Below are 57,671 nucleotides of genomic sequence, written 5' to 3'. Positions count from 1 at the left end.
TGAAAGATTGAATTTGGCCATCAATTCTGCTTGGGCAATAGCATCCGTTTCCGAATTGCGGATGATACGAATAACCTCGTCAATATGATCCAGCGCAATCAGCAAGCCTTCTAAAATATGGGCACGTGCCTCAGCCTTCTCCTTGTCAAACTGGGTCCGACGGGTTACTACTTCTTTTTGATGCTCGATATAGGATTCTAAAATCTGACGAACAGAAAGGATTTTCGGAACACCATTTTGAATAGCCAACATGTTGAAACTAAAGTTGGTTTGGAGCTGGGTCTGCTTGAAGAGATTGTTCAAAATCACGTTGGCAGAGGCATCACGACGCACCTCAATGACGAAACGAACACCCTCACGGTTGGACTCATCACGGACCGCGGTAATACCGTCAATCCGTTTTTCCTGCACCAAGCGAACAATATGTTCTTGAACCTTGGATTTGTTGACCATGTAAGGAAATTCCGTTACGACAATCCGCTCACGGCCATTGCCATATTCTTCAATCTCCGTGCGCGAGCGCAGGGTAATCGATCCCTTACCAGTCTCGTAAGCACGGTGAATACCTGATTTACCCATAACCAGGGCTCCCGTTGGAAAGTCAGGCCCCGGTAAAACCTCCATAATTTCACGAGTGGTGACTTCTGGATTGTCCATAACCAGCTTGACCGCGTCAATGGTTTCACCCAGATTATGCGGCGGAATATTGGTCGCCATACCAACGGCGATACCTGTCGTCCCGTTGACCAAAAGGTTGGGGAATCGTGCTGGCAATACCTCTGGCTCACGCTCGCTGGAATCATAGTTGTCCGCGAAATTAACGGTATTTTTGTTAATATCACGCAGCATTTCTAACGCAATCTTGCTCATCCGAGCTTCAGTGTAACGCTGGGCAGCGGCACCGTCCCCGTCCATGGAACCAAAGTTCCCGTGACCATCAACTAACATGTGGCGATAAGACCACCACTGGGCCATACGGACCATGGCCTCATAGATGGCAAAATCCCCATGCGGATGGTATTTACCCATAACATCACCCGTGATACGGGCAGATTTCTTATGGGGCTTGTCGGGAGTGATTCCCAATTCGTTCATTCCATACAAAATACGGCGATGAACCGGCTTAAGACCGTCACGCACATCTGGCAGTGCACGAGAAACAATGACACTCATCGCATAGTCAATGAATGAGCTTTTCATTTCGTTGGTCAGATTCACCGTCACTAAGTTTTTATCTTGCATTCTATGCCTCATTTCAACTGCATTCTTACTACTATTATACCATATTCTGGGGCTCTTTTCTGACTTGGGAATTGCTATGTAAACATTTTCAAGTCCCTATTTCCAAGTGACAAACCACAGGAAAAGTGCTAGAATGGAATGTGGTCAGGGGACAACATGCCCCCTAAATAAAACTAAGGAGATGTTTAGAAGATGACTGCAACTAAACAACACAAAAAAGTGATCCTTGTCGGTGATGGTGCCGTAGGTTCAGCTTATGCTTATGCCCTTGTCAACCAAGGTATTGGTCAAGAATTGGGTATCATTGATATCAATAAGGACCGTACACAAGGTGACGCGGAAGATTTGAGCCACGCTTTGGCCTTCACTTCACCAAAGAAAATTTATTCTGCTGAGTACTCTGATGCTCACGATGCTGACCTTGTTGTATTGACAGCAGGTTTGCCACAAAAACCAGGTGAAACTCGCCTTGAATTGGTAGAGAAAAACCTCCGTATCAACCAACAAATCGTTTCTGAAATCGTTAAGTCTGGTTTCGACGGTATCTTCCTCGTCGCTGCTAACCCAGTTGATATCTTGACTTACTCAACTTGGAAATTCTCAGGCTTCCCTAAAGAGCGCGTTATCGGTTCAGGTACTTCACTTGACTCAGCTCGTTTCCGTCAAGCATTGGCTGATAAGATTGGTATCGACGCTCGTTCCGTCCACGCCTACATCATGGGTGAGCACGGTGACTCTGAGTTCGCTGTGTGGTCACACGCTAACGTTGCTGGTGTGAAATTGTACGACTGGTTGCAAGACAACCGAGATATCGATGAGCAAGGTCTTGTTGACTTGTTTGTATCCGTTCGTGATGCTGCTTACTCAATCATCAATAAAAAAGGTGCTACTTACTACGGTATCGGTGTTGCCCTTGCCCGTATCACTAAAGCAATCTTTGATGATGAAAATGCTGTACTTCCATTGTCAGTTTACCAAGCTGGTCAATACGAAGGTGTTGAAGATGTCTTCATCGGTCAACCAGCTATCATCGGCGCACATGGTATCGTTCGTCCAGTAAACATCCCATTGAACGAAGCTGAATTGCAAAAAATGCAAGCTTCTGCAAAACAATTGAAAGATATCATGGACGACGCATTTGCTAACCCTGAAATCGCAGCTGCAATCAAAAACTAAGATAAAAAAGATGAGTTGATTTAGCTCATCTTTTATTTATCTCGCACATCATAGCGGAGCATGGCGATGCCATCTGTCACAGTTGATTCGACCAAAGTCAATGTCTGCTCTTCTGATAAAAAATCAAAGAGACGAATGCCATTTCCTAAAATAGTTGGTATAATCCCGATAATAAAATGATCAATCAATCTTTCCTTAAGACAAATTTGAACGAGTTGAGCGCCACCAAACAACCAGATATCTGAACCATCTTCTCCTTTCAACTTTTTGATTACATCAACAATATTTGAAACAAAGCGGACATTGTCATAGCTGGGCTGTTGATGGCGACTAGCAATGATAAACTCCTTCTCCTCATATCCGGCAATCATTTCCAGAGGACAATCTTCTAGTGATTTTCTGCCCATAATAACCGTATCACACGATTTGAAAAAAGCTTCATTATCAAACTGCAGGCTCGTATCATAGTCAGTTGTTCCATGCCCTTGTATCCAATCGTAAGAACCATCCGTTCTGGCGATGTAGCCGTCTAAACTCATGGCAATATTTAATACTAACCGACGCATAAATCTCCTTTCAAAAGGCAGAACCCCCAACAAATGCTGAGGGTTCTTGTTGTATAGCTATTTTGATTTGATATAGTTGATACCGTCGGCTTTTGGTGCCACAGCTTTACCAAAGAAGGCAGACAGGGCAATAACGGTAATCAAGTAAGGTGCAATTTGCAGGTAAACGGTCGGAATATCTTTCAAGCCTGGCAACTGGCTACCGATAACCGCCAAACTTTGTGACAAACCAAAGAAGAGACTGGCTAACATAGCACCAAGCGGATTCCATTTACCAAAGATAACAGCGGCCAGGGCAATGAAACCTGAACCAACGATGGTTGTCGCTGAAAAGTTGATGTTTACCGATTGAGCACTTACTGCTCCTCCAACACCGCCAAGGAAACCGGCAATCAATACACCCGCGTAACGCATAGCATAAACGTTAATACCCAGTGTATCAGCCGCTTGTGGGTGCTCACCAACTGAACGGAGACGCAAACCGAATTTCGTTTTATACAGGATAAACCAAGATAGGAAGGCTGTTGCAATCGCGACATAGCCCATCAAACTGGTGTTCTTGAAGAAGAGGTCCCCTAAGACCGGAATATCTGCCAACACTGGAAAAGAGAATTTACCAAATGATTGACGAATACTATCTGTCTGACCTTTATTGTAAATAACCTTAACCAGGAAGACTCCGAGAGCTGGTGCTAAGAGGTTGAGTACCGTTCCTGACACGACATGGTCCGCGCGGAAGTTAATGGTCGCCATGGCATGGATTGCCGCAAAGACAACTCCAGCCAAACCACCAACAATCACTGCTAATAGCGGGGTAGCTTTACCAAAGGTCTCAGCAAATTCAATATTGAAGACAACTCCAGCAAAGGCACCAATAACCATGATCCCTTCCAGACCGACGTTGACAATACCACCACGCTCAGAGAACACACCACCTAGACTGGTGAAAATCAATGGCGCTGAATAAATCAGCATTTGCGAAATGAGTAGCGTTAAAATAGTCAAGTTCATCTTATTTTACCCCTTTCGCTTTCTTTTTTGAGTTGAGTAACTGCTCAAAGATAAATTTCACACCGATGAAGAAGATGATAGACGCTGTTACAACGTTGATCAATTCTGGTGGAATCTGAGCACGAACCATACCTGGAGCACCTACAGATAGGGCACCGAAGAGGAAGGCCGCAAATGGAATACCAAGCGGTGAGTTAGTTGCTAGAAGAGCAACAGACATACCGTTGAAACCAATATCCAGGTTACCACTTTGAATATAGACATTCTGGAAGGTACCCAAACCTTGGATAGCTCCACCCAGGCCAGCAAGTGCTCCTGAAATAATCATAGACAAGATGATAGTCCGTTTTGCCGACATACCTGCATAATCAGACGCTGTCGGGTTGATACCAACCGAACGGATTTCAAAACCAAGTGTCGTCTTGGTCAAGAGGAACCAGATAACAATAACAGCGATAATGGCAAAGAAGATACCGATATTCATACGCGAATTGTCTGTCAAAGCCCGCAACCACTCTGTTTGATAGGAAGCATTGGCCGAAACGTTGACAGACGAGTCCGTATTTTTCATCAAATCATCTGAGAAAATATCACGGATAATGTAGTTCCCAGAATAGAGTAAGATGTAGTTCATCATGATGGTTACGATGACCTCACTGGTTCCCAGATAGGCACGGAGAACACCAGGAATGGCTCCAGCAATTCCACCAGCTAACATAGCAATGATTACCGTTGCCAAAATCAAGACTGGACGAGGTAAATCTGGATTAGCCAAGGCAAACCAGCCTGCAAAAATCCAGCCTACATAAGCTTGACCAGACAAACCGACGTTGAAGAAACCAGCACGACTCGCCACCGCAAAACCAAGGGCAGTGAAAATCAGCGGTGCCATAGCACGGAAAATTTCACCGACAGACTTGATAGTACCGAAGGCTGAGTAGAACAATTCCTCATAGCCCCAGATTGGGTCATAGCCAAAAATCAACATGACAATTGATCCCAATACAAGACCGCTCACAACAGCAAGTAAAGGAAGGATCAGATTTTGATATTTCTTAAGCATGTTCTTCTCCTTTCTCAATGTGACCACCTGCCATCAACACACCGAGCTCTTGCTTGTTGGTCTTAGCAGGGTCAACGATACCATGGATGACACCATCATGGATAACTGCAATACGGTCTGAAACATCCAAGATTTCATCCAATTCAAAGCTGACAACCAAAACAGCTTTCCCTTTATCACGCTCGGCAATGAGACGCTTACGGATGTATTCAATGGCACCAACGTCCAAACCACGGGTCGGTTGGCTAACAATCAAGAGATCGGGATTACGGTCCACTTCACGAGCGATAATAGCTTTCTGCTGGTTACCACCAGAAAGTGCCTTGGCAGGTACCAATTCACTGGCGCCGCGAACATCGAATTCTTGCATCAATTGACGGGCTTTTTCATTGATAACGTTGTAGTTCAAAATACCATTCTTAGAAACGGGTTCTTTGTAGTAGGTCTGTAGAGAAATATTTTCGGCTACCGTCATTGGAAGGACCAAACCATCGCGGTGACGGTCTTCTGGTACGTGGCTGACCTGCATCTCTGTAATCTTACGAGGGGTCTTACCAACCACTTCTTCACCCTTAATCTTGATAGAACCAGATTTGACCTTACGGAGACCTGTAATGGCCTGAATGAGCTCACTCTGACCATTTCCATCGATACCTGCGATACCGACGACTTCGCCAGCACGGACTTCCAAATTCAAGCCCTTAACAGCTGGAATTCCACGGTTCTCATTAACAACCAGATCCTTAATAGACAAAATGACTTCTTTTGGATTGGCAGGAATTTTCTCTGTTTTAAAGGAAACAGAACGGCCTACCATCCACTCAGCCAAGTCTTGGTTGGTTGCATCTCCGACAGGAACTGTCTCGATTGATTTACCACGACGGATAACCGTTACCGTATCAGCAACCGCACGAATCTCATCCAGCTTATGGGTAATCAAGATGATGGATTTGCCTTCAGAAACCAGGGTCTTCATAATCTTCAAGAGCTCTGCAATTTCCGCGGGAGTCAAAACAGCCGTAGGTTCGTCGAAAATGAGCAAGTCAGCTCCGCGATAGAGAGTTTTCAAGATTTCAACACGCTGTTGAGCACCGACCGAAATATCCGCAACCTTGGCAGTTGGGTCAACTTCCAAACCATATTTCTGGGAAAGCTCTTTAATCTCAACAATAGCCTTCTTGAGGTCAATCACACCGCCCTTGGTTGTCTCACTACCGAGGATAATATTTTCCGCAACTGTAAAGGCATCCACCAACATAAAGTGCTGGTGAACCATCCCGATACCCAAGTGGGCTGCCCTAGAAGGTGAATCAATGTTAACTGGTTGACCATTGATAACAATTTCACCGCTAGTCGGTTCCAAGAGACCAGCCAGCATGTTCATCAATGTTGATTTACCGGCACCATTCTCACCGAGCAGGGCATGGATTTCACCACGTCTGACATTCAAATTGATGTGGTCATTCGCAACAAACTCACCAAAAATTTTGGTGATTTCACGCATCTCAATGACATAATCCTTAGTCATAATCTATTTCCTTTCTGACTACAATCGCTAAACGAAAAATCGTTTTCACATAACTATTGTACCATTTTTGTCAGTAAAACCTACCACCATTTGATAGGCTTTACTGAGAAAAATCTCAGCTCCGAAAAGGGCGACCGATAGGCCGCCACTTCGGAAAACTAATGTTATTCAGCTTATTTTTCTGGTGTTTCTGGAACTTCAACTTTACCATCCAAGATTGCTTGTTTAGCGTCTGCGACAGCTTTAGAAGCATCTTCAGAAAGGTTTGTTTCAGCCAATTCTACACCTTTGTCAGCAAGTGAGAATTGAACAACTGTACCACCAGGGAATTCACCTTTAACTGCTTTTTCAGTGATGTCTTTAACTGAAGTACCAACTTCTTTGATGGTTGATGCCAATACGAAGTTAGATTCTTTACCGTCTTTAGAAGTGTAAACACCTTCAGCAGATTGGTCACGGTCAACACCGATTACCCAAACTTTATCTGCTTCATCACGAGTTTCGTTTTCAGCTTTAGCAGCAGCAAATACACCATTACCAGTACCACCAGATGCGTGGAAGATAATGTCTGCACCTGCAGCGTATTGAGCAGCAGCGATTGTTTGACCTTTTGCAGCATCACCGAATGAACCTGCATAATCGATTGTGATTTTGATGTCTGGGTTTACAGACTTAGCACCAGCTACGAAACCAGCTTCAAAGCGGTCGATAACGACACCTTCCATACCACCGATGAAACCAACGTGGTTTGTTTTAGTAGATTTAGCAGCTGCAACACCTGCCAAGTAAGAAGCTTGGTGGTCTGCAAATCCAACGCTGACTACGTTCTCTTGATCTGGAACAACTGAGTCAACGATTACAAAGTGAGTTTCTGGGTTATTTGGAGCTGCTTCAGCAATCGCAGTTTCCAAGGCGAAACCAATACCGAATACAAGGTTGTAACCACCAGCAACAGCTGAGTCAAGGTTTGTTACGTAGTCTGATTCACTTTGTGATTGAATGTAGTCATAGCCGCTACCTTTTGACAAACCATTTTCGTCACCCCAAGCAGTCAAACCTTCCCAAGCTGACTGGTTAAATGAACGGTCATCAACACCACCGATGTCTGTTACGATCATTGGCTTAACTGATATTTCTGATGAGTCTGTTGAGGCTGCTTCTTTGTTTGCAGTACGGCTTCCACAGGCAGCCAATGTAAGAGCTGCAACAGTAGCTAGACCAAATCCGACAAGTTTCTTGTTCATTTCTGAACCCTCCTAAAAAATTCTTTTTGCAACTTTCGTTGCGGTGATGATACTACAGTCTAACGACTGTCTTACAGACTAGTTCAGGTCTGTAAAAGAATATGGAAGTAATTCCCCGACTGTCATCTCGACTGTCGATAGATCTTTGGCAACAAGTGTTACCTTTAAATCCTTATCAAAAAATTCAGCCATGACCTGGCGACAAGCACCACATGGTGAAACTGGTTTCTCTGTCTGACCATAAACAATCAGCTCAGAAAAATCCAAGACGCCCTCTGAAACAGCTTTGAAAATAGCTGTTCGTTCGCCACAGTTGGTCAAGCCAAAGCTGGCGTTTTCAATGTTAACACCTGTAAAGACTTGCCCATCCTTGGCAACCAAGACAGCTCCAATTGGAAAATGAGAATAGGGAACGTAGGCTTTCTTACTCACTTCCTCAGATAATTTTATCAACTCAGTAGTCGCCATCTGCTACAGCTCCGTTCATAATCGCTACACCTGAAGATGCACCAATACGGGTTGCACCAGCTTCGATAAAGGCAAGGGCATCCTCATAGGTACGCGCACCACCAGATGCTTTGACACCCATATCTGGTCCTACTGTTTGGCGCATCAAGGTAACATCAACCACTGTCGCACCACCTGTAGAAAATCCAGTAGAAGTCTTAACAAAATCAGCACCGGCCTCTTGAGACAATTGACAAGCCTTCACCTTTTCCTCATCGGTCAAAAGACAGGTTTCGATGATGACTTTAACCAATTTATCGCCACTGGCTTCCACAACCGCCTGTATATCTTCCAATACTAGGTCATAGTTCTGAGATTTGAGGGCACCAATATTGATGACCATATCAATCTCGTCTGCACCATTTGCAATCGCATCCTTGGTCTCAAAAGCCTTGACAGCTGGCGTGTTAGCTCCCAGAGGAAAACCAATCACTGTACAAACCTTGACCTCCGTTCCAGCTAACCTCTTTGCAGCGTAGGCAACCCAAGTTGGATTAACACAGACGCTAGCAAAGTCGTATTCTTTTGCCTCTTCAATAATCTTTGCAACCTGTTGCTCAGTTGATTCCGGTTTCAAAATGGTATGGTCGATATATTTATTTAATTTCATAAGTTTTCTCCGTACATTAAGAAATGATTTCAATGATTTCCTTCGTATTTACACTTACATCATCTATTTTAACATTTTTTTGGAAATTTGTAAGCATATTTTCCGAAATATTTTCATTTGCATAGATGGTTGCAATCGGCTGACCTTTTTCGACTGCATCCCCCACTTTTTTGTGGAAAACAATACCAGTCTCATAGTCCAGTTCATCTGTTTTTACCGCTCGACCTGCTCCTAGTTTCATGGCAAATAGACCAAATTCTAGAGCTGGCAAACCAACAATATAGCCATCTCGCTCTGCCAATACGTCCACCTTGTGGGAAACATCTGCCGGACGGTAGAGGTCTTCTAAATCGCCTCCTTGAGCCTGAACCATTTCCTCAAATTTCTTAAGGGCAGCTCCATTTTCAATATGCTGACGAACTTCCGCAACCGTCTTTTCAACATCAGCAAGTCCCAACATGATTTGAGCCAATTCACAGATAAACTCTGTCACGTCTTCCCTACCCTTGCCTTGTAAAATTTCCAAGGCCTCAAGGATTTCCAGGCGATTACCAATGCTGGTTCCCACCGGCTGAGACATATTTGTCAAAACTGCAATAGTCTTACGTCCGACAGCCTTACCAAGGTCCACCATGGTCTGAGCCAGCACACGCGCCTCTTCTACTGTCTTCATGAAGGCACCTTCGCCCACCGTGACATCAAGGAGAATGGCATCTGCACCAGCCGCAATCTTTTTAGACATAACCGAGCTTGCAATCAGGGGAATAATGTCCACCGTCGCTGTCACATCGCGCAGAGCATAAAGCAACTTATCAGCCTTGACCAAATTATCTGATTGGCCAATAACCGCAACTCCCGTCTCCTGAACCTGCTTGATAAAGTCTTCCTGAGTCACCTCAATCTGATACCCTTTAATGGACTCCAATTTGTCCAAAGTGCCACCTGTGTGACCCAAACCGCGTCCGCTCATCTTGGCAACTGGCACTTCAAAACTAGCTACCAAAGGAGCTAAAATCAAGGTTACCTTGTCACCCACACCACCAGTCGAGTGCTTGTCTACCTTGATACCAGGAATAGCAGATAAGTCAATCTGGTCACCTGATGCCACCATATTCATAGTTAAATCAGAAATCTCTCGCGTTGACATGCCTTTAAAGTAAATGGCCATCGCCAGGGCTGACATTTGGTAGTCAGGCACTGTTCCAGCCACGTAGCCCTCAATCAACCATTTAATTTCCTCAGAAGACAATTCCAAACCATCTCGTTTTTTCTGAATTAAATCAACTGCTCTCATTCTTTCACACTTTCTAAAATATAGTATCCCTTATCCTTTTTCTTTATTTGACAATTGCCAAACACTTCTTCCATCCTGGTCTTGGCACTTGGTGCGCCCTGTTTCTTTTGGATCACAATGGTCAAGCTTCCACCATCCACTAAGTATGCATGGGCACCTGAAATAACTTCGTGCACCACCGCCTTGCCAGCACGGATAGGTGGATTGGAGATAATATAATCAAAATTTCCGCTGACATTTTCATAGATATTTGACTGGAAGATAGTTGCTGGAACACCGTTTTTCTCAGCATTTTTTTCAGCCAACTCTAGCGCTCTGCTATTGATATCAATCAAGGTCACATCAACATTAAAGACCTTTGCCAAGGTTAATCCAAGTGGACCATAGCCACAGCCAACATCCAAGAGGGTCTTCCCAGTTTCTAATTCTAGGGATTGTAAAAGCACCTGACTTCCATAATCAACCATTTTCTTACTAAATACACCTGCATCTGTCAAGAATGTCATGTAGGTATCTAATAAACGGACACGGAGTTCATGAATATCATGTGCTGTACTGGGATTTTTTTCGTAATACATCTCTGACATATCTTTATTATAACATTTCCTAAAAACGTTTTCAAGAGGTTTTACTTACCTGAAAAGATATGTTAAAATAAATGACAAGAAATAATTACTAGATATGGAAAACAAAAAATGAAACATGAATTTTTAAATTTTGAAGAAATCGATCGCTCCACCTGGCAGCAACTTCACGGTAAAACCACCATCCCCTTGACTCAGAGTGAACTCAATTCCATCAAAAGTTTCAATGATAAGATCCAACTTCGTGAGGTATCAGACGTCTACCTCCCCTTGGTCAACCTCATTCACATCTATCGCAAGGCCAGAAAAGATTTAACCTTTACAAAGAGTCTCTTCCTCCAGAAATCCATTAAGTCTCAACCATTTATCATCGGTATTTCCGGAAGTGTTGCTGTTGGTAAATCCACTACCAGTCGCTTGCTCCAGATTTTGATTGCCCGCACTTTCAAGCATTCAACTGTAGAACTGGTTACTACCGACGGTTTTCTTTACCCCAATGCTACCCTAGAGGAAATGAATCTATTGGACAAAAAAGGCTTTCCTGAGTCTTATGATATGGAAAAACTGATTGGATTCTTAGACAATATCAAAAATGGTATCAATTGTGAAATTCCTGTCTATTCTCACGAAACCTACGATATTGTCCCTGATAAAAGTCAAAAAATTCAGGTCCCTGATTTTCTAATTGTCGAGGGAATCAATGTCTTCCAGAACCCTCAAAACCAGCGACTCTATGTCAGCGATTATTTTGATGTGTCTATCTATGTGGATGCCGAGGTGGAGAATATCGAAACCTGGTACTTAGAACGCTTCCAAAAATTGCTGAAGCTTGCAAAAAATGACTCTAGCAACTACTACCATCGCTACACCCGGCTCACCTATCCAGAAATCATCGCAGTCGCTCAAAATACTTGGAAAAATATCAACCTTGCCAACCTCGAAAAATACATCGAGCCGACGCGCAATCGGGCGGATATTATCTTGCACAAGGCTGAAAACCATGAAATTGATAAAATTTATCTAAAAAAATAAATAACACTTGTCAAAACCAGTCTTTTCAGATATAATGGTATGGTTAGTACAAGAAAGGGTGGAGGTGAAACCATTGGCAAACATTAAGTCAGCTATCAAACGCGCTGAATTGAACGTTAAACAAAACGCTAAAAACTCAGCACAAAAATCAGCTATGCGTACTGCAATCAAAGCATTTGAAGCTAACCCATCTGAAGAGCTTTACCGCGCTGCTAGCTCAGCAATCGATAAGGCAGAAACTAAAGGTTTGATTCACAAAAACAAAGCAAGCCGCGACAAAGCACGTCTTGCAGCAAAACTTGCGTAATAAAATCGAAGTCGTCAAGACTTCTTTTTTTATTTTAAAAATAGGACTGGCGCTGCCAATCCTATCTCGGTATCTTGATTTCAAAAATAGTTCCTGTTGGCTGGTTATCACGAATTGAAATTTCCCCCTTCAAGGAATCACTAATCTGTTTAGCCAAGGACAAGCCGAGTCCAAAACCACCTTTTTGTCGCGTTCTAGCCTTATCTACCCGATAAAAACGATCGAAGACCTTGGTCTTATCATCCTGACTAATTCCTATTCCATTGTCCGCAACTGTAAAGTACGCAAATTTATCCTTTACTCTTGCCTGAATGCTAATTTGTCCATCGTCTCCTGTATATTTCAATGCATTATCAAAAATAATAGTCAGGAGTTGTTTTAGCAGGGCCTTATCTGTCCGAATAGGCTGCTTAATATGATTCGTAACAAGTAAATCCTTGCCACTCTCTTCAGCTATAATGTTAAAATTGTCAAAGATTTCCTCGAGATATTGTGGATTCAAATCATCCATCACAATATGGAAACCATCATCTCGCCGAGCCAGACTCAGCAAATTACTGGTTAAAATCCGCATATTCCGCACTTCATCAAGACTGGAGGCAATGCTTTCACTGGATTCAATGATGGTCGCATTGGGATGACGGAAGAGCCCCTCTAGGCGATTCTGTAGGACAGTCAGTGGTGTCCTGAGCTCATGACTAGCATTCTCCACAAAATCCTTCTGCTTTTGATAGCTCAGCAAAATTGGCCGCATACTGAGTTGAGCTAAATAAAGACTGGCAAACAGCGAAATAAACCAGAAGGAGACCATGACAATCGCCACTGTTCGCTCATAGGTCTGAATAGACATTTTAATCTGACTGACATTGACACAGATAGTCGCGTATTTCAAGTCTAGCGTCGAATATTTTTCCGTTACCTCACTCGGCAACTCCAGGGTGGTATAACGGAAATCATCGTCACCAAATGGCCCTTCGACGCTGACTTCCTTTACATTTTTCAAACTTTCCTTATCAAAAGCCAATTCAGACAAACCACTGAAGACATCAGAATTGACTAGCTCACCCGCAGAATTATACAAGAGTACGTGGAAATTGGTTCCCAAACGAATGGGCTCACCGGGACCACCATCAGTATCATCTGGGAGAGTATTTGCACTCGCATTACCTTGATTGCTCTCGTGCTGAAGAATAATTTCCGAATCTGGATTCAGCATCCTAGCTGCCGCAAAATTCAAAACCAAGTCAGGATGTTGCTTGATTTTGTCAAACTTGATATCTGTACTACGATACATGGTAGACCGCATCAGTTGAAAAATAATGGCCGTCATGAATATGAAAATCAGCGTAAATACGGCAAAATAGCGGATAAAGTAGGAAAAATTGTCCGACTTGGTGAGCTTTCTCATCTTATTGATCATTTTTCAAAATATACCCTACACTTCTCAAGGTCTGTAAGCGGTCTGCGAAAACCGTTCCCTTTAATTTCTTTCGGACTTTTGAAACATAGACCTCTACTACTGAGATGGTCGTATCGCTGTCAAAGCCCCAAATACGGTCAAAAATTTGAGTTTTAGGAAGAATAACGTTCTGGTTTTGCAAGAAATACACCAGTAAATCAAATTCTTTTCCTAGTAACTCAATTTCACTGCCGTCCACATAGGTCATATTGGTAGACAAATCAACAGTCACATTGCCAAATTCTAGCTGATTATCATTGAATTTACCAGCTCGCTTCAAAAGCGCCTGAATACGCATCTTCAGCTCCTCTAGATAAAATGGCTTGGTCAGGTAATCATCCGCCCCCAATTCAAAACCGTGGCCCTTATCATCCAAGCTTTCTTTAGCCGTCGTAATCAGGACCGGAGTAGAAATTCCTTTTTCGCGGATTTCTTTTAAGACCTGAAATCCATCCTTCTCTGGCAACATCAGATCCAAGAGAATCAGATCATAGACACCTGATTCCGCCTCATAGAGGCCCTCATCGCCATCAAAAACCTGCATAACATCAGCAAAATCATCTAGAAAGTCGAACACCGAATTAGATAGGCTTACATCGTCTTCAACAAGCAATATTTTAATCAAATCGTCTCCTTTTTTACTCATTATAACATCTTCACATTCATATTTCTATTTAGAAAAAGCCAAACTAGCAACAATTCCTACTATTAAATACAGCAGGTCACGAATAGATGTTAGAACCTGTAGTTACAAGTGCGATACATTTCGATAAGGGATAGTTTCTTGCTAATCAAGGCCGCTTGAGATGGAATACTGACTGTATTTCGTGAAAAACTAGAACCTATAGTCGCAAAGGGGAAGTTTTCAGATTTGCTCTGATTTTTGTAGCAATCTAGGCAGAAATTTTTACAATACTAGAGTATTGTAAAAATTTCTAACGACGAGTGGGCTAAAATCAGAGCTAATATGAAAATTTAACCTGTGACTGTAGGTTCTACCAATGAGTGGCAGAAAAATATCCTTAGCTCAGGTTCTGAGCTGTGAAGGCAGGTTCTTATACTCCTAGCTTGACCTCTCTAGTATAAACGATGTAACTTAAAAGAAACTAAAACACAAAAAGACTTCCAAAAGGAAGCCTCCTGATAATTACTTACCAAGTTTTGCTTTTGCAGCGTCTGCAAGAGCTGTGAAACCTGCTGCATCGTTTACTGCGATATCTGCAAGCATTTTACGGTTCACTTCAATTTCAGCCAATTTCAAACCGTGCATCAATTGTGAGTATGACAAACCGTTCATACGAGCTGCCGCATTGATACGAGTGATCCACAATTTACGGAAATCACGTTTTTTCTGACGGCGGTCACGGTATGCATAGTAGTAAGAGTTCATTACTTGTTCTTTCGCAGTGCGGAACAAGAGGTGCTTAGCACCGTAGTAACCTTTAGCTAATTTTAAAATACGTTTACGGCGTTTACGAGAAACAACGCCACCTTTAACACGTGCCATTTAATTTTCCTCCAAATAATTCAAATAGTAATTGTGCAATACTGATGCGAGATTAGCGCATTTGTGTAAGCATTGACTTGATACGCTTAAAGTCACCAGCATGTACCATACCTGCTTTACGAAGGTGACGACGTTGTTTTTTAGTTTTACCGTGGAAACGGTGTGAAGTATAAGCGCGGAAGCGTTTCAATCCACCAGAACCTGTACGTTTAAAACGTTTAGCTGATGCGCGGTGAGTTTTTTGTTTTGGCATTTTAATTCTCCTTTTAGCGTAAAAAGCTTATTTTTTATCTGAAGCTGGGGCCAACTGCATAAACATTTGACGACCGTCCATCTTAGCGCGTTGTTCGATAATGGCAATATCTTGGGTTGCTTCGGCGAACTCAGCTAATACTTTCGCGCCAACTTCTTTGTGGGTAATCATACGACCCTTGAAACGGATCGAAACCTTGACCTTATTTCCTTTTTCAAGGAATTTACGGGCATTACGAAGTTTCGTCTCGAAATCCCCTTTGTCAATAACTGGACTTAGACGCACTTCTTTGACAGTGACAACACTTTGTTTCTTGCGTTGTTCTTTCTGTTTCTTCTGATACTCAAATTTGAACTTACCGTAGTCCATAATTTTAGCAACTGGCGGTTTAGCTTGCGGTTGAATCAATACTAAATCCACGTTTGCGCTATCAGCGATGGCCTGAGCCTCATTGAGCGGTTTGATTCCCAACTGTTCACCCTCAAGACCGATAAGACGAACTTCACGCACTCGAATTTCATCATTGATGAACAAATCTTGCTTTGCTATGGCTTTTCACCTCATTTTATTTTTTTCGAGAAAAACGAAACGGACTTGCTACACAAGTCCGCACTACACCATTATTCTTTCCGAAGAAATCTTAATCCGTAGGGCCAGACAACGTTAGTCGCAAGGCGAGAAGCTCTCACTTCTGCTTTTCTCAATACGACCATTCTATCATGTCCTACACTACTTGTCAAGGATTTCTTTCGCTTTTTCTGAAATAAATTGCACAACACCTTCAATAGAAACACCAGTTGTATCAAAGGTAATGGCATCTTCTGCTGCTTTGAGTGGTGAAACTGCTCGTGTACTATCTTTCAAGTCACGGGCCGCAATCTCCTCTTTCAAGGTTTCCAAATCCGTCTCAATGCCACGCGCCTTATTTTCCTTAAAACGGCGAAGGGCCCGCTCTTCAACAGAGGCAATCAGGAAAATTTTCAACTCTGCCTGAGGCAAAACAACTGTGCCAATATCACGACCATCCATGACAATGCCACCTGCCTGAGCAATTTCTTGCTGGAGTTCGACCAGTCTTTCACGAATAGGAGCCAATGCTGCCACCCAAGAAACATTGTTGGTCACGTCGTTATCACGAATGGCAAGACTGACATCCCGTTGACCGAGGAACACCAGTTGCTGGCCGTCTTCCGAACGGCCGAATGAAATCGGATGCTGAGCCAAGAGAGCTAAAATATCGTCAACCTTGTCAGCTGTCAGTTTATTTTCCAGAGCTAACAGTGTAACGGCACGATACATAGCTCCAGTGTCCAAATAGGTATAGCCAAAATTTTTCGCAATAATTTTTGCCACAGTTGACTTTCCGCTCGAAGCAGGTCCATCGATGGCGATTTGAATTGATTTCATAAATCCTCTTATCTAATTCGTACTACATCTCCTGGGTTGGCCCACCAAGTACCACCAGGTCCCACCATTTTTTCTGGATTCAAGCGTTCCAACTCAGCCATAGAAACCCCTGCTCGGTTGGCAATACTTGCAAGACCTTCGCCAGGTTGGACAGTTGTGGTTGTACCATCTCCACGATCTACCAAATCCGCAGCGGAGCTTGCCTCTGTTGATGATTCCTCAGTGGCTGCTTCTGTAGTCTCAGTCGTTTCAGTAGCATTTGAATCTTGCTCAGATGAACTCGAAGTTGCAACCTGGGCATTTTCAGCATTATAAAAACCTTCTGTCGAGTCAGTATTACTGCCACCTGTAGACAGGTAAATAGCCAAAATGATAATGGCCAAAAGGAAGAAAACAAAGATTGAAGCTAAAATAGTAAACAAGCGACTACTCGCCATCATACCTACTTTTCGATTTCTACGACTTACTGACACTTGCTCATCCTCAACTTCTTCCAATTCTTCTTCAAAAAGTTCATCATTCCATGGTTCTTGTGACATTGATAGCTTCTCCTTGTATTTTTTTCCTATTATGTTTACAATTATTCTATGAATATTAGACTGATTCCTGAAAAATGTATCGCCTGTGGTCTATGTCAGACCTACTCGCCCTTGTTTGACTATGATGATGACGGTATCGTTATTTTTAGCCATACTGAGGCTTTAGAAACAAGCATTCCAGCTGATAATCAGGCTCTCCTGGCTGCAAAATCATGCCCCACCAAGGCTATTCTTGCGGAGTGATTTCGCTTCATCTGAATAATAGACTTCAAAATAATCCTGCTTGACCAAATGGTCGACAAGCTCTATTTCGCCTTGAAATTTGGGATGAAGGGCTAAGGCATTGATGAAGTATTTCTTAGGCCACTTCCTCATGCAGAATGTTAGCTCCTCGGCTTCATTTCTCCTACAGATACTGATAGATAAATAATTGACCTTGACCTTGCTGATGGAAGCAATGTCAATTTTTTTATTCTTAAATAGATTTGCTGATGCGATATATAGATTTTCATCTTCAATGAGAAAGTACCGATGACTGCCTAAAATCGCTAAGACAATCGTCGCAAACAGCAAGAGAAAAATGATAAATACCTGGCGACTTCTCTCCAAAATGAGGGATAGCCCTAGAAAGAGAGGAACCAAGGACAGGGACCAATAGATCATCGTGGTCGCAAAATCCGGTTGCCAATGGTATCTTAATTTTCCAAATAGTCGGATCATTTTATACCTCCTTTTTCTATTTTAGCACAAAAATGAGGATTTTCCTATGGAAAATCCTTAAATTATGTGAAATTATTACAAAGAGATTGCGATTGTGTTACAGAACGGATGACGTTATTAATAGAAACACACCTGGCCAGCTCAGATTAACTGTGACTCGTCGCCAAGTTCAAAATATCGGCAACGGACAGACCTGTTCCTTGAGACATCTGGTCAACTGGGACTCCCATAGATAAAAGGTTTTGTTCAATCTCCATATTACGGATGATAACTCCCTGTTCGATTCCTTGCTCAATCCCCTCCTGCAAAGCCTTTTCACGCACGGCCTCCTCATGGCGGGTGATACCTGAATGAATTTCCCAAAAATGGTTGGATGCGTTGCGGCTCCACTGGTCTATCATGTCTACTTCCTCCTTGGTCATGGTAATCTCAAGACAGCTGTTGAGTAAGTTTTTGAACCAAACTCAAGTCCAAACCAACGAAGTCAGCTATCTGCATAGGACTACGACCTTGCTGTAACATACGACCGATCATACTCAATTGCCCTTGTTCGATTCCTTGTTCAATTCCTTGCTCAATACCAAGTTCAATCCCCTCTTTCAAGGCTTTCTCACGAACAGCCTCTTCATGGCGGGTAATACCTGAATGAATTTCCCAAAAATGGTTAGATGCATTGCGATTCCATTGGTCTATCATGTCTATTTCCTCCTTGGTCATTGCATTTCTGTCGAGCAACTGCTCGGCCTTATCAATAATAGGTGTCGGTCGTTGGCTAAAGCCTCGGTTGGAGAAAAACTCCAGCCAGAGTCGTTGTTTGTCGTCCAGCATGCTGTCACGGAACTTTTTCAGCTCGATAATCACCATTTCAAACGGTTTCTTGTACTGTCCAGTTTCACCGAAGGGCTGTTCCAGTACTTCGCCCGTCTGACTGTCCGTAATGATAAAAGAATGAATGGGACGATTGTCATCAAAATAACGGCTGGCAACAAGCGCTATCGAATAGACCGGCATGATTTTTTCATACATATCGTGGGTCTTGTAAACCTTCTTGCGAACATTGGGCAAATCCTTAACCAAATGCTGGCAAGAATAGGTCCAGAGCCGCTTGATGAAGTTCTTCTGGTAGGCCACCTGAATCTCGATAATGACCTGGGTCTGGTCCTCCATGAGAGCCAGAATATCCACTGTGGTGCTGAAAAATCCCTTCCGTTCGCGCTTGAGGTCTGCGATAGTACCATTCAAAATCTCAACAGACTGGGGGCGAAAGCCCAGAAAAGTTTCGATAAAATCAATGGTAATCTCATGGTCGCTAAAAATTTTCTTAGCAACAATATCAGCTAAGGGATTAATCTTGTGGCGGCGTTTTGACAAATCAGTATCCTCCGAATTTAGTTCTACTACTTACTTAATTCGAAAAATACTGGCAGTTTCTAAAATTATTTTATCATAAATGGAAGAAAATGTAAAAAATGAGAAAGTAAATAATAATAGTTCTTTCTCATTACATATACTTTGAAATTACCTAAGAGAGCTAGTTTTTGACAGGTACAACAAATACTATAAATTTTGTTCCTTGATAATATATATGGGACGTTTTTTTGTTTCTAAAAATATTTTTGCAATATATTTTCCTATTATCCCAATAGCTAACAGTTGAATTCCACCAATAAATAATATAATTGAAACGGTGCTTGCCCAACCTGTGATACTGCCACCAATAGTGACTTTGCGAACGACAACAAATAAAATACCCAAAATCGACATTAAGAACGATGATATTCCAGCCCAGACTGATAAATTTAAAGGTGCCTCCGAAAAATTAATGAATCCCTCCAAAGAATAATTTAATAAACTCCAAAAACTCCATGACGTTTCACCAGCGATTCTTTCCCTGTTCTCATAACTGATATAGTCTACTTCAAACCCTACCCAGGAAAATAATCCTTTTGAAAAACGGTTGACTTCTTGAAGTTCTAAGATACTATCAACTACCTGTCTTGTCATCAGACGAAAGTCTCTGGCTCCATCGATCATCTCTGTATTCGAAACTTTATTAATTAATTTATAGAATAATTTCGAGAAAAAGGAGCGAATCGGTGGTTCACCTGAGCGATCTGCACGACGAGTTCCCACAACGTCACAACCACCCTTTATTTTCTCATACATTTGGATGAGTAATTCTGGCGGATCTTGTAAGTCCACATCCATCACCGTAATGAAATCTCCCTTGGCGTGTTCTAAGCCAGCCAAAAGGCCTGCTTCTTTCCCAAAATTTCTCGAAAAAGAAAGATAATGAACATTGTCGAAATCCTTTGAAACCTCTCTGAGGATTCTTAGAGTCGCATCCTTAGAGCCATCATTAACAAATAAATATTCAAAAATTAGCTCATTAGACAATTCTTTTTCAACTTCTTGGGTAGCTGCTAGAAATGGACGGATTGTTTCTTCCTCGTTGTAACAAGGAATGATGATTGTCAGTTTTTTCATGAATTCTATACCTCTTCTTATTGGTTAAACTATAAAAGAATATGGCAAGACTGGATAGAATCTGGATTGCATAGCCAATCCATTGTACAGTAGTTTTTTTATATTGAATAGAAACATGCCCACTAGATGAAACGTTTATTACAGCCCTACCATCATAAAGAACTTTATGTGTGGCTTCCGGCTTCCCCAGAGCCTCCGCTTCTGCAACCTCTGAATATGATTTCTTTACATAAGAAAGCTCCGGTTGGGTACCGTTCGCTCCCTGTGAATAATTTGCAATATAGCCTTTGTACCAGATTCTAGGAATAACTACGAATTGCTCCCCTATACCTTCTAATAATTCAATATCGAAATCCAGCCTATTGTATCCATGCTGAATATTTGTAATCTGAACTTTCTCTGAGTCAAATTCAAATAACTTAATTGTACCATTCCTAATATTGTCGTGTACAATGTCAATATTTAAATATTCATCGCCTGAGGTATCATATGTTTTTTCTGTTGAACTATAGAATGCATTATAGGCATCTCTATTAGTATTATCCATTATCTTTTTTGCATTATCTTTGTATCCCCGTTCAGAATATGGAATAGTATCAAATGTAAATTTCATTGGAAAACTATAAAGATAGATACCCACTTGCAAAACTGTCACCAATAAAACTATTTTTTGGGGTGCAGTTTTCATAATCGCCATTAAAACAAAGACTGGCAATAGATAAATCAATCTTTCCGTATATTGGAAAACTGATAAAAATGTCTGGCGTAGCATCCCCCATGGCAAAATGTTTGATGAGAAAATAAACATTATGATGACTGTACCAATTAACTGCCTTGAATAAGTATCAAAATATTTAAAACAAAATACACTTAATATTAAGAATATAAAAATAATTGGCCAATAATAGTTCGATAGTATGGAAATTATACTTCCTGGAGCCATTAGAGCATCTGAAGGAAATGGAAAATCACGAAGTTTCCAACTAACAAAAAATGTTTGGGAACTATTTTGTTCAAGATACTGTAAAATAAATCCACTCAACAGGAAAATAGATACTATTACCGAACTAAAAAATGACATTAGTTTTGTAAAACTTAACCGTCTCACATTAAATATTACCAGTATGGCAGAAAATATCGCAAGTACAATTGTTGAAATAATGTGTGTCTGCACCAGTAATGAAATCACTACTGCTAATAATATAGGATTATTCTGATTTTTATAAAGAACTTTATAGATTGCGTAAAGTAATAATGGAATCAAGGGCACAACTGCTGTCATACCAAATCCGAAATATGTAACAGAGCATGAGACAGCGATTGCTCCAAAAATGGAACGCGATTTATCAGCTGTCATCTTCTCCAACACATAATATGTCGACCAAACTGTTAGAAGTGTCAACTGTCCTACAAATGCTGAAAATGCAAATGTCGCAACTTTAGTTTTAAGAAAAACTAAGGCCGGAAAGTATAGCATCCAGTTTCCATAAAACATTGGAAGCCCATATCCCGATCCATACAGAAACAGATAGTTTAAATTCGGCAATAAATCCTTATTAGTAAGCGAATGTGCCAATCCGACTATCCTTCCTAAATGAAAAGGGTAGTCGTATATGATACTTGATACATTTGCAGATACAAATGAAACCAATGTAAATACTGCCGAATAAATCAATAAAAATAGATACCGACTTTTAAAAATCTTTTTACCCGTATCATAAAAATTTTTCTTGTTCAATCAACTCTCCTTTAATTAATACTAAAAAAACCATTATAGTCTTTTAAGTAAAATTTTCCAGCAGTTATATCATACTGAATTAATTTTAGATCTTCTAAAATTTCTTTTTGGGACTGTGAAAGATCACTCTTATCAACACTCGCATTCTCTAAAACATCCGTAAGTAGCGCATAATATGGAGATACTTTTGAATTCGTATGTGCCAACACAGCTGCAGGGAAATCACTTGAATTGAGTATCGGGAAATCGACCTTTTTAGTGTCGTGATTACTCCAAATAAAGTAATCTGTCAGATATTGACTCTCTGGCTTATTCTCAAATGCAGATGAAGGGTAAAATCCCGGAAGATGGTCTCCGTAAAATACAACCGTTATTTTTTTATCAACTTTCGAAAGTTTTTGTAAAAATTCTTTTGTGACAATGTCCGTTTCATTTACCAACCGAGCATAATTCGTCAACCTTGCATTTTCTAATTCTGTAAATCCCTCACCCGTACCATAAATAGACTGAGGTTTATCCATCATCCAAGGAATATGATTTTGATAAGTTATAACAGAAAAAAATTGACTTTCCTTGGTATCAATTTTATCGAGAATATTCTGGTAAGTAGAAGCATCACTAGGGAAACCACCATATTTTTCATTTATAGTTGGTGGCAAAGCATTTTTGTCATCTGCAACAAAGTTATCAAATTTTAATCGCTTATATACATCTGCTCGAGAATATAGTTGTGTTTGTCCTAAATGTATCACAAATCTATTATCAGATAGATAGCTATCGCCAATAGAAGGTAATTTTTTCATTTTTGGAACTACTTCAACATTATAAATAGATACAGAGGAAGACAAATTATAAAAAGGTAATCCAAGCAATGTCTGAATTTCAACATTAGCAGTACCTCCACCATAGGCATCCGATTTCATTAGCCCACTGGTTGTTTTAGATTTAATCTCATCAATATTTTTTAAGATATTTTCACTTAGTTGCACACCCTTGACCCTATTTGGGTTGGACAATCCTTCGCTCAAAATAAAAATCAAAGTCTCGTCAGAAATATTTTTATCCCTAGTTTTATTAATTTCCGTTGCTCGGTTTGTGTATTTCTCAACCAGTCCCTCAATAGTAGCTCTATTGTAGTTCTCCGGTTTATCCATCACTGGTTTTGTTAACTGTTTTATCCATACATACATCAATGACTGATATCGAGCACTTCCTACATGTCCAGTAAATGCTATATTCCTGGTATTATTTAATCTAGATAGAACTGGAATATTATTTGGTATTAATCCTCCATCTTGCTTATAGAATATTGTTATAATTCCACTAAAAATAGAGAATACAGAAATAAACCAAAATATCCTCTTTTTAATAGAAGTTACAATCGCTCCTTTGAGAAATCTTTTATTTAATACATAATAAACTACAATAAAGAAAGCCAGCAACAAGATCGTCATAAAAAATAATTTTGCATCTAAGAAACTAAATATCAAATCTAACTCTGTCGCCATTGAGAAATCAACTAATAGTAAGGGTTCATTTCTCAAGTTAAATTTTAGGAAATTAGCAATTGAAATCGCTATTCCTGAAAATAAGATTAAAAGAGTAGACGCCCAATATCTATTAAAAATTGAATAAACAATCAAAAAAATTAAGGCTAACATTATAATTTGAAATAAAGTTGCACCTGGAAAAATAAATTCTCCTAAATAATCTTCATCCGCTCTTATACCAAATTGTATTGAGAAATTAAAAATCAAAGCAAAAAATAGGCTACTAATAAAAGCTAAGGAAACTGAAGATTTATTTTTTCTAATCTCATCAAATGCATTCCAAAACGAAAAAGCAATCAGCGTAACTGTAAAGACAATGGTTGGAACTTTATAAGCTATTGAGACTAAGAAATTATTAAATTGTTCATAGTCATCTAAATACAAGAACTGCCTTATATTTTCCAACAGTTTACTATCATATGTCACTATAAGTGACGTAAGCAGTGCCAATAATATATCGGAAATGTATTTATCTGAGAAAAAATCACCAATCTCTTGCAACGAACGACAGCGTTTTGAAATAAATTGGGCGATATAAGCTAGACCTATTATGCTAACAACAACTTTCCAACCACCAATTTCAAAGAAATTATTATCCTGAAAACCGAAAATATAGAAAGATTCATTGTTTAAATTTCTAGTAAATAACAACAAATAAGAGATAAATAAGTATAAGACATATGAAGCTAGTAACCGTAATAGAAAAGTTCTGTTTACGTGCTTTGATAATCCTATAGATAAAATAAACAAAGATATACTTGAAGCAATGATAAAGGTATATCTATACGTGGCAATTGCTTGCCCAATTAATCTAAAATCAATTGTATACTCGCTAACAGTATAGAAACTAATTATCAAAGTGGCCACTACTAGAATCAAAATAGCAAAATATTTTCTTAACTTTATTTTTTCTACAATTTCTTTCATTTTTACTATATTATTCCTCATTTTCTAAAAGATTCAACCATCAATAAAACATTGCACTATTATAGTAGTACTTTGCAAAATAATTACTCCCCTTTTTCCAACGAATAGTTCTTGATATCCGTCCCTAATTCGATTTTATTTGCCAGTCGAATCCCTCTCCATTTTTCAATATGAAAGAGTGGGTTGATGGCTAGCCAATATAGCTTTCTCTTCCAATTATAATCCCTATCACTTACTATTCTTAGACTATCTTTAATACTGGCTTTTAAACTGTTTTTCACTAGGGACAAGATAGACACTTTAGTAGTAATGCCACTATTTATACGAACATTATAGGTTTCGTCAAAGATGCGCTTTCTGTATTCTGATAGTCGAACATCGTTAGAGTGTTCAACCACAGCTCGACCATTGTAGGCCTTGAAATAACCTGCATCGAGGACATCTTTGCCATACTCGTAATCTTCCGAATAGGCAACATCCCTATAACCGATTGTTTCAACCAAAAATTTTCGTGGAGCAGCAGAACAAACATCGCTATAGAAGGATTCTTTTGTGTACTGACCCTGATGTGCTGGGTCCTTCCGTTGCCATATGGTGATTGCATCTTCTGCACCTTGTTCACCAAAGACTGCATTGATATCATACTTCATGGCAGGGAAACAATAATGCCGCGGTTTTTGTCTCCCAAGCACCGCAACAATCTTGTCAGTAATTTCAAATGGTGCAACCATTTCTGAGAGCCAATGTTCATTGTGAGGCACAGCATCTTGACTGAGATAAACCATGTACTCTCCCTGGGCCATTTCAGCAGCCATTTGGCGAGTGCCACCGTGAGAATAATCTTCTTTTTTTAGATGAATAAGCCGTAAATTTCCGTATTGTTCCGCAAATCGCTCTATAATCGCTACCGAATTATCTGAGGAACCTGAGTCAGTCATCAACACATCCCACTCAAAATTCGTTTGTTGTCTATATAAAGCTGATAGGGTTTCTTCCAGGTGATCCTTTTCACCATTATAAACAGGAATAAATACTGTAGCTTTTAGCCCATTAGTCATTTAGTACCTCTCGACGGATAATCGCTTCTACTTTTTTATAACTTTCATCCCATGACAAGCCAGTATATTTCTCACTCATTTCATTAGCATGCTCATCAATATTACTTCGCTCAACCGCTTGACATAATTTTTCTGCCAAAGCAACTGGATAAGCTTCCGTATAGAGGATATCCTCAATATCTCCCAGCACCATGCGGTTATTATCGCCATCGTTCATAACGGGCACACATCCCGCAACCAGAAGTTCCAATGGCAAGAGGGAGACGTTGGTCAAGGACAATACCAAGCAGGCTATACTTTCGTGATAAATCTCTGCTAATTGATTTTTATTTAAAATGCCACGATCGGTGAATTCAAATGGAATATCATAATTTGACATATCTTGACCAAAAAACTCAATGTCATACTCTGGATGACGTTCTTTAAAAATCTTCAGTGCCATAACACCAAGCTCAAATCCACGACGCTCGGTATGAGCACGCGCATAAAAGGCAATCTTCTTTTTCTTGGAAATTGGTGCTTTTGGTTTATAGATATCGATATCTGCACCGAAGTCAAAATAGTCCGCCTGCATTCCATACTGACCAACCTTTTCGACCAACCATTTACCTGCTGTCACTCCGTAAAAACCAAATTTATAGGTCGCTTCTGCCAGCATATACCGTGAACCAACACCAAAGAATATGGGTTCAAAGTCTTGTACAAAATAAAATTTATGAAGATTTTCAGATTGGAGATTAAATACTGCGTAAGCGGTCTCCCAACTAGTCGCGAAAACCACATCTTGATTAGAGAAATCAGCTAAATCTTCCACATCTACATCAATTCCATACGAACGCGAAAAAATATCCTTGGCTTCTTTGGAGGATTGTGGAATCGTATTATTGTGGTATATGTAGAAAGTGATGTGATGCCCTTGACTTTGTAAATACTTTACAAATCGAGCAATCGTCGTATGACCTCCACCACCGGGACCAACTGGTGGCGATACCCAAGCAATATTTAAAGTATCTTTTGATAATTTAGCAGGTCTAATATATGGATGATTGATATAATCAGCTTTAGCCAAATCAATAAATTGAGGCATCTGCGGTAGACTGTTCATATCCACTTTAACAATTTGATTTCCCCCTTGTGATGGATGCAATAAGCGTGACTTAATTTTACGTATAGTAGCCCTCGCACCTTCATTTTTATAAGAATTAATAATTCTTTTCATCCTCTATCTCCACTTAACTATTTTTAGTAGTCCATTTTTTATTTTCTGAAGAAAAACTGCCAACTTATATGTCCTAGACTCATAAATTAGTCTTAATTCTTGAATCAGTAATTGATTTTCTACAACTTCCTGCTCTTTCAATACTATCATCTCATTCAAATATTGAATGTGTAGATTTAAATCATCGACTCTCTCTTCAAAATCTCTGATTCCCTGCCATAAATTATTAACATCATTTTCCAATCTGACCACAATATCCCCAATAAAATTATTCATTGCTAAAACATAATTAGAGTATTCAACAGAAAATAATTGAATTTCCTTATTGTCATTCTCTATCTGTTCTATAAGCTGTGGTAATACATTGCTCAGTTGATATTTTTGTCTAAAAAACTCAACGTTCTCGGTGTAGAATTTCTTTGCATCATCATAGTTCTCCATAATATCTTCAAAAATTTCCTGAGGACTCTTTTGATTATCTTCAAATCCTCTCCCTGAAAAATTATGGTATTCAGCTTTTTCAAAATTGTTACTATTTAGAAAACCTGGACCAGCAAAATGATCATATACGTATATTGGCTTTCCAAGAACTAAACAATATTGAACATTTTTCCCAATACCAATTATACAATCATATTCCGAAAACATTTCGGGCGAAGCTAATTCATATTTTGAACTCCAAACACCCGCATAATCTACTATTATGCCACTAGCATCAAACCAACTCTGTAATTCTTTCAGCTCACTTGGGGGATGGTTGGAAATAATCAATATTTTTTTTAAAGGTCTATTATTAGAATAGCTATTCACTGCATAACCAACTGGAACTGGATTTTGATACATAAATAATCTTGGTATGTCATTGAAAAATCTACTTAAATTTTTATCAACAACTTCCTGTGAAATTGCCAACGTACCAGAAGATAATCTAGATTCTAATCCGAAAACAAATGGTTGCTCCAGGACATGACTTTTTAGCGCTGCCATGTGTAAAAATAAAATTTTAGGAAATTTACTATGGTGTTCTCTAAAACTCTTGACTATTGAATTTGGCAAAATATTTTGACATGAGATAATAAAATCATAATCTTCTAATGAAAATACATGTTCTCTATCCGTAATTACTTTTATATTTCTTTTTTCAAATTCGGACCTCATAGGTTCTAGGAATAAATACGTAAAAACCTCAACTATAGCTCCCTCTTGTTGTAAGTACTCTGCCAATTCTAAAATGTTTAATTCAGCTCCACCAAAACCACGTAACCAAATATGCGTTAATAGAAACCGTTTTTCTTCAAACATATTATATACCTTTAACCATCTTTATCATTGAATTTTTACATCTACTGTCGGTTTCCAATAAATGTTATTCCCAGAACTTCCCCTGTTTATCAACTCAAAATCGACAATCCCACTAAACATTGCATATTCCTTAGAACGATCTCTAGATTTCACACCAAATTCTGTAATAAACTTGCCATTTGGAAAAATATTTTGAATTGAAAATAAAATGGAAGCAAACTTAGCAGATATATTAATGCTCCCTGCAACTTCTTCATCAGAAACCCATCTATATAATAGTTCCCCGCTATCCTTATGAATGGTGAAAGTAAAAACTGGATCCTCAATCACTCGTTCAAATGTCACATCAAAGTTAAATAGCAATTCTTGGTCATCCTTATTCTCAAAATGTGCATCAACACTAATTTTTTCTAAAGAGGTCTTTCTATCTGCTTCTGTAACAACTTCAAATCCATTCAATTCTTTATATAGGCGAGAAATTTCCATCGGAGTTCCAACTACTGTATGATGCCCTTTGTCAATCAACATTGCTTTATTACAAAAACGTTGAACTTGCTCCATGGAATGTGTCACAAGAATAACTGTTTTTTTCTCCCGCTTTAATTTAGCAAAATAATCAAAACACTTTCTCTGAAAAGCTTCGTCTCCGACCGCTAACACTTCATCCAGGACTAAAATGTCTCCTTCAGCTTTTATTGCTATGGAGAATGCCAGACGGACCTGCATACCACTAGAGTAATTTTTCAGCTTTTGATCCATAAACTCTTCTAGCTCTGCAAATGCGACAATATCATCGTACATTTCGTCAATCTCTGGACGTGAAAATCCTAGAAGTGCGCCATTTAAATAAATATTTTCACGACCAGTAAGTTCAGGGTTAAAACCAACGCCAAGCTCAATAAAAGGAATCAAGGTTCCATTGACACTCACATTGCCCTTTTCTGGTGTATAAATTTGTGAAATAATTTTGAGCAGGGTTGACTTTCCAGAGCCATTCCGACCAACAATACCAAAGAAATCTCCTTTTTCTACTTCAAAAGAAATATCTTTTAAGACATGTTGCTCCTTATAACCCTTTATCCCTCTAAAATAATTGACTAAGGTTGTTCTTAAACTTTGAGTCGCTTCTGTAGGTAATTTAAAGCTCTTGCTGACTGATTCGACTTTCAGCGCAATCTCTTTGTTAGACATTATAAAATCTCCGCAAATTTCTTAGAATTCTTTTTAAAAATACTATAGCCAATGATAAACACAACTACTGATAATACATATGGAATAGCTACCATCCATTTATCCTCGTAAATATCCCAAGAAATTGTTGCCCCATCATAAACAATATGGTGGCGCAAATCTTGGATAATCTGGGCAACTGGATTCATCATCATCAACTTGGCTACGCCAATGTGCCCACGCTGAAGAATGTAGGTTATCGAATAAATAATCGGAGTAGAATACATTCCAGCTTGTAAAACAACTTCCCAAATTGGTCCCATGTCTCGGTATTTGACAAACAAACTCGAAAGAATAAAGGCAATTCCTGAAGTCAAAATAACCAACTCAAGAAAGGATGGAATGAGAATGAGAACACCCGCATCCAATTGCACGCCATTGATTAACGCAAAAATTAGAACAACGGCCAAATTGATACCGTAATTTATCGCAGCACCAATAATGGATGAGATGACAATAATTTCTTTAGGAAAATTTATTTTTCTCAACAAATCCCCACGCGCTGCAATGGACAACATCCCCATATTAGTGGCTTCTGTAAAGAAATTCCAAGTTACCATACCGAGCAACAAGCTTACAGCATAGTGTGGCGTTCCGTCATCAAATTTCAAAAATCTGACAAAAACCAGATACATGATAGTAAACATTAAAAAGGGCTTCAATATCGACCACAAATGGCCAATCAAAGAACCTTGGTATCTTAATTTAAAGTCTGTTTTGACCATTTCCCTTAAAAGAATTTGGTTTACTTTGTTGAATAAATTCATGTTCTTTCCTTATAAGCAAATTTTGTTAGGATGAGGCTGGTAAATACCAGTGTGTGAAAGGCTTTGTTTTTCCTCAATCCATGTGTTTTTAAAGTCCGATAGCGTTCTAGCATAGGCTTATCCATGATAGTCACAAAGGCCTCGACCAGATTTCTATCGGTTGGCGCCAAGGGCAGAGCCAGCAGATGACTTGCTTGCTTTTGACTATTGCGAATCAAGTCCCAGTAAACGGAGAAAAGTACATGGGGCCGAATCCATTTTTTAAATCGTTTGGACAGGGTTCTAGCTCCCAAGACATTTTCAGCATGCTGGCGGTACAATTCCGTCGGCTGGTCAACGTAGACTAATTGCCCAAATGCTGTGGCCAGCAAGGCCAGATACCAGTCGTGCATGAGAATGTCGTCTGTCACCGTCCACAGTTCAGCCAGAGCGTGGTTAATCATACTAGTTCCGCCTGTCACTGTATTTTCAGTCAATTCTTGAACCAGCTCGGTATTGGCATGATGAGACTGGCTGCGAATCATACTTTCATTCATGACCTGCAAGTCTTGGTTGACCACTTTTAAGTCTGTGTAAACCATGAGTGGCTGGTCTGCTGGATAGGCTTGAGCCGTCTCCAAAGTTACCTGTAGTTTATCTGGTAACCAGACATCATCCTGATCACTGAAAAAATACACATCAGCCCTCTGGTATTGCACCAAGGCATGAAAGCTTTTAATGACGCCCAGATTTTCAGTGCTATCGGGATTGATAAAGTGAATCCGGCTATCCTGCTGGGCAAAATCAGCGATAATGTCGCGTGTCTTGTCCTTAGAGCCATCATCTCGTATCAAGAGCGTCCAGTCCGTATAGGTCTGCGCCTGAATAGAGCGGATTTGCTCCGCTAAAAACTCCTGACCATTGTAGGTCGACATGAGTATGTTAACGTTCATGTAAAAATAATTCCTCATATTGTTGGACAATTTTCTCCCAAGTATAGTCCTTTCGCATGTGCTCTTTGGCAATCTGCCCTAGCTCCACTGCTTCTGCTTGTCCATCAATTTGGTTGATTAGTTGGGTCAGATTTCCACTTTCCTTGGTCCAATAGCGAGCGCCATTTTGTGCGACTTTACGATTGAACTCCACACCTAAAACAAGATTTTCATTAGTTTGAGCTAGCGCCTCTAAAAGACTTGGATTGGTTCCACCCACTTCATGCCCATGAATATAAGCGCGACATTCCTGCCGCAGATACTTGAGTAAATCCTGATCATAGACCGTCCCGATGAACTTGATTCGCGCATCTCTCTCAAAGCCCGTTTCTTCCTTTAGCTTTTGGAAATAGGCAGAGCCTTCATGATTGGCTACGATAACCAAATCACGCTGGGTGCTCGACTTCATGAACTCCTTGATAGCTGTCGCGTAATTATTTTCAGGAACAAAACGCCCAATAATCAAATAATAATCCTTTTCGCGGATGGACCAGTTGGCAAAAGCCTGCCGTACTTGCTCTGATTGGCTAGTCAGACTGGTCTGACTCAAATCAGTCCCGTAAGCGATAAATGTAGTCTTAGTCCCCGGATAGGCTGATTGAATATAGTCCTCAATCCCCTCATTATCTGCAATGATGAGATTGGCCTGCTTGGCCATCGCTTTCTCAGCATGTTTCAGATAAGCTTGCACAGGCTTAGGCCATTTGGAACGTTTCCATTCTAAACCGTCAGGATTGACAAATAAAACACCGCCAACATCTTTAATTTTCTTGGCAAATGGAGCTATGAAACCACCTATGGTATTTCCCAAAATGTAAAAAATCGGAGACTGCATCTGCTGGTCCTTGACCAGGCGCAAAGCGTAGGAAATGGCCATCATGTCATAGGCGATAACGCGGGCCGGACCTAATTTAGGAGGATTGATGGTAAAGCAATCCGCCCCCAAATAAGCCGAATGCTCCTGATGACTGGTGTCTGACAGGCAAGCCACATGGTAGTGTATATTTTTTGATTCTTGGTGACTGACCAATTGCTGGACGAAGGTCTCAAAGCCACCATATTTTGCAGGCAAGCCACGACTACCTATAATAAAAATGTGTTGCATAAACCTCTCCATTTAACTGCAGTTCTTTGTATTATAGCATTTTTTCAGGTAATCCGCTATTTTGACATTAGGCAACACAGAAAAAGCCTGTAGCGTTACAATAGATGTGAGACTTATAGAAGTCAAAAAGAAGATTCCTTGATATGATAAGAGTACCACCACTCACCAAAAAGGAATCTTCTCATGACTAGTATATCACAAAATCTTCGCTATTTACCACATACTCTAGAAACACGTTACCACGCGGTTAAAACCTACCAAAATGGTGCCTCTGTCGCCTTCATCTGTCGACGATACAAAGTTTCAAAAGCCTCTCTCATGCGCTGGAATAAGCGATTCGACGGCACAAAAGAATCGCTGAAAGACCGTTCTCATCGCCCTCTAACACCGCATCCAAAGGCTCATACCCAGCAAGAGCTAACATGGATTAAAAACTGCATCAAAAGAAATCCAAACGCAACCCTCATCGAAATCTTCTACAAACTCAAAACCAATAAGGGATATGATAGACACCCTTGCTCACTCTTTCGAATCTTGAGAAAGCTGGACTTCTTCAAATCCCCTAAAACAAAGAATAAACCTTATGTACCAAAACCATATGACACTCCGACTAAACTCGGTATCAAGTGGCAGATGGATGTCAAATATGTACCGACTCACTGCTACACAGGTAAACTGCCTGACAAGTTCTACCAGTATACCGTCATTGATGAAGCCAGTCGAGAACGATTTATATTCCCTTTCAAAGAGCAGTCTTCCCACTCAACTGTTCAGTTCGTCAAATTGGCTATCAAACACTTTGGCTACAAACCAAAAATCATTCAAACGGATAATGGCTTCGAGTTCACTCATTTCAAAGAAACCAAACAAGTGCACCCACTAGACTTACTTTGTCAGGAACTTGGTATTGAGCACAAGCTGATTCGTCCTCGAACACCCAGGCATAATGGCAAGGTTGAACGCAGTCACCGAAATGACAATCGACGTTTCTACCAGCACTTGGTCTTCTATTCCTATGACGATCTGATCAAGCAGATGAAAACCTATCTTTATCGTTCTAATCGACTCCCTATGCAAACTTTAGGATGGAAATCTCCTATCGATATCAGAAAAGCTTTACTAGGAGCTAGCTCCTAGTAAAGCTTAACAAATAGTTATCTTCAAAATAACATTTTTGGTCTCACATCATTGACAAAGGTACAGACATTAGGCAACACAGAAAAAGCCATCAAAAATGATGACTTATCCTATGGGTAAAATCCTTAGTTATCAAACTTGTTCAATCCATATCTTTGAATCAAGGACAGTAATTTTTCTCCATATTTTGGGTCTGTTGCATAGCCTGATTTTTGCAAAGCAGCAATTGCCGTTTGATAATCTTTGGCCTGGGTATAGGCTCTGTAATTTTGTGTTCTCCAAGGTGATGACGTAAAGAATTTACTGTAATCTTGGATGCTTTCTGCTACGGAGTTGTAGGCTCTAAAGCGTGCAGTTTCTTGGACAGCTTTCCCATTACGGAACTCTGTCGTTTGTTTGGATACCGTCTTACCTTTCCAAGAGGCGTCTGCCTTGATTCCAAAAAGGTTGTTCCCTTGGGTAGCTAATTGAGATGTGCCCCATGCTGACTCAAGAATAGCCTGGGCCATTACCACACTCGGAACTAGACCCGTGGTTTTAGCAGCTGATACAAGACTATTGATAAATAATTGTTGATTTTTTGATGTCTGAACAAGAGTGTCATTAGATGACTGACGGTGATTTGCGCCTTGTTCAGAAACAACTACTTTCCCCCAACTGCACCATACCATTCATTGATTCCTTGCGCTAAAGCTTTTGCCAATCGAACATGATAAGAATCTTGTTTGATTTTTTGAAGCTCTGTTGGATTATCCATGAAGCCCATCTCAACAAGAACAGCAGGAATTGCTGTCTCGCGAAGTACAGCAAATGTATTTCGTTTTACACCTCGGTTTACCGCACCAGTCTCGCGAACCAGGTTGGCTTGAACCTTATTAGCAAGAACCTGACTCTCTGCTAATCGTGTTGGATCATTATGCTTGGCTTGATTGATTTTTGGTTGGTACTCAGGATAAGCTTGATACCAGTAGGTCTCAATACCACTTGCATTAGTAATTCCCGCACCAGTGGCATTGAAGTGCAAGCTAACAAACAAGTCCGCATTACTTTGATTTGCACGACGAGAACGTTCTGTAACAAAGTCAACATAAGCATCACCTGTACGCGACATCAAAACGTTGTATCCCATTTGCAATAGATTATTTTTCAACTTGTTTGCAACTGACATAACAAGATTTTTCTCATATACTCCGCCATAAGACGCCCCTGAATCTCGACCACCATGACCTGGATCAATAAAGATTGTCTTTGAACGAGCAGTCGTTGTCGTTTGAGGAGTTGTTATTGCAGGTGTCGTTGCAGGCGTAGAAGGTTGGGACGGTTTGGCTAGTTGCGATGCTTGCGAGGTCGTTGATTTGACATCATGTTTGGTAGTTAGAAGTGTGTCTAGCTTCCTAGTCTGGCTATTCTGTCCATAGACAATCATATTGTAAGTGCCAGTGTCGTTTTTATGATCCTTAGTCGCCACTGCAAAAGTGTATTGACCGTTTGACTGACGGCTAGCACGGTAGACCTTCATATCATCCTGACCACCATTAGCTGACCATACTGGAACTACAACACTGGAAACTGTTGATGGAACATTAGAAAGTGCCACGTTGAAACCTGTTGCTGTATTGGTAACACTAGCCGATACCTTACCTGCGATAACAGTTGCTTTTGGCGTTTCGGCCGGCTTGGTTACTGCAGGTGTCGTGGCCGGTTTAGAAGTTTCGACTGGTTTGGCTACTGTTGGTGTAGAGACCGGTTTAGAAGCTTCGGCTGGTTTAGATACGGCTGGAGCAGTCGATGATTGACTGGTAGCTGAATAGTTATGACTGCCACTGAGGAGGGTATCCAGCTTCCTAGTCTGAACATTTTGTCCGTAAACAATCATATTGTAAGTGCCAGTGTCGTTTTTATGATCCTTAGTCGCCACTGCAAAAGTGTATTGACCGTTTGACTGACGGTTAGCACGGTAGACCTTCATATCATCCTGACCACCATTAGCTGACCATACCGGAACTACAACACTGGAAACTGTTGATGGAACATTAGAAAGTGCCACGTTGAAACCTGTTGCTGTATTGGTAACACTAGCCGATACCTTACCTGCGATAACAGTTGCTTTTGGCGTTTCGGCCGGCTTGGCTACTGCAGGTGTTGTTGCCGGTTTAGAAGTTTCGGCTGGTTTGGCTACTGTTGGTGTAGAGACCGGTTTAGAAGCTTCGGCTGGTTTAGATACGGCTGGAGCAGTCGATGATTGACTGGTAGCTGAATAGTTATGACTGCCACTGAGGAGGGTATCCAGCTTCCTAGTCTGAACATTTTGTCCGTAAACAATCATATTGTAAGTGCCAGTGTCGTTTTTATGATCCTTAGTCGCCACTGCAAAAGTGTATTGACCGTTTGACTGACGGTTAGCACGGTAGACCTTCATATCATCCTGACCACCATTAGCTGACCAAACTGGAACTACAACACTGGAAACTGTTGATGGAACATTAGAAAGTGCCACGTTGAAACCTGTTACTGTATTGGTAACACTAGCCGACACCTTACCTGCGATAACGGTTGCTTTTGGCGTTTCGGCCGGCTTGGCTACTGCCGGTGTAGTTGCCGGTTTAGAAGTTTCGGCTGGTTTGGCTACTGTTGGTGTAGAGACCGGTTTAGAAGCTTCGGCTGGTTTAGATACGGCTGGAGCAGTCGATGATTGACTGGTAGCTGAATAGTTATGACTGCCACTGAGGAGGGTATCCAGCTTCCTAGTCTGAACATTTTGTCCGTAAACAATCATATTGTAAGTGCCAGTGTCGTTTTTATGGTCCTTAGTCGCTACTGCAAAGGTATATTGACCGTTTGACTGACGGTTAGCACGGTAGACCTTCATATCATCCTGACCACCATTAGCTGACCAAACTGGAACTACAACACTGGAAACTGTTGATGGAACATTAGAAAGTGCCACGTTGAAACCTGTTGCTGTATTGGTAACACTAGCCGATACCTTACCTGCGATAACAGTTGCTTTTGGCGTTTCGGCTGGCTTGGCTACTGCCGGTGTAGTTGCTGGTTTAGAAGCTTCGGCTGGTTTTGGCGCTGGGGTTGTTGCTGGCAAACCTGCATGTTTCTTATAATAGTCAGAAATTCCTTTGACAATTCCATCAACCAATTTTTCCTGATAAGCTGCGGACGAGATTTTTGCTGACTCTGCACTATTGGACATATAGCCCAACTCTAGCAAGACCGCGGGAGCAGTCGTCTCACGCAAGACCTGGAAAGTTCTCCGCATCACTCCACCGTTTCGAGCACCAGTATTGGTAATTAGATTAGATTGGATGCTGTTTGCCAAACTTGCACTCAAATTTATGCGCTGAGCATCATTGTGATACTGGCTATTGATTCGCGCAGGATACTCTGGAAAATACTGATAATAGTAAGTCTCAATCCCATTAGCAGAAGGAGACGTCGAAGCATTAAAATGAATACTTACAAAAATATCTGAAGAAGTCCGATTGGCTTTTTCAGAACGCGGCAATAAACCAACAGAGCTATCTGCCGTTCGAGTCAATTCCACTCGGAAACCTTGCGCTTCAAGCTTTGATTTTACACGATTCTGAATCTGTAGGTTCAAATCCTTTTCATTTTTACCAAAATAAACAGCACCGGGATCACTACCACCATGTCCTGCATCTAAGTAGACAACTTTATTGAAGACATTGTACTGCCCTTGAGATGCTGAACCACCGGATACTGATGTCGTAGATGCGGATGGCTGAACAGGAGTATTTACGGGCGTTGTCGGCGCAACCGTTCCTACAGAAACATAGCGTCGATTTCCGCCATAAGAAATGTAACTTAACCATTTATGCTGGTCCGCAGTTACCACACTGTCATAATTAACCGTTTGCCCCTTTTCATAGCGTGCCAAATCTGGACTTGAAATCTTTGGCTCACTCTTAACACCTGTAGCCTGAGTAAAGACATAACTACCTGAAGGTGCTACATTTGGGGCTACTGGTTCTGTTGATGCTACAGTTGGCGTCGTTTGGCTTGCTTGATTTGAAACAGCTTGGGTGTTCCCTGACTGTGGCATCGATCTCAAAGAGGTCGTTCCTGTCGTGTCAGTTGGTTGAGTCACTGCTTCCGCTGTCGCTTCTGTGGTTACCGTAGTTTCTGTGGCAGCAATAGGATCAACTGAAGGAGCAGTCGCTACCGTTGATGTTGAAGGCGTAATCACTGGACTAACATCCGACGAAACCGGCACTTCTTCAGCAGATGCTGTTTGAGTGGCCATAAAGGACACGCTTGCCAATAAAACAGAAGCAGCACCAAATGAATACTTCCGAATCGAAAAACGTTGTTTTTGATCAAATTTCATATAAATCTCCTATGTGTACAAACATATCTATCAACAATCACAAGCTAAATCTGGTCCCAAAACGTCCATATCAATTCGACACCACATTTTGTTGTGAGCACAAAAACTTCTGCCAACATTCTACCATATATAGAAAAAACTTGCAATGATAAACAACTATTCTGTAACTATTATTTCGTTTAAACATTCTACTACAAAATTTGCTGCCTACAGAACCTCTTTTTTTAAAAATCAACGAGAACCTCAGTTTGGTAAAGGGCTAATTTTTACATAAAAAATAGCCTGAATACAGGCTATCCACTCCCTACAATTCCTCAGCTATCTTATTAATTTTCCGCAGGCGGTGATTGACACCGCTCTTGGTAATCGGGTTGGTCAAGCTATCCGCCAATTGCTGGATAGAATAGTCAGGATGCTGGATGCGGAGCTGGGCCACTTCCTGCAAATCTCCAGGCAACTGGTCCAGTCCAATGGTCTCCATAATCTTACTGATATTGTTAATGGTTTTCATGCTAGCAGTGACTGTCTTGGCAATATTGGCCGCCTCGGCATTAGTCGCACGATTGAGATCGTTTCTGGCCTCGCGCAGGAGCTTGACATTTTCAAACTCGGTCTTTGCCTCTTCTGCCCCAATGACCAGGAGGAAATCCATGATATCCTCGGCTCGTTGCAAATAGGTAATGGTCCCTTTTTTTCGTTCAATCACCTTGGCATCCAGCAGAAATTTCTGCATCAAGTCCGCCAAGTCAAGAGCATGGTCGCTGTAGACCGAGGCAATTTCCAGCTGGTACTTACCTTTTTCAGGGTCCTTGACAGAGCCCGCCGCCAAAAAGGCACCACGCAGATAGGCCTGGCTCCAGGAATCATTTTCCAATACCAGCGGTGAAATCCCCGTCTCCAAGCCGAAAAAGCTATCTGCCAGATAGAGGTCGTTGAGAATATCATTGACCCCGTCCTCGATATGAACAGAATAAATCCTATTCTTTCTAAGGTTTTGCCGTTGGTGGTGACGGATTTCCGCCTTAATCTGGTAAAAGGTCTGGAGCATTTCATAGACATGCCGAGCAATCTTGGCATTTTCAGTCGTAATGGACAGGGTCAAACCTGACGATGCCAGACCTAGACTGCCTGCCAGCTTGATCATGGCCGACAACTCCGACTTATTTTGACTGGACTGAATCAGCAATTCTTCCTTGACTTGTATCGTAAAACTCATGACCGCACCTGCAAGATATTGAGTAATTCTTCTACTACAAAATCACCGTCGTGAAAAGCTCCGCCATTTTCCAAACGAAGAAAATTCGACGAAATCACGCGCCGCGCCTGGTCCTGAAGCCCTGCAAAATCGTGCTTGACCTGGACTAGATACTCATCAAACTGGTGGGTATCCATGTAGTCCTGTGGCACAGGCTCGATGTTGACCAGGACGGTGTCGATAAACCGGCAGGCCAGATGGGCATTGAGGACCGCAGCGTGGTCAGCATCTGAGAAGAACTCCGTCTCCCCGCGCTGGGTCATGATGTTGCAGACATAGACCACCTCCGCCTTGGTCTCCTTGAGAGCTTGTCCAATCTCGGGAATCATAAGATTGGGTAGAATAGAGGTGTAGAGGGAGCCAGGTCCCAGCACCACCAAATCGCTGTCCATAATGGCATCCACTACCTGCGGACTGGCTGTTGGGGTTTGATCATTGTAGGTATTGGTGACAAATACATGCCCAATCATGCCTGGATGCTTGGAAATTTTACTTTCACCGACCACCTCAGTCCCATCAGTAAAGACGGCATGGAGGGTCAGCGGATGCTCACTGGAAGGGTAGATTTTCCCTGTCGTATGGAAAAAGCGGGTCAAGAGCCGCATGGCATTGTAGGTCGATCCCTGCATCTCAGAAATCCCAGCGATGATGAGATTGCCCAGCGGATGCCCTGCCAAGGGACCGTCGCTGGCATCAAATCGGTACTGGAAAATCTGCTCATAGAGCTTGGGCATATCTGACATAGCCAGGAGGACATTGCGCAAATCACCCGGCGGTGTAACCTGGAGGGCATGGCGAATCTCACCAGACGAGCCTCCGTCATCTGCCACCGTCACGATAGCTGTAATGTCCGCATCCTTGTTGCGCAGGCTTTTGAGAATCACAGGAATCCCCGTTCCTCCTCCGATAACCGTAATCTTTGGCTTTCTCATGACCGATTGACCGTCTCTTTCCGCTTGTCTTTGTCCCGATGACTCAGGTTGACAAGCCAGTTTTTCTCTAGGTCTTCTGCTAGGCGTTTGGCAAAGGCTACACTGCGGTGTTGACCGCCCGTGCATCCGACTGCTATGGTCAGAACTGATTTACCTTCCTTCTGGTAACCTGGCAGAATTGGCTCGATCAAGCTTATCAAATGGCCGTAGAACTCTTCTGATTCCTGGTGGTCCATAACGTAATCGTAAACCGGCTGGTCCATCCCTGTCAGATTGCGCAGTTCGGGCTTGTAATATGGATTTGGCAAGAAACGCACGTCAAAGACCAGGTCCGCATCTAGAGGTAGGCCGTACTTAAATCCGAAGGATAGGACTTCCACCCTGAAAGACGGCTGATTGTCCTGGCTAGCGAATTGCTCAGAGATGGCCATACGTAGGTTTCTCGGTGTCAAATCCGAGGTATCAATCACATTCTGACTCATATTTTTCAAGGGAGCTAGAAGTTCGCGCTCTAGATTGATACCGTCGAGAACTCGGCCGTCTGCAGCCAGAGGGTGAGAACGGCGGGTCTCCTTATAGCGGGCCACCAATTCACTATCCGTGGCATCCAGGAAGAGAATCTTGAAGTCCAGGTCTTCTGCGGTTTCCAGGTCATCTAGAACTTCACGGATTTCCGCAAAGAAGGACCGGCTCCGCATGTCGACAACCAGGGCAATCTTGTTATTGTCCTTGCTGGCATGGATGAGCTCGATAAATTTTGGCAATAGGGTCGGTGGCATATTGTCAATGGTAAAGTAGCCCAGGTCCTCAAAGGACTGGATAGCGACTGTCTTACCGGCTCCCGACATCCCTGTCACGATAACTAGTTGGAGTTTGTCTGCCATGGCTAGACCTCCTTTTTCTGATTTATTCAACAACGGCGATGACTTCGATTTCAACCTTCACATCGCGTGGCAGGCGAGCAACTTCTACAGCTGAGCGGGCTGGAAAATCGGATGAGAAGGCTGTTTTATAGACCTCATTAAAGAGTACAAAATCATTCATATCCTTGAGGAAACATGTTGTTTTGACAACGTGGTCAAAGTCTGTTCCAGCTTCTGCTAGGATGGCTGCAATATTTTTCAAGACTTGTTCGGTCTGTTCTTGAATGGTCTCACCAACCACTTCACCCGTTTCTGGTGATAGGGGTACTTGGCCTGATGCGAAGAGCAGATTACCTACGACCTTACCCTGAACGTACGGGCCGATAGCTGCTGGTGCTTTGTCTGTGTGAATAGTTTTCATAGTATATCTCCTTTTGTTTTCTAAATCTATTATAGCATAGGTTGCTAGGATTGAGGTAGTTTTGGGAATTCTTTCCATGGATAATCCCTGAAATTTTATGTAACAAAAAAGGCTGGACATGGATTCCAACCTTATCTAGAGCTTCTTATTTTTTCTATTAAAATCTCAATAAAGCATGATATCATGTTTCCAGTGGCTTGATAAAATACAGAGAGGTTATCGTCGTTGTAGGCAGAAGCTTCAATTGCCAGAGGGCTGTCCTCATACCAAACACCAGTCCCATCCGGAATAAAACCGTTTTGCACATAAAGTTTCTGAGCCTTGCCATAATGAGCATTCAAACCAACACCTATCCCTATCTGGGATGTAAAATCGGATACAAGTTGGCAGATAGCATCCAATAATCTGTAGCCAATTCCCTGACCCTGAAAATGTTCAAAGACAGTAAAATCGACAATTTCAGGAATACCTGTCTGAGAAAATCGCCCCTTCTTGGGACATTTGACAAGGGTAATATAACCCAGACAGGCCTGCTCATTTTCAGCTACCAAAACCTGGTGCTCACCTTCTTCCTGCTCCGTCAAATAACTTTCCAGGATTGCCTTCCGCGACGGCCAGCCCTGCTCTAAAAAGCCTGAACTAGCTTCTCAATATGACAAGCCTCTAAATGAACTATTCTAATCATGTCACACTCCTCTGTATAGATAAACACAAGACATCTTTAAGTAATATGATAGGTGTAACTAAATCTCTCTAGAAAAATCACTGTCTAGTTCCCGATAGGATTGGATATTTTGAACATATTCTAAGACGCCTTGAAATTGGTCTTCTTGATCACGAACCGCCTTGTAAACGACATAAACAAAGGTTTCTTCATCCTTTTTGAACCACATAGTCACTTCATTTTTCTGTCCACTGCGCAGGAGTTCAAAGATTTTTTTGACCTTGTCAACAATTTTCGGTGGATGACAGAGTTCGACATTGCGTCCGATTTGACTAGGTGTCCGCTTGAAAATCATTTCCTCAACTGGATGGCTATCATTGTAATATTGGAAAATGTCATCCTTGTTCACGAAGGTTAATTCCAATGGTAAATGATTAAGGATGAGATTCGCTTGTTCAAGAGTCAAATAACCATTGCCAAAAGGCTGTGGACTAGCAGGGTCCAGAACTGATGTGGTCGGTTCTTTTGGTGTGAAGGAGATAGTAAACTGTCCCTCTGGCGTATCAATCACCCTCACATTGGGATCGCTTGCCTGCGGTGTCGACAGTGTGTCAGTCTGCTCTGCTATTTCTCCAAAAGAAACCCGATGGAGAACCCATTTTGCTGTAGGTTTCACAATTGCGTAGCCATAAGCATCACTTTCAGCGGCAATCTGCAACCAATCATCTTGTGTAAAAGTCTCCAGCAAAATCATTAGCAAGATCGCTTCTTCCTTGAAAATCATCTCTTCAAACTCAGTGGCGAAACTTTCAAAAGTTCGACGAACAGTTTCTATATCTCCATCTGGCAAGGTATCTAAAGCCTTGCGGGCTTCCTTAAAGAGCAGACGAATATCATCATCTACGCCCCACATTACCTTGGGTGGCGCATCATGACCATAGCGCTCCATGATTGGAAAGAAGAGTTTTTCCTTGCGCGTATAATGATGGTCAAACTGACCTAACAATTTATATTGACGTTGCAAACCTTGGAGAAGTTGGTCGCGCACTTCTTCCTCCTCCACTTGCTCATACTGCTCTAAAATCCGACGAATGCGCAATAAAGCTCCACGAAGTGCAAGATTTTCTTGTTTAAAGACATAAACAGGATGACCTTCTTGATCCATGTCTGCCACTTGGACATCCGATATAGCTCCCTTGAAAAGATTGGCATGAACATTACATAAGCCCATAACATCTTCGAAGGTAATCCCCGTATCGCTGGACATGAGTTCGTGTTCCATCATCGAAATTTCCAGCGCTGACACACCTGTAAAATGCTGATTAAATTGTTCCTGAACGGACTCCGCGCTAGCTCCGTTGTGCAGGTCCAAAAGGATATTTTTTAAAATATCTATTCGCTGTTCACTCATCATTGCCTCCTACTACCTGATACCCATTCCACTCTAAGGTTTGTTGGATTTGTTTCAACGAAATCTTGGTCATTTTAGAACCCATTTTCAGACTGGTTACCTTTCCAACTGTGTGAAGCATGGCAGGATTGGCCAAAGGCTTGAAACCAAGCTCCACCAGAATATCCTTGACTTCTGGGTGCTGGTTGATAATCTCTGCAACAGGCAGATTTAGGTCGATGGTGTTCATTGTTTTTCCCCCTTCAACGCCTCAAACTTGGCTTTCATGGTTGGATTGTTACGGGTTAGCTTTTTGACCGTGACGTCATCCAGTTTGTTATTGGCCAGACGGAGCTGATTTTCTGAAGTTGTCAGAGCAGCTTTGACCGCCTCCATCCGCTTGATAGCCTTATCAATCTCGTCAATGGCTTTTTGGAAATTGGTGCTGGCTGACTGGTAGTTCTTGGCAAAGGCTGTTTTAAAGGTCGCCAAATCTTCTTCAAAATGGGTAATATCGATATGCTGTTCTCTGACCAAGGCCAACTCTTGCTTGTATTTCAAACTATTGAGCGCCGCATTGCGTAAAAGTCCTATCAACTGTATAAAAAACTGAGGACGAACCACATACATTTTCTCGTACTTGTGGCTGACATCAACAATCCCCGTATTGTAGTAATCGTTATCCGCCTCTAGCATGGTCACTAGCACCGCATATTCACAGTTCTTCTCACGACGATCCTTGTCCAATTCTTTGAAAAAGTCCTCATTCTTATGCTTTTTAACCGTGTCATCCGCCTCATTTTTCATCTCAAACATGATGGAAATGATTTCTACACCATTTTCATCCGTCTCGCGGTAGATGTAGTCGCCCTTGGACCCACGCGCCGACACTTGATTATCTTTTTCAAAATAAGCATTGGGAAAGGCTAACTGTCGAACCTTATTGAACTCCGACTCAGCATACAATTCCAAACTTTCACCGATAGCCTTGGTCGATTGCTGGGCCTTGAAGTTCTTATAGAACTCTACCTGCTCGCTAGCCGCCTTGAGCTGAACCTCATACTCCTGCCGAGTGGTCGCCAGCGCCAATTCCTGCTTCTGCTCCTGCAAAACCAAGGCATTCTGGGCCGCATCCCGCTCCTTCTCAACCTGAGCCACTGCCTGCTGCAACTCCAAATCCTTGGACAGACCCACTTGCTCCAATTTTGCCTTTAGCTCTAGGATTTCTTGGTCTTTTTGGGAAATAGCAGAGCTAATTTCATGTTCCGTCTGACTAGTCAGTTTGTCCAGCTGAGCCTGAAGTGCCATCAACTCCTTATCCTTTTGAGCAATAGCAGAGCTGACCTCATGTTCCGTCTGACTAGACACCTGCTCAACCTTAGCTGTCAGTTCTAAAATAGCCTTATCCTTGTCAGCCAATTTAGCCTGCAAGTCATTTTCAGCCTTCTGAGCCAGCAACTCTGTCTCACGCGCCAAACGATCATGAACTTCCTTATCAAACTCCACACCACGAACCTGAGCCAAAAGCTGGCTGTATTCTGTTTCATTAACTTGAAAAGCCGTTCCACAATGCGGGCAAGTAATATTGTGCATGATTTTCTCCTAAATCTGTTCTTGAACAAAGTGCGACCACTTTTCTTGCAAGGGTTTCTGTTCTGGCACTTCAGCCCCCTCAAGCAAGGCTTGAATACATTCATGCTGGACCAGCCAACCGGTCATATCTTTTTCAGCCGTCGCAAATTCATTGCCAAAATCCTTAGGAATGATTTCCTCAAAGGCAATGTGACTCCCACCTTCTTGCTCTGTCAGAATAAAACCAACCCGAGCAGTATCCCAAGTATAGACAATCTCATTCGGTTCGCGATAGGCCAACAAGTCCATCTCCCCACGGAAATCCTCCATTTCAAAGACCAACTTTTGTCCTTCAATATGGAGTTCTGGAAACCATTTGGCAAAACCAGCGTCTGTAGCCAGTAAATCCCATGTTTCTGTCAAAGATGCAGAAACGGAGTATGCCACATTTAATTGATAGTGTGTAGAGGTTGTAGTAATTGAAATTTTCATATGTCTAGTATAGCAAAAAATCTCTAAAAAATGAAAAAACACCAGCAAAGCCAGTGTCTAACTGTTCCTTCCCCTCACTGAGACTAGGATACGTCTCGCAAGAGGATTGACAATAAAATAACTTAAGGGAAGTGATAGAATAATATTTCTCAAAAAGCGGAAACCATAAATCGGTAAATGAAAGGGAAGGTGACTCATATACATGCCAAATACTCCCATAATTAACCCCATTGCAACAGACCGAAAACTAATCATAGCAAAGGAAATATGCTTTTCAGAAGGTAATTTTGGTCCGATGAAATTGATCCATCTGATGGCTAAAGGATTGACAAATTGCGATGCTATAAAAGAGACAACCACTCCCAAAAAATAAGATGGCAACAAAATAGTTAATTGTAAGCGACCTGCCCACCATAAGTTATAAACGGTCATCACAAATCCCATCATCGCTGACATTAAAATCCCAAAAAATAAACGTTCCTTTCGATTTTGAGGCATAAACTACTCCTCCTATACAGCTTCGTTAGTTATAGTATAACATAAATCACTAATTATTGGTATTTATTGATAAGAAAAGCCTGAATCGCTCCAGACTTATTACTCAAAGAATTTATAGTAATCTTCCAATTGCATATCCGCTTTTTGCTGGCGATTGAGGTCTTGGATAATTTGACCATCCTTCATGACAATCAAGCGATTGCCAAAGTTAAGAGCATCCTCCATCTGGTGAGTGACCATAAGGGCAGTCAGCTCCTGGTCGGCAATCAGGCTATCCGTCAAATTCATGAGGGACTGGCTGGTCTTTGGATCAAGGGCCGCCGTGTGTTCATCCAAGAGCAACAGCTCTGGCTTGACGATAGAGGCCATTAAGAGGCTGAGAGCCTGACGCTGGCCACCCGATAAGGAACCAGCTGGAGTAGCGATATGCTTTTCTAGACCATTGCCAATTTTTGCTAGAGTCGCCTCAAACTCTTCCAAATGCTGGGGAAGTTGCCGAGGAGCCAACCCACGACCTTGGCCACGGTACTTGGCAATCAAAAGATTTTCCGCCACAGTCATCCGAGGTGCCGTTCCCATCTTGGGATCCTGAAAGACCCGGGACAGGTACTTGGCCCGCTTTTCCGCTGGCCACTTGGTCACATCCTCGCCCAAGATAGACACTGTTCCACTGGTCAAGGGCAGGGTACCTGCTATGACATTGAAGAGGGTGGACTTACCAGCACCATTGCCACCGAGAATAGTGATAAAATCCCCTTGGTAGATAGTCAGATTGACATCCTTTAGAATCACTCGCTCCTGGTCCAGGCCATTGTTGACCACCACACGCGCATTTTTTAGTTCAACGATTGCATTCATTTGGTCAAGCTGGCTCCTTTCAGGATGTTATTTTTGATTTCAGGGACCATGAGGCAGACTGCCAAGATGAGGGCCGAAAAAATGCGGAGGTAGCTGGTATTGATTCCCAGGGAAATCACACCCAAAATCAAGAACTGGTAGAAAATCGCTCCCACCACAATGGTGATAAAACGCTCCGCCATTGTCACATTATCAAACAAAACCTCACCGATGATGAGACTGGCCATGCCGACCACGATGACACCGATACCGCGCGAAACGTCCGCGTAACCCTCCTGCTGGGCGATGAGGGCACCAGCAAGGGCGATGACTCCATTGGAGAGGATCAGACCCATAAGCTCCATACGGCTGGTATGAATGCCAAAACTGCGCGCCATGTCGGGATTGTCACCCGTAGCGATAAAGGCCTGACCCAGGCGGGTATTTAGGAAGAATAGCAGAGCAGAGATGACAGCCACAACTGCCATTAGGCCTAGTATCAATCCATTTGTCTCCCTATCAAAAGGCAGGAGGTCCTGCAAACTCTTGATATTGAGCAAGCCCAGATTGGCTCGCCCCATGATGAAGAGCATAATGGAATGGCAGGAAGACATAACCAGAATCCCCGACAAGAGGGTTGGAATTTTCCCCTTGGTATACAGGAGACCGGTCACAAGCCCTGCCAAACAGCCTGCCAAAACAGCAGCTAAGGTCGCAAGAATCGGGTGGACACCCTGAGTAAGCAAGGTCACAACCACTGCTCCGCCCAAGGGAAAGGAACCCTCTGTCGTCATATCTGGAAAGTTCAAAATACGGAAGGTCATGAAGATACCAAGACCAAGAATGGCCCAAAGCAGGGCCTGGGAAATGGTGGAAAGGATCATAATTCTCTCTAAAATTTCGTTTATTTAATCACGCGGCTTGCTTTTTCAACAATCTCCGCTGGAAGGGTAAGGCCAAGTTCATCAGCTACTTTTTGGTTGACGACAACGGTACCTTGGTTAAAGACTTCAACTGGTGTGTCAGCTGTTTTAGCACCGTCAAGAACCTTGGCAGCCATTTTACCAGTAGCAACACCTAGGTCAAATTGGCTGAGGGTTACAGATGCGATACCGCCACCTTCGACCATATCCTCTACAGAAGTATAGATTGGTTTTTTAGACTTGTTGGCTGCAGAAACGACTGTTGAGAAAGCCGATGCAATGGTATTGTCAACTGGTGTGAAGAAGGCGTCTACCTTGGTTGAGGCAACTTCTACTGTTGAGGCAATTTCGTTTGAAGAAGGAACTGCATACTCGATAACTTCATAGCCTGCTGCCTCAGCTGCCGCCTTAAATTCAGCAACTTGGGCCTTTGAGTTGTCCTCGTTTGATGAGAAGAGAGCACCGATTGTTTTTGCCTCTGGGGTGATTTGTTTAATCAAGTCAATAGTATCTGCTACTGGTGTTTGGTCAGAAACACCAGTGATATTGCCACCAGGATTTTTCAAATCAGCAACCAAGTTGGCACCGACCGGATCTGTTACAGCTCCCATGATGATTGGCAGATCGCTAGTCGCATTAGCCAAGCCTTGGGCTGCTGGTGTCGCAATACCAATCAGCAATTCGTTGCCATTATCGACCAATTTTTTACTCATGGTTTGCACTTGAGATTGGTCGCCTTCAGCATTCATAAAATCAATTTCTAGGTTGACATCCTTATCGTAGCCGCCTTCTTTGAGACCAGCTTCGATTCCTTTGTAAATTTCGTCCAAGGAAGCGTGACTCACATATTGGAGAACTCCGATTTTAACGGTTTGAGATTCCGTCCCAGTCTCTGTTGTGGTCTCTTGTTTATTCTGATTTGAAATCACTACAGCCACAATAATCGCAAAAAATGCAATCAACACACCCATCAATTTTTTATTTTTCATCATAAACCTCTTTCTTATTAAAACAATTGTATCTATTTCGTCAATTCAAGATCTGTAAGCTACGCCATCGTTTCATCATAATGTAATCTCCTTTGTATAGAAAAAGCCCACGCATACTAAAATCGTATGCGAGGGCGTCAATGACGCGGTGCCACCTCACTTATGGGAATTGTCTAGAATCCTCCCATATCTCATCTCCTCTAACAAGGAGTTGCACTGTAAGGTGTGCGGACCGAACTATCATTGTTTTAAGTTCATTTGCATGACTGTTTTGACTGAGTACTTTGTTAGCTCTCCTTGCTATACCGCCAGTATAAGCTGCGTCGACCTGCCTCGTACTCAGCCAAAACAGTCTACGCAAAGTATGTTATGCCAAACAATCATTTGTGCACCTAAGTCTGAAGACAGACAATTCTGCACATCAGCCCATTTCATAAAACTCCGCCACCTGTTCCCAGCACCACAGGCTCCCTGAAGACTTCTGCTTTACTACTTCTTCTGATTACATACGATTATAGATGGTCTTGGAGGATTTGTCAAGGATTTTGAACAAATTTTCTGAAAATTCCTTAACATGTTGTCAGCCCCCAAAATATGCTATACTAGAAAAAGCTAGATTCTAGGAAGAGAAAGAGGTCTACCATGTCTTTTGACGGATTTTTTTTACATCACATGACGGCTGAGTTAAGGGCTAACTTAGAAGGTGGGCGGATTCAGAAAATCAACCAGCCCTTTGAACAGGAGATTGTCCTCAACATCCGCAGCAACCGTCAGAGCCATAAGCTGCTCCTGTCTGCCCATTCGGTTTTCGGACGAGTTCAGCTGACCCAGTCGGACTTTACCAATCCAAAAGTGCCTAATACCTTTACCATGATTCTGCGAAAATACTTGCAGGGTGCCATTATCGAGGAGATTCGTCAGTTGGACAATGACCGCATTTTAGAATTTTCGGTGTCCAACAAGGACGAGATTGGCGACCATATCCAAGCTACCTTGATGGTGGAAATCATGGGCAAGCACAGCAATATCATCTTGGTGGATAAGTCTGAGCAGCGAATTATCGAGGCTATCAAGCACGTTGGTTTCTCGCAAAACTCCTACCGAACCATCTTGCCAGGTTCCACCTACATTCGTCCACCAGAGACGCATTCTCTCAATCCTTATACGGTGTCTGATGAGAAATTATTTGAAATCCTATCGACTCAAGAACTGAGTCCAAAAAATCTCCAACAGGTCTTTCAAGGTTTGGGGCGGGATACGGCTTCTGAACTGGCCAAACATTTGCAGACAGACCGCCTGAAGAACTTCCATGCCTTTTTTGACCAAGCTACACAGCCTACCCTAACGGACAAGTCCTATGCTGCTCTGCCATTTGCCAATAGCCCTGAAAACCAGCCACACTTTGAGAGCCTGAGCAGTCTGCTGGACTTCTACTATCAGGACAAGGCGGAGCGGGATCGGGTGGCCCAGCAGGCCAATGAGCTGATCAAGCGGGTGGCCAGTGAGTTGGAGAAGAATCGCAAAAAGTTGGTCAAACAGGAGCAGGAATTGGCGGATACGGAAGGTGCGGAGTTGGTGCGGCAAAAGGGAGAGCTCTTGACCACCTATCTGCATCAGGTGCCCAATGACCAACCGAGTGTACGGTTGGACAACTACTATACGGGCGAGGAGCTAGAAATTGAGTTGGACGTGGCTCTTACTCCTAGCCAGAATGCCCAACGTTACTTCAAGAAATACCAGAAACTCAAGGAGGCGGTCAAGCACTTGACCAGCTTGATTGAGGAGACCAAGGCGACCATTGTCTATCTGGAGTCCGTTGATACCATGCTAGGACAGGCGAGTCTGGCAGAAATCGATGAAATCCGTGAGGAATTGATTGAAACAGGCTACCTCAAACGCCGTCATCGTGAGAAAATCCATAAACGCCAGAAACCTGAGCGATACTTGGCGACGGACGGGAAGACCATTATTCTGGTCGGAAAAAATAACCTGCAAAATGATGAATTGACCTTCAAAATGGCCAAGAAAGGCGAACTTTGGTTCCATGCCAAAGACATTCCTGGCAGCCATGTGGTCATCACAGACAACTTGGACCCAAGCGACGAGGTCAAGACAGACGCAGCTGAGTTGGCCGCCTACTTCTCCAAGGCCAGACATTCCAATCTGGTTCAAGTCGATATGATTGAAGCCAAGAAACTCCATAAGCCGACAGGTGGCAAGCCAGGTTTTGTGACCTACCGTGGTCAGAAGACCCTCCGTGTCACCCCAACAGAAGAGAAAATAAAAAGCATGAAAATCTGATGATTTTCATGCTTTTTAAAACCTGTGTTCACAAGCAAAGTATATTTAGAAAAGAGATAGTTTTTTACAAATCAAGGCTGTTTTTTGATGTAATACTGACTGTATTTCGAGAAAAACGAACGCTGAGTGGCAGAAAACTAGCCTTAGCTAAAGATGTTGAGCTGTGAATACAGTTTTTATTTTATTTCGGAAACTTCACCTTCATCACAGTTCCCTGACCTAACTGGCTTTGGACGTGGATGGTAGCGCCGTGGACTTGAAGGGCGTGTTTGACAATGGAGAGACCGAGACCAGTACCGCCCACTTGTTTGGAACGGCTCTTGTCGGCCCGATAAAAGCGCTCAAACATGCGTTCCTGGTCTATCGGTGAGATGCCCAGACCAGTATCTTCTACAACCAGGCTAATAGCCTCATCTGTCTGACTGAGGCTAACATGGACCTGTCCATGCTCGGTATTGTATTTAATGGCATTGTCACACAGATTAAAAATAATAGACTGGAGTAGGACAGGATTTCCATGATAGGAAATCTGGGGACCCGTAAAGCTCAAAGCGACATTTTTCTGCACCGCCTTGTCTTCCAGACCAGCCAAAACCTGCTGGACCAGGTCAGTCAATTGCACATCCTCTTTTCGGATATGTCTACCTTCATCCAACTGGGCCAATTGGAGAATATCCTCTACCAGTTGAATCATGCGCTGGGATTCCTGGTGAATCTTCTCGGCAAAGACGACAACATCATCTGGCGAGGCAATGCGCGACTGCAGGATTTCAGAATAGCCAGATAGAATGTGGAGCGGTGTCCGCAATTCGTGGGAAACCGTCGCTGTAAACTCCCTCCGCAATTTTTCCAGATAATACTGCTCGGTCACATCGAAAAAGAGAAGAACGGCCCCTGATTGCTGCTGCTCCGACCAAATCGGACGTCCGATGACCTTGTATTGGTGGTCCTGCAATTCGACAATTGTATCTGTTTTCTGACCATCCAGTAACTCCGTCAGCAAGTCCTTCAAGGCCGATTGGCGCTGAAAAATAGCAATGGGTCTGGAGAGGGCTGACTCTTCCAATTCTAAAAGATTACGAGCCGCCTCATTGTAGATGACTAACCGGCCCTGGTTATCAACGATGACTAACCCCTCCTTCATCTTGGAAATGATAGTATCAAATTCATCCTGTTTCTGCCGCAGGAGACTCTCTTTTTCAGCCAATTGAGACTGGTGAAAATCCAGTCGCTTGAGCAGGGGATGCAATTCCTTATAAACATCATTTTTCAAGGGTCGCTCTAAGTCAATGGTTTCCAAGGGCCGGAGTAATTTTTGAGCCGTGTATTTGGCAAGGACGTAGGAAGTCAGAAGCGACACAAACCCCAAGACGGCAAACCAGGGAAACATCTGCTGCATCAAATCAAAGACCGTACTGTGGGAAACTGCAAGACGGACGATACTGCCGTCTTGCAAGAGCCGTGCCGAGTAAATGAGGGTTTCAGACAGGGTACTAGAATACCTGACCCTCTGGCCGATTCCATTTTTTTTAGCCTGAATGACTTCTTCGCGCTGGCTGTGATTGTCCATTTGTGAGGCATCATTTTCGGAGTCATAGATGACACTGCCGTCAGGAGCTATCCAGGTAAAACGGTATTCACCAGGAGCAATGTGCTGCAGATAGTCTATGCCTTCATTTTCAACCGCCTCTGCCACCAACTGGGTTTCTTGAACTAAATGATCGACCAATTGACCGTTAAAATAATTATAAAGGTAGACCTGGACAGTGAGGATAGTCAGTAAAAAGACCCCCATAGCTGTCATAAATACTGCTTGAAAAATCCGTTTAGTCATGGTCTTGCTCCAAGAGATAGCCTACTCCACGTACTGTTTTGACCAGGTGACCGGCTTGGCCCAATTTTTGGCGCAGGGTTCCCACATGGACATCGACCGTCCGCGTCTCGCCCATAAAATCTTGTCCCCAGACCTTGTCCAAGAGTTCCTGACGGGTAAAGACTTTTTGAGGCGACCGCATGAAGAGGTGCAGTAATTCAAATTCTTTCAAGGTCAATTCAACCTTGCTGTCTTGGACATAGACCTTGTGACTGGCTAGATTGATACGAATCGTGGCAAAGGCAAGCTCTTGCTCCTCCTGCTTTTGAGTCCTGCGCAAAACAGCCTTAATACGGGAAATCATTTCCATCATACCAAAGGGCTTGACCAGGTAATCATCAGCCCCCATGTCCAAACTCTGAACCTTGTCAATCTCAGTCCCCTTGGCCGTTGCCATAATGACGGGTATAGCCAGCCACCTGGTCTGCCTACGCAGATCCTGGAGGACTGAAATTCCGTCCTGGCCTGGCATCATAACATCCAAGACCACTAAATCAGGACTTGCTTCCTCCAATCCTTCCCAAAAACTAGCAGCCTCTGGAAAACCCTTAGCCTCAAAACCAGCAGTCTTGAGGCTATAGATCATCAATTCACGAATGGCATCATCATCTTCTACACAGTAGATCATTTTCTTACCCTTCTAATTGACCCGTGATAGAAAATTGTACCCACTTGGCAATATTGACGGCGTGATCACCGATGCGCTCCAGGTACTTGGCAATCATCAAGAGGTCAATGGCCTGGTCACCATTTGCAGAGTGGCTCCCGATATATGTGGCCAGTTTTTCTTTTATTGTACCAAAATATTGGTCAACTGTATCGTCTTTTGCAACGACTTGGCTGGCCAAATCGTGACTTTCTTTGATAAAGGCATCCAGGGCACCCACCACCATCTGACTGACCTGCTCTGCCATTTTCTTAACCAAAGGAATCTCTTCCACCAGGTCAATGGGATTGTTGCGAATCAGGTCCGCCACTTCAGAGGATTGGGCGCCGATGCGCTTCATGTCATAGACCATTTTAAGGGCGGATGAAATGGTGCGCAGGTCCCGAGCAACTGGTTGCTGGCGCAGGAGCAATTTGAGGCAACGGGCTTCGATATCCCGCTCTAGCTCCTCAATCTGCTGGTAGGTCTGCTGGATTTTTTCGTAGTTCAACTGCTCTGGCCCATTGAGACCGTCGGCAGAGCCTGCGATAATCTCCTCACAGAGACCACCCATGTAGACCATGTCCTTTTGCAATTCTTCTAATTGGCTTTCAAAACGTGAACGCATTAACCAAACCTCCCTGTGATATAGTCTTCCGTACGTGGATCTTTTGGCATACTAAAGAGACTGCTTGTCTTGTCAAATTCAACGACCTCACCCAAGAGGAAAAAGGCAGTCTGGTCAGACACCCGCAAGGCCTGTTGCATATTATGGGTGACCATGACAATAGTATAGTCCTTCTTCAATTCCAGCACCAATTCTTCTATCTTGGCGGTTGAAATCGGGTCGAGAGCTGACGTCGGCTCGTCCATCAAGAGAACTTCCGGCTCGATAGCCAGGGCACGGGCAATACAGAGACGCTGCTGCTGACCGCCCGACAAGCCCAGAGCAGACTTATTGAGGCGGTCCTTGACCTCATCCCAGATAGCTGCCTGACGAAGAGAACGCTCGACAATCTTATCCAGTTCCAGCTTATTACGAATGCCGTGGGTACGAGGTCCGTAGGCCACATTATCATAAATGCTCATTGGAAAAGGGTTTGGTTTTTGAAAAACCATTCCAACCTTCTTACGGAGAACTGTCGTCTTCATCTCCGCATAAATATCTTCTTGGTCCAGCAGAACTTTGCCCGTTAAACGGCAGTTCTTGACCAAATCATTCATACGGTTCAGACTTTTTAAGAGGGTTGATTTCCCGCAACCAGAAGGCCCGATAAAGGCTGTAATCTGATTGCCTAGAATTTCTAAATTGATATTCTTCAAAGCCTGAAAATCCCCGTAGAAGAGATCCAGACCTTGGATACTTAGTTTACTCATTTCTATTTCTTCCTAATTTTACTGCAATCCATTCAGACAAGAGGTTCATGACAATGACCAGAATCAAGAGAATGACAGCTGTTGCGTAGGTCTGATTGACATAAATGCCTTCACCCGAAATCAAATACATGTGGACAGCCAGGGTCCTACCTGAGCTGGTGAGATTGGTCGCCACTTCTGCTACTGTCCCTGCTGTGAAGATCAAGGCTGCTGACTCACCGATAACCCGGCCCAGGGCCAATACGACACCTGAAAAAATTCCCGGTAAGGCAGAGGGCAAAACCACCTGAAATATGGTCCGCAATTTACCAGCACCAAGGGCAAAACTTCCTTCCCGATAGCCATCTTCAACGGACAAGAGAGCCTCCTCGGTTGTCCGCATAATCAAGGGCAGAATCATGATACTAAGGGTCATAGCCCCTGCAATGATTGACAGGCCCAAGCCAAGGAATTTGACAAAGAAGAGGGCGCCAAACAAACCATAGATGATAGACGGAATCCCTGATAGTGTCTCCGTTGCCAAGCGAACAATGGTCACTAGGGGATTGTCCGGCTGGGCATACTCTGTTAGGTAGATAGAGGCTCCAATCCCGACTGGCAAGGCAATCAAGAGGGCCAGAAGAGCCATCAAAACAGTGTTGAGAAGGGCTGGTAGCATGGACACGTTGGTTGAATTGTAGGTCCATGAAAAGAGCTCCAGATTGAGATAGGGCAAGCCCTTGATCAAAATATAGAGAACGATAAAGCTGGTTGCAAGGCCTGCCAGACCAGCCGCTAGAAATACCAACCACCTCAAGATAAGAGAGGTCCGGTCAGTCGAAGCTTGGTGTTTTACTAATGACATCCTAGGCCTCCTTCTTATTCATGCTATAGAAGAGCAAGTTAATGAGTAATATAAAGACAAAGAGCACAACTGCAGTTCCAATCAGGGCCTCACGGTGGAGATCCGTTGAATAACCCATTTCCATAACAATGTTGGTCGTCAGCGTCCGTACTCCCGAAGTCAAGGAACTTGGTATCAGGGCCTGGTTACCAGCCACCATGATAACTGCCATGGTTTCTCCCATTGCACGACCAAGACCCAGAATAACACTGGCCATAATCCCCCGCCTTGCTGCTGGCAGGATAATAAAGAAGATAGACCGTTCATGGGAGGCTCCCAGGGCCAAGCCACCCTGATAATAGGTTTCTGGAACCGCACGTAGGGCTGCCTCAGAGACACTGATAATAGTCGGCAAAATCATGATTCCCAACAAAATGGATGCTGTCAAAACCCCCATCCCGTGACCACCGACATTGCTACGGATAAAAGGCACCAAGACCACTAAACCAAAGAAACCATAAACAACTGAGGGAATTCCTGCCATGAGGCTGACCGCACGCTTGAAAATTGGATACCATTTTTCTGGACAGAAGAAGGCCAGAAAGACAGCTGTCAGAATACCAATTGGTACACCGAGCACCAGGGCACCAAAGGTCACATAGACGGAGCCCACAATCATCGGCAAGACACCGAAAAGTTGATTAGACGGTCGCCAATCTAAGCCAAACAGGAAATTTCCCCAACCGATTTCTTGGATGGCTGGCAAACCAGCTGAAAATAGAAAGATACAAATAAATACTACGGATAAAACGGAAATGCAGGCAGCCAGAAAAAAGACTGCTTGCATGCCGGTTTCTCGGAACTGACGCATAAACTCCCCTTATTTAGAAATGTAGGTTGACCACTCGGCTTCTTTACCAGTGTAAATATCCTGCACTTCTTGTACTGTCAAACCTGACAATGGATTTTCCTTATTGACAATTACTGCAATACCATCGATGGCAATTGGTGTAGCTGATACACCAGCTGAACTTTCTGAATCCTTCAATTCACGCGATGCCATACCAATATCAGCAGAGCCCTCAATGGCGCTTGTCACACCTGTTGAGGAGTCACTTTGCTGGATTTCCACAGTTACGTCTGGATTGACTGCTTGATAAGCTTCTTTTAATTTTTCCATAACTGGGTTAACAGAGCTTGAACCTGCTACCACGACCTTACCTGATTTTGTCTTAGCCTGGTACGCTGCTTTGGCATCGACTGGGATATAGCCGGATTTTTCAACTACTGCTTGACCATCAGAACTCATAATAAAGCTGATGAAGTCTTGAGCAGCTTCGCTAATAGAATCCTTTGTAACGATATTAAATGGACGGGCAATCTTGTATTCACCAGATTTGATAGTATCAATACTTGGAGCGACACCATCGATTTCCAATGGTTTGCTGTTGCCGTCAAGCGCACCAAGTGAGGCATAGCCGATAGCCGCGGTATCTCCGGTTACTGTCTGTAACATAACCGCTGTAGAGTTGGTTACAATAGCTTGGTTAGTTGTATTGTCCACCTTTTCGCCATTGGCATCCTTAGACTCAATTCCCACCAACTCAATAAAGGCACCACGGGTTCCTGACCCTTCCTCACGGGAAACCACTGTAATAGGCTGGTCTGCTGTGTCCTTAGCAGCCTGACCACAGGCAGTCAGAAGGCCGACACTGGCCAAACCAAGAACAGCAAATTTTGTAAGACGATTCGTTAAAGACATAATCAATTCTCCTTTTTGTTATGACTCTATCTTACACCGTCAATATCAAATCTATTAGAGGGCTTTTGTAAAGTTTGTAACCGCCCAATAACAAGGTATCTATCTACTCACTCCCTCCTCCAGTATACTGTTAGAAAAACAAAACTGGAGGAT

Annotated in this window: 58 protein-coding genes and 1 other annotated feature (1 of these 59 running past the window's edge); of the genes, 6 read left to right on the top strand and 52 right to left on the bottom strand. The window is 42.5% G+C overall.

Annotated features, from left to right (window positions below):
* On the bottom strand, positions 1–1,242 hold the 5' portion of the coding sequence (gyrA, locus tag ACHBID_RS03305) for a DNA gyrase subunit A (protein ID WP_105122589.1). It extends 1,215 nt beyond the left edge of the window; only the first 1,242 of its 2,457 coding nucleotides appear in the window; the start codon lies at positions 1,240–1,242; its stop codon lies beyond the left edge, outside the window.
* A gap of 192 nt (positions 1,243–1,434) precedes the next feature.
* On the opposite strand from gyrA, the gene ACHBID_RS03300 reads away from it, so the two are divergent.
* A complete protein-coding gene (locus tag ACHBID_RS03300; RefSeq protein WP_105110897.1) occupies positions 1,435–2,418 on the top strand; it encodes an L-lactate dehydrogenase in 984 nt (327 codons plus the stop codon).
* A 32-nt stretch (positions 2,419–2,450) separates the two neighbouring features.
* Here the strand turns inward: ACHBID_RS03300 and ACHBID_RS03295 are convergent, their stop codons facing one another.
* From ACHBID_RS03295 to ACHBID_RS03255, 9 genes are all read right to left on the bottom strand, one after another.
* Positions 2,451–2,984: a dihydrofolate reductase family protein gene (locus ACHBID_RS03295; RefSeq protein ID WP_394731509.1), complete on the bottom strand. Its 534-nt coding sequence runs from the start codon at positions 2,982–2,984 to the stop codon at positions 2,451–2,453.
* 57 nt (positions 2,985–3,041) lie between these two features.
* Positions 3,042–3,995, bottom strand: coding sequence for an ABC transporter permease (locus ACHBID_RS03290; protein ID WP_172021680.1), 954 nt, complete (start codon positions 3,993–3,995; stop codon positions 3,042–3,044).
* Position 3,996: 1 nt separating this feature from the next.
* A complete protein-coding gene (locus ACHBID_RS03285; RefSeq protein WP_172021679.1) occupies positions 3,997–5,058 on the bottom strand; it encodes an ABC transporter permease in 1,062 nt (353 codons plus the stop codon).
* On the bottom strand, positions 5,051–6,586 hold the full coding sequence (locus ACHBID_RS03280; RefSeq protein ID WP_105110901.1) for an ABC transporter ATP-binding protein: 1,536 nt from the start codon (positions 6,584–6,586) through the stop codon (positions 5,051–5,053). Before ACHBID_RS03280 ends, ACHBID_RS03285 begins: the two co-directional genes overlap by 8 nt.
* A 173-nt stretch (positions 6,587–6,759) precedes the next feature.
* Positions 6,760–7,830 (bottom strand): BMP family protein, encoded by a 1,071-nt coding sequence (locus ACHBID_RS03275; RefSeq protein ID WP_105161133.1) that lies wholly within the window; start codon positions 7,828–7,830, stop codon positions 6,760–6,762.
* A 78-nt stretch (positions 7,831–7,908) separates the two neighbouring features.
* Complete coding sequence (locus ACHBID_RS03270; RefSeq protein ID WP_105122586.1) at positions 7,909–8,298, bottom strand: cytidine deaminase; 390 nt, start codon at positions 8,296–8,298, stop codon at positions 7,909–7,911.
* Complete coding sequence (gene deoC, locus ACHBID_RS03265; protein WP_105122585.1) at positions 8,285–8,947, bottom strand: deoxyribose-phosphate aldolase; 663 nt, start codon at positions 8,945–8,947, stop codon at positions 8,285–8,287. The genes ACHBID_RS03270 and deoC overlap by 14 nt, the downstream gene beginning before the upstream one ends.
* A 16-nt stretch (positions 8,948–8,963) precedes the next feature.
* On the bottom strand, positions 8,964–10,241 hold the full coding sequence (locus tag ACHBID_RS03260) for a pyrimidine-nucleoside phosphorylase (RefSeq protein WP_257117886.1): 1,278 nt from the start codon (positions 10,239–10,241) through the stop codon (positions 8,964–8,966).
* On the bottom strand, positions 10,238–10,828 hold the full coding sequence (locus ACHBID_RS03255) for a methyltransferase (RefSeq protein ID WP_172059339.1): 591 nt from the start codon (positions 10,826–10,828) through the stop codon (positions 10,238–10,240). The genes ACHBID_RS03260 and ACHBID_RS03255 overlap by 4 nt, the downstream gene beginning before the upstream one ends.
* 108 nt (positions 10,829–10,936) lie before the next feature.
* On the opposite strand from ACHBID_RS03255, the gene coaA reads away from it, so the two are divergent.
* Positions 10,937–11,857 carry a type I pantothenate kinase gene (coaA, locus tag ACHBID_RS03250; RefSeq protein WP_394731510.1) on the top strand — a complete coding sequence of 307 codons (921 nt, stop codon included), beginning with the start codon at positions 10,937–10,939 and terminating at the stop codon, positions 11,855–11,857.
* Positions 11,858–11,915: 58 nt separating this feature from the next.
* The gene (gene rpsT / locus ACHBID_RS03245; protein ID WP_170239180.1) at positions 11,916–12,164 is read left to right on the top strand and encodes a 30S ribosomal protein S20; all 249 of its coding nucleotides are present in this window, start codon (positions 11,916–11,918) and stop codon (positions 12,162–12,164) included.
* A gap of 61 nt (positions 12,165–12,225) precedes the next feature.
* Here rpsT and ACHBID_RS03240 read toward each other — a convergent pair whose 3' ends face one another.
* The 7 genes from ACHBID_RS03240 to ACHBID_RS03210 form a co-directional block, all read right to left on the bottom strand.
* Positions 12,226–13,584, bottom strand: coding sequence for a sensor histidine kinase (locus tag ACHBID_RS03240; RefSeq protein WP_394731511.1), 1,359 nt, complete (start codon positions 13,582–13,584; stop codon positions 12,226–12,228).
* Positions 13,574–14,248, bottom strand: coding sequence for a response regulator transcription factor (locus ACHBID_RS03235; protein ID WP_105110909.1), 675 nt, complete (start codon positions 14,246–14,248; stop codon positions 13,574–13,576). Before ACHBID_RS03235 ends, ACHBID_RS03240 begins: the two co-directional genes overlap by 11 nt.
* Positions 14,249–14,770: 522 nt before the next feature.
* Positions 14,771–15,130 carry a 50S ribosomal protein L20 gene (rplT, locus tag ACHBID_RS03230; RefSeq protein ID WP_105110910.1) on the bottom strand — a complete coding sequence of 120 codons (360 nt, stop codon included), beginning with the start codon at positions 15,128–15,130 and terminating at the stop codon, positions 14,771–14,773.
* 52 nt (positions 15,131–15,182) lie between these two features.
* Positions 15,183–15,383: a 50S ribosomal protein L35 gene (gene rpmI / locus ACHBID_RS03225; RefSeq protein ID WP_024375714.1), complete on the bottom strand. Its 201-nt coding sequence runs from the start codon at positions 15,381–15,383 to the stop codon at positions 15,183–15,185.
* A 27-nt stretch (positions 15,384–15,410) separates the two neighbouring features.
* Positions 15,411–15,917, bottom strand: a complete 507-nt coding sequence (gene infC / locus ACHBID_RS03220; protein WP_394718070.1) for a translation initiation factor IF-3 — start codon at positions 15,915–15,917, stop codon at positions 15,411–15,413.
* 40 nt (positions 15,918–15,957) lie between these two features.
* Positions 15,958–16,086: a sequence feature (ribosomal protein L20 leader region), on the bottom strand.
* 26 nt (positions 16,087–16,112) lie between these two features.
* Positions 16,113–16,790 carry a (d)CMP kinase gene (gene cmk, locus ACHBID_RS03215; RefSeq protein ID WP_125265821.1) on the bottom strand — a complete coding sequence of 226 codons (678 nt, stop codon included), beginning with the start codon at positions 16,788–16,790 and terminating at the stop codon, positions 16,113–16,115.
* An 8-nt stretch (positions 16,791–16,798) separates the two neighbouring features.
* Positions 16,799–17,329, bottom strand: coding sequence for an SAG1386/EF1546 family surface-associated protein (locus ACHBID_RS03210; RefSeq protein ID WP_105138224.1), 531 nt, complete (start codon positions 17,327–17,329; stop codon positions 16,799–16,801).
* Between the two features lie 48 nt (positions 17,330–17,377).
* Between ACHBID_RS03210 and ACHBID_RS03205 the strand changes: the two genes are divergently transcribed.
* Positions 17,378–17,572 (top strand): ferredoxin, encoded by a 195-nt coding sequence (locus tag ACHBID_RS03205; RefSeq protein ID WP_105110914.1) that lies wholly within the window; start codon positions 17,378–17,380, stop codon positions 17,570–17,572.
* On the opposite strand, the gene ACHBID_RS03200 is transcribed toward ACHBID_RS03205, so the two are convergent.
* From ACHBID_RS03200 to cps2T, 13 genes are all read right to left on the bottom strand, one after another.
* The gene (locus tag ACHBID_RS03200) at positions 17,540–18,049 is read right to left on the bottom strand and encodes an EbsA family protein (RefSeq protein WP_172063169.1); all 510 of its coding nucleotides are present in this window, start codon (positions 18,047–18,049) and stop codon (positions 17,540–17,542) included. The two genes, ACHBID_RS03205 and ACHBID_RS03200, sit on opposite strands and share 33 nt — an antisense overlap.
* A gap of 146 nt (positions 18,050–18,195) precedes the next feature.
* Positions 18,196–18,450 (bottom strand): hypothetical protein, encoded by a 255-nt coding sequence (locus ACHBID_RS03195; RefSeq protein ID WP_170239173.1) that lies wholly within the window; start codon positions 18,448–18,450, stop codon positions 18,196–18,198.
* Positions 18,451–18,478: 28 nt separating this feature from the next.
* Positions 18,479–19,420 carry an Rpn family recombination-promoting nuclease/putative transposase gene (locus ACHBID_RS03190; RefSeq protein WP_105161123.1) on the bottom strand — a complete coding sequence of 314 codons (942 nt, stop codon included), beginning with the start codon at positions 19,418–19,420 and terminating at the stop codon, positions 18,479–18,481.
* 186 nt (positions 19,421–19,606) lie between these two features.
* A complete protein-coding gene (locus tag ACHBID_RS03185) occupies positions 19,607–20,536 on the bottom strand; it encodes a glycosyltransferase family 2 protein (protein ID WP_394731512.1) in 930 nt (309 codons plus the stop codon).
* Positions 20,454–22,274, bottom strand: coding sequence for a hypothetical protein (locus tag ACHBID_RS03180; RefSeq protein ID WP_394731513.1), 1,821 nt, complete (start codon positions 22,272–22,274; stop codon positions 20,454–20,456). The genes ACHBID_RS03185 and ACHBID_RS03180 overlap by 83 nt, the downstream gene beginning before the upstream one ends.
* An 11-nt stretch (positions 22,275–22,285) precedes the next feature.
* Positions 22,286–24,751 carry an LTA synthase family protein gene (locus tag ACHBID_RS03175; protein WP_257104289.1) on the bottom strand — a complete coding sequence of 822 codons (2,466 nt, stop codon included), beginning with the start codon at positions 24,749–24,751 and terminating at the stop codon, positions 22,286–22,288.
* An 83-nt stretch (positions 24,752–24,834) separates the two neighbouring features.
* A complete protein-coding gene (locus tag ACHBID_RS03170) occupies positions 24,835–25,809 on the bottom strand; it encodes a glycosyltransferase family 2 protein (RefSeq protein WP_394731514.1) in 975 nt (324 codons plus the stop codon).
* Positions 25,802–27,028 (bottom strand): glycosyltransferase family 1 protein, encoded by a 1,227-nt coding sequence (locus ACHBID_RS03165; protein WP_394731515.1) that lies wholly within the window; start codon positions 27,026–27,028, stop codon positions 25,802–25,804. Before ACHBID_RS03165 ends, ACHBID_RS03170 begins: the two co-directional genes overlap by 8 nt.
* Before the next feature lie 3 nt (positions 27,029–27,031).
* Positions 27,032–28,330, bottom strand: a complete 1,299-nt coding sequence (locus tag ACHBID_RS03160) for a glycosyltransferase (RefSeq protein ID WP_172063157.1) — start codon at positions 28,328–28,330, stop codon at positions 27,032–27,034.
* 24 nt (positions 28,331–28,354) lie between these two features.
* A complete protein-coding gene (locus ACHBID_RS03155) occupies positions 28,355–29,521 on the bottom strand; it encodes an ABC transporter ATP-binding protein (RefSeq protein WP_172063155.1) in 1,167 nt (388 codons plus the stop codon).
* Positions 29,521–30,327, bottom strand: a complete 807-nt coding sequence (locus ACHBID_RS03150) for an ABC transporter permease (protein ID WP_394731516.1) — start codon at positions 30,325–30,327, stop codon at positions 29,521–29,523. Before ACHBID_RS03150 ends, ACHBID_RS03155 begins: the two co-directional genes overlap by 1 nt.
* Entirely contained in the window at positions 30,324–31,259 is a 936-nt protein-coding gene (locus ACHBID_RS03145) for a glycosyltransferase family 2 protein (RefSeq protein ID WP_394731517.1), read from the bottom strand. Before ACHBID_RS03145 ends, ACHBID_RS03150 begins: the two co-directional genes overlap by 4 nt.
* The gene (gene cps2T / locus ACHBID_RS03140) at positions 31,249–32,403 is read right to left on the bottom strand and encodes a beta 1-4 rhamnosyltransferase Cps2T (RefSeq protein ID WP_394731518.1); all 1,155 of its coding nucleotides are present in this window, start codon (positions 32,401–32,403) and stop codon (positions 31,249–31,251) included. The genes ACHBID_RS03145 and cps2T overlap by 11 nt, the downstream gene beginning before the upstream one ends.
* A gap of 183 nt (positions 32,404–32,586) precedes the next feature.
* Here cps2T and ACHBID_RS03135 point away from each other — a divergent pair, with 183 nt between their 5' ends.
* Complete coding sequence (locus ACHBID_RS03135) at positions 32,587–33,540, top strand: IS481-like element ISSsu8 family transposase (RefSeq protein ID WP_394731519.1); 954 nt, start codon at positions 32,587–32,589, stop codon at positions 33,538–33,540.
* Between the two features lie 125 nt (positions 33,541–33,665).
* Here the strand turns inward: ACHBID_RS03135 and ACHBID_RS03130 are convergent, their stop codons facing one another.
* The 15 genes from ACHBID_RS03130 to trpX form a co-directional block, all read right to left on the bottom strand.
* A complete protein-coding gene (locus ACHBID_RS03130; RefSeq protein WP_394731520.1) occupies positions 33,666–34,211 on the bottom strand; it encodes a glycoside hydrolase family 73 protein in 546 nt (181 codons plus the stop codon).
* A complete protein-coding gene (locus ACHBID_RS03125) occupies positions 34,184–37,900 on the bottom strand; it encodes an N-acetylmuramoyl-L-alanine amidase (RefSeq protein ID WP_394731521.1) in 3,717 nt (1,238 codons plus the stop codon). Before ACHBID_RS03125 ends, ACHBID_RS03130 begins: the two co-directional genes overlap by 28 nt.
* 304 nt (positions 37,901–38,204) lie before the next feature.
* Complete coding sequence (gene whiA / locus ACHBID_RS03120; RefSeq protein WP_105161112.1) at positions 38,205–39,116, bottom strand: DNA-binding protein WhiA; 912 nt, start codon at positions 39,114–39,116, stop codon at positions 38,205–38,207.
* On the bottom strand, positions 39,113–40,087 hold the full coding sequence (locus ACHBID_RS03115; protein ID WP_105161111.1) for a YvcK family protein: 975 nt from the start codon (positions 40,085–40,087) through the stop codon (positions 39,113–39,115). The genes whiA and ACHBID_RS03115 overlap by 4 nt, the downstream gene beginning before the upstream one ends.
* Entirely contained in the window at positions 40,084–40,971 is an 888-nt protein-coding gene (gene rapZ, locus ACHBID_RS03110) for an RNase adapter RapZ (RefSeq protein WP_105110929.1), read from the bottom strand. The genes ACHBID_RS03115 and rapZ overlap by 4 nt, the downstream gene beginning before the upstream one ends.
* Positions 40,972–40,993: 22 nt before the next feature.
* Positions 40,994–41,371, bottom strand: a complete 378-nt coding sequence (locus tag ACHBID_RS03105; protein WP_125265809.1) for a RidA family protein — start codon at positions 41,369–41,371, stop codon at positions 40,994–40,996.
* Positions 41,372–41,502: 131 nt separating this feature from the next.
* Positions 41,503–41,955 carry a GNAT family N-acetyltransferase gene (locus ACHBID_RS03100; protein WP_394731522.1) on the bottom strand — a complete coding sequence of 151 codons (453 nt, stop codon included), beginning with the start codon at positions 41,953–41,955 and terminating at the stop codon, positions 41,503–41,505.
* A 159-nt stretch (positions 41,956–42,114) separates the two neighbouring features.
* A complete protein-coding gene (locus ACHBID_RS03095; RefSeq protein WP_394731523.1) occupies positions 42,115–43,449 on the bottom strand; it encodes a DUF438 domain-containing protein in 1,335 nt (444 codons plus the stop codon).
* Positions 43,439–43,675, bottom strand: coding sequence for a DUF1858 domain-containing protein (locus ACHBID_RS03090; protein WP_125265808.1), 237 nt, complete (start codon positions 43,673–43,675; stop codon positions 43,439–43,441). The genes ACHBID_RS03095 and ACHBID_RS03090 overlap by 11 nt, the downstream gene beginning before the upstream one ends.
* The gene (locus ACHBID_RS03085) at positions 43,672–45,018 is read right to left on the bottom strand and encodes a DUF2130 domain-containing protein (protein WP_105161108.1); all 1,347 of its coding nucleotides are present in this window, start codon (positions 45,016–45,018) and stop codon (positions 43,672–43,674) included. The genes ACHBID_RS03090 and ACHBID_RS03085 overlap by 4 nt, the downstream gene beginning before the upstream one ends.
* A 9-nt stretch (positions 45,019–45,027) precedes the next feature.
* Positions 45,028–45,489: an ATPase gene (locus tag ACHBID_RS03080; RefSeq protein ID WP_394731524.1), complete on the bottom strand. Its 462-nt coding sequence runs from the start codon at positions 45,487–45,489 to the stop codon at positions 45,028–45,030.
* 57 nt (positions 45,490–45,546) lie between these two features.
* Positions 45,547–45,987 (bottom strand): hypothetical protein, encoded by a 441-nt coding sequence (locus ACHBID_RS03075; RefSeq protein ID WP_394731525.1) that lies wholly within the window; start codon positions 45,985–45,987, stop codon positions 45,547–45,549.
* Positions 45,988–46,086: 99 nt separating this feature from the next.
* Positions 46,087–46,845, bottom strand: coding sequence for an ABC transporter ATP-binding protein (locus tag ACHBID_RS03070; protein ID WP_105110934.1), 759 nt, complete (start codon positions 46,843–46,845; stop codon positions 46,087–46,089).
* Positions 46,842–47,708: an ABC transporter permease gene (locus tag ACHBID_RS03065; RefSeq protein WP_105110935.1), complete on the bottom strand. Its 867-nt coding sequence runs from the start codon at positions 47,706–47,708 to the stop codon at positions 46,842–46,844. The genes ACHBID_RS03070 and ACHBID_RS03065 overlap by 4 nt, the downstream gene beginning before the upstream one ends.
* A gap of 20 nt (positions 47,709–47,728) precedes the next feature.
* Entirely contained in the window at positions 47,729–48,736 is a 1,008-nt protein-coding gene (gene trpX / locus ACHBID_RS03060) for a tryptophan ABC transporter substrate-binding protein (protein WP_394731526.1), read from the bottom strand.
* 642 nt (positions 48,737–49,378) lie between these two features.
* On the opposite strand from trpX, the gene ACHBID_RS03055 reads away from it, so the two are divergent.
* Positions 49,379–51,037 (top strand): NFACT family protein, encoded by a 1,659-nt coding sequence (locus tag ACHBID_RS03055; protein WP_394731527.1) that lies wholly within the window; start codon positions 49,379–49,381, stop codon positions 51,035–51,037.
* A 181-nt stretch (positions 51,038–51,218) separates the two neighbouring features.
* Here the strand turns inward: ACHBID_RS03055 and ACHBID_RS03050 are convergent, their stop codons facing one another.
* Genes ACHBID_RS03050 through ACHBID_RS03020 form a run of 7 tightly spaced genes read right to left on the bottom strand, consistent with a single transcriptional unit; the run spans position 51,219 to position 57,518 of the window.
* On the bottom strand, positions 51,219–52,871 hold the full coding sequence (locus tag ACHBID_RS03050) for an ATP-binding protein (protein ID WP_105110938.1): 1,653 nt from the start codon (positions 52,869–52,871) through the stop codon (positions 51,219–51,221).
* Positions 52,864–53,538 (bottom strand): winged helix-turn-helix domain-containing protein, encoded by a 675-nt coding sequence (locus ACHBID_RS03045; protein ID WP_105110939.1) that lies wholly within the window; start codon positions 53,536–53,538, stop codon positions 52,864–52,866. Before ACHBID_RS03045 ends, ACHBID_RS03050 begins: the two co-directional genes overlap by 8 nt.
* Before the next feature lie 4 nt (positions 53,539–53,542).
* The gene (phoU, locus tag ACHBID_RS03040; RefSeq protein ID WP_105161101.1) at positions 53,543–54,184 is read right to left on the bottom strand and encodes a phosphate signaling complex protein PhoU; all 642 of its coding nucleotides are present in this window, start codon (positions 54,182–54,184) and stop codon (positions 53,543–53,545) included.
* A complete protein-coding gene (gene pstB, locus ACHBID_RS03035; protein ID WP_105161100.1) occupies positions 54,184–54,933 on the bottom strand; it encodes a phosphate ABC transporter ATP-binding protein PstB in 750 nt (249 codons plus the stop codon). Before pstB ends, phoU begins: the two co-directional genes overlap by 1 nt.
* Positions 54,926–55,777: a phosphate ABC transporter permease PstA gene (pstA, locus tag ACHBID_RS03030; protein ID WP_105161099.1), complete on the bottom strand. Its 852-nt coding sequence runs from the start codon at positions 55,775–55,777 to the stop codon at positions 54,926–54,928. Before pstA ends, pstB begins: the two co-directional genes overlap by 8 nt.
* A 1-nt stretch (position 55,778) precedes the next feature.
* Complete coding sequence (gene pstC / locus ACHBID_RS03025; protein ID WP_105161098.1) at positions 55,779–56,627, bottom strand: phosphate ABC transporter permease subunit PstC; 849 nt, start codon at positions 56,625–56,627, stop codon at positions 55,779–55,781.
* Between the two features lie 9 nt (positions 56,628–56,636).
* On the bottom strand, positions 56,637–57,518 hold the full coding sequence (locus tag ACHBID_RS03020) for an extracellular solute-binding protein (protein ID WP_105110944.1): 882 nt from the start codon (positions 57,516–57,518) through the stop codon (positions 56,637–56,639).
* Between the last annotated feature and the right edge of the window lie 153 nt (positions 57,519–57,671).

It is taken from the genome of Streptococcus sp. A25, assembly GCF_043674095.1.
GTDB lineage: Bacteria > Bacillota > Bacilli > Lactobacillales > Streptococcaceae > Streptococcus > Streptococcus suis_V.
The sequence above is the reverse complement of the archived record's forward strand: the minus strand, read 5'-3'. Positions and strand labels throughout refer to the sequence as shown.

Coding starts and splice junctions, on each gene's coding strand:
- ACHBID_RS03300 (WP_105110897.1), top strand. CDS start 1,435: ATGACTGCAACTAAACAACACAAAAAAGTGATCCTTGTCGGTGATGGT.
- ACHBID_RS03295 (WP_394731509.1), bottom strand. CDS start 2,984: ATGCGTCGGTTAGTATTAAATATTGCCATGAGTTTAGACGGCTACATC.
- ACHBID_RS03290 (WP_172021680.1), bottom strand. CDS start 3,995: ATGAACTTGACTATTTTAACGCTACTCATTTCGCAAATGCTGATTTAT.
- ACHBID_RS03285 (WP_172021679.1), bottom strand. CDS start 5,058: ATGCTTAAGAAATATCAAAATCTGATCCTTCCTTTACTTGCTGTTGTG.
- ACHBID_RS03280 (WP_105110901.1), bottom strand. CDS start 6,586: ATGACTAAGGATTATGTCATTGAGATGCGTGAAATCACCAAAATTTTT.
- ACHBID_RS03275 (WP_105161133.1), bottom strand. CDS start 7,830: ATGAACAAGAAACTTGTCGGATTTGGTCTAGCTACTGTTGCAGCTCTT.
- ACHBID_RS03270 (WP_105122586.1), bottom strand. CDS start 8,298: ATGGCGACTACTGAGTTGATAAAATTATCTGAGGAAGTGAGTAAGAAA.
- deoC (WP_105122585.1), bottom strand. CDS start 8,947: ATGAAATTAAATAAATATATCGACCATACCATTTTGAAACCGGAATCA.
- ACHBID_RS03260 (WP_257117886.1), bottom strand. CDS start 10,241: ATGAGAGCAGTTGATTTAATTCAGAAAAAACGAGATGGTTTGGAATTG.
- ACHBID_RS03255 (WP_172059339.1), bottom strand. CDS start 10,828: ATGTCAGAGATGTATTACGAAAAAAATCCCAGTACAGCACATGATATT.
- coaA (WP_394731510.1), top strand. CDS start 10,937: ATGAAACATGAATTTTTAAATTTTGAAGAAATCGATCGCTCCACCTGG.
- ACHBID_RS03240 (WP_394731511.1), bottom strand. CDS start 13,584: ATGATCAATAAGATGAGAAAGCTCACCAAGTCGGACAATTTTTCCTAC.
- rplT (WP_105110910.1), bottom strand. CDS start 15,130: ATGGCACGTGTTAAAGGTGGCGTTGTTTCTCGTAAACGCCGTAAACGT.
- rpmI (WP_024375714.1), bottom strand. CDS start 15,383: ATGCCAAAACAAAAAACTCACCGCGCATCAGCTAAACGTTTTAAACGT.
- cmk (WP_125265821.1), bottom strand. CDS start 16,790: ATGAAATCAATTCAAATCGCCATCGATGGACCTGCTTCGAGCGGAAAG.
- ACHBID_RS03210 (WP_105138224.1), bottom strand. CDS start 17,329: ATGTCACAAGAACCATGGAATGATGAACTTTTTGAAGAAGAATTGGAA.
- ACHBID_RS03205 (WP_105110914.1), top strand. CDS start 17,378: ATGAATATTAGACTGATTCCTGAAAAATGTATCGCCTGTGGTCTATGT.
- ACHBID_RS03200 (WP_172063169.1), bottom strand. CDS start 18,049: ATGATCCGACTATTTGGAAAATTAAGATACCATTGGCAACCGGATTTT.
- ACHBID_RS03195 (WP_170239173.1), bottom strand. CDS start 18,450: ATGATAGACCAGTGGAGCCGCAACGCATCCAACCATTTTTGGGAAATT.
- ACHBID_RS03185 (WP_394731512.1), bottom strand. CDS start 20,536: ATGAAAAAACTGACAATCATCATTCCTTGTTACAACGAGGAAGAAACA.
- ACHBID_RS03175 (WP_257104289.1), bottom strand. CDS start 24,751: ATGAAAGAAATTGTAGAAAAAATAAAGTTAAGAAAATATTTTGCTATT.
- ACHBID_RS03170 (WP_394731514.1), bottom strand. CDS start 25,809: ATGACTAATGGGCTAAAAGCTACAGTATTTATTCCTGTTTATAATGGT.
- ACHBID_RS03165 (WP_394731515.1), bottom strand. CDS start 27,028: ATGAAAAGAATTATTAATTCTTATAAAAATGAAGGTGCGAGGGCTACT.
- ACHBID_RS03160 (WP_172063157.1), bottom strand. CDS start 28,330: ATGTTTGAAGAAAAACGGTTTCTATTAACGCATATTTGGTTACGTGGT.
- ACHBID_RS03155 (WP_172063155.1), bottom strand. CDS start 29,521: ATGTCTAACAAAGAGATTGCGCTGAAAGTCGAATCAGTCAGCAAGAGC.
- ACHBID_RS03150 (WP_394731516.1), bottom strand. CDS start 30,327: ATGAATTTATTCAACAAAGTAAACCAAATTCTTTTAAGGGAAATGGTC.
- ACHBID_RS03145 (WP_394731517.1), bottom strand. CDS start 31,259: ATGAACGTTAACATACTCATGTCGACCTACAATGGTCAGGAGTTTTTA.
- cps2T (WP_394731518.1), bottom strand. CDS start 32,403: ATGCAACACATTTTTATTATAGGTAGTCGTGGCTTGCCTGCAAAATAT.
- ACHBID_RS03135 (WP_394731519.1), top strand. CDS start 32,587: ATGACTAGTATATCACAAAATCTTCGCTATTTACCACATACTCTAGAA.
- ACHBID_RS03130 (WP_394731520.1), bottom strand. CDS start 34,211: ATGGTATGGTGCAGTTGGGGGAAAGTAGTTGTTTCTGAACAAGGCGCA.
- ACHBID_RS03125 (WP_394731521.1), bottom strand. CDS start 37,900: ATGAAATTTGATCAAAAACAACGTTTTTCGATTCGGAAGTATTCATTT.
- whiA (WP_105161112.1), bottom strand. CDS start 39,116: ATGAGTTTTACGATACAAGTCAAGGAAGAATTGCTGATTCAGTCCAGT.
- ACHBID_RS03115 (WP_105161111.1), bottom strand. CDS start 40,087: ATGAGAAAGCCAAAGATTACGGTTATCGGAGGAGGAACGGGGATTCCT.
- rapZ (WP_105110929.1), bottom strand. CDS start 40,971: ATGGCAGACAAACTCCAACTAGTTATCGTGACAGGGATGTCGGGAGCC.
- ACHBID_RS03105 (WP_125265809.1), bottom strand. CDS start 41,371: ATGAAAACTATTCACACAGACAAAGCACCAGCAGCTATCGGCCCGTAC.
- ACHBID_RS03095 (WP_394731523.1), bottom strand. CDS start 43,449: ATGATGAGTGAACAGCGAATAGATATTTTAAAAAATATCCTTTTGGAC.
- ACHBID_RS03090 (WP_125265808.1), bottom strand. CDS start 43,675: ATGAACACCATCGACCTAAATCTGCCTGTTGCAGAGATTATCAACCAG.
- ACHBID_RS03085 (WP_105161108.1), bottom strand. CDS start 45,018: ATGCACAATATTACTTGCCCGCATTGTGGAACGGCTTTTCAAGTTAAT.
- ACHBID_RS03080 (WP_394731524.1), bottom strand. CDS start 45,489: ATGAAAATTTCAATTACTACAACCTCTACACACTATCAATTAAATGTG.
- ACHBID_RS03075 (WP_394731525.1), bottom strand. CDS start 45,987: ATGCCTCAAAATCGAAAGGAACGTTTATTTTTTGGGATTTTAATGTCA.
- ACHBID_RS03070 (WP_105110934.1), bottom strand. CDS start 46,845: ATGAATGCAATCGTTGAACTAAAAAATGCGCGTGTGGTGGTCAACAAT.
- ACHBID_RS03065 (WP_105110935.1), bottom strand. CDS start 47,708: ATGATCCTTTCCACCATTTCCCAGGCCCTGCTTTGGGCCATTCTTGGT.
- trpX (WP_394731526.1), bottom strand. CDS start 48,736: ATGAAAAATAAAAAATTGATGGGTGTGTTGATTGCATTTTTTGCGATT.
- ACHBID_RS03055 (WP_394731527.1), top strand. CDS start 49,379: ATGTCTTTTGACGGATTTTTTTTACATCACATGACGGCTGAGTTAAGG.
- ACHBID_RS03050 (WP_105110938.1), bottom strand. CDS start 52,871: ATGACTAAACGGATTTTTCAAGCAGTATTTATGACAGCTATGGGGGTC.
- ACHBID_RS03045 (WP_105110939.1), bottom strand. CDS start 53,538: ATGATCTACTGTGTAGAAGATGATGATGCCATTCGTGAATTGATGATC.
- phoU (WP_105161101.1), bottom strand. CDS start 54,184: ATGCGTTCACGTTTTGAAAGCCAATTAGAAGAATTGCAAAAGGACATG.
- pstB (WP_105161100.1), bottom strand. CDS start 54,933: ATGAGTAAACTAAGTATCCAAGGTCTGGATCTCTTCTACGGGGATTTT.
- pstA (WP_105161099.1), bottom strand. CDS start 55,777: ATGTCATTAGTAAAACACCAAGCTTCGACTGACCGGACCTCTCTTATC.
- pstC (WP_105161098.1), bottom strand. CDS start 56,627: ATGCGTCAGTTCCGAGAAACCGGCATGCAAGCAGTCTTTTTTCTGGCT.
- ACHBID_RS03020 (WP_105110944.1), bottom strand. CDS start 57,518: ATGTCTTTAACGAATCGTCTTACAAAATTTGCTGTTCTTGGTTTGGCC.